The organism is Thalassotalea sp. PP2-459 (assembly GCF_001913705.1).
Classification (GTDB): Bacteria; Pseudomonadota; Gammaproteobacteria; order Enterobacterales; family Alteromonadaceae; genus Thalassotalea_C; species Thalassotalea_C hakodatensis.
The window spans coordinates 1-55036 of record NZ_MKQD01000050.1; the positions used below are offsets into that span (position 1 = coordinate 1).

48 protein-coding genes, 1 pseudogene and 1 riboswitch are annotated in these 55036 nt (G+C 37.9%); of the genes and pseudogenes, 28 read left to right on the forward strand and 21 right to left on the reverse strand.

Annotated elements, in window-relative coordinates; translation table 11 throughout:
• Window positions 1-61: 61 nt before the first annotated feature.
• Window positions 62-766, reverse strand: coding sequence for a hypothetical protein (locus BI291_RS12350; RefSeq protein ID WP_074499081.1), 705 nt, complete (start codon window positions 764-766; stop codon window positions 62-64).
• 101 nt (window positions 767-867) lie between these two features.
• Window positions 868-1563 carry a hypothetical protein gene (locus tag BI291_RS12355; RefSeq protein WP_074499082.1) on the reverse strand — a complete coding sequence of 232 codons (696 nt, stop codon included), beginning with the start codon at window positions 1561-1563 and terminating at the stop codon, window positions 868-870.
• A gap of 182 nt (window positions 1564-1745) precedes the next feature.
• Here BI291_RS12355 and BI291_RS12360 point away from each other — a divergent pair.
• Window positions 1746-2120 (forward strand): annotated as a pseudogene (locus tag BI291_RS12360) (transposase); the annotation flags it as partial.
• A 455-nt stretch (window positions 2121-2575) separates the two neighbouring features.
• Here the strand turns inward: BI291_RS12360 and BI291_RS12365 are convergent.
• Together BI291_RS12365 and BI291_RS12370 are read right to left on the reverse strand one after the other, a co-directional pair.
• The gene (locus BI291_RS12365) at window positions 2576-3118 is read right to left on the reverse strand and encodes a hypothetical protein (protein ID WP_074499083.1); all 543 of its coding nucleotides are present in this window, start codon (window positions 3116-3118) and stop codon (window positions 2576-2578) included.
• Between the two features lie 692 nt (window positions 3119-3810).
• Window positions 3811-4677 (reverse strand): hypothetical protein, encoded by an 867-nt coding sequence (locus BI291_RS12370; protein WP_074499084.1) that lies wholly within the window; start codon window positions 4675-4677, stop codon window positions 3811-3813.
• A 175-nt stretch (window positions 4678-4852) separates the two neighbouring features.
• On the opposite strand from BI291_RS12370, the gene BI291_RS12375 reads away from it, so the two are divergent.
• The 3 genes from BI291_RS12375 to BI291_RS12385 all read left to right on the forward strand — a co-directional run bounded on the left by BI291_RS12375 (window position 4853) and on the right by BI291_RS12385 (window position 7174).
• Entirely contained in the window at window positions 4853-5515 is a 663-nt protein-coding gene (locus BI291_RS12375; RefSeq protein ID WP_254849575.1) for a recombinase family protein, read from the forward strand.
• A gap of 65 nt (window positions 5516-5580) precedes the next feature.
• Window positions 5581-6594, forward strand: coding sequence for an HNH endonuclease domain-containing protein (locus BI291_RS12380; protein WP_074499085.1), 1014 nt, complete (start codon window positions 5581-5583; stop codon window positions 6592-6594).
• Between the two features lies 1 nt (window position 6595).
• Window positions 6596-7174, forward strand: coding sequence for a bifunctional 2-polyprenyl-6-hydroxyphenol methylase/3-demethylubiquinol 3-O-methyltransferase UbiG (locus tag BI291_RS12385; RefSeq protein WP_074499086.1), 579 nt, complete (start codon window positions 6596-6598; stop codon window positions 7172-7174).
• Between the two features lie 531 nt (window positions 7175-7705).
• On the opposite strand, the gene BI291_RS12390 is transcribed toward BI291_RS12385, so the two are convergent.
• Both BI291_RS12390 and BI291_RS12395 read right to left on the reverse strand, forming a co-directional pair.
• A complete protein-coding gene (locus BI291_RS12390) occupies window positions 7706-8407 on the reverse strand; it encodes a LytTR family DNA-binding domain-containing protein (RefSeq protein ID WP_074499087.1) in 702 nt (233 codons plus the stop codon).
• Window positions 8407-9333 carry a sensor histidine kinase gene (locus BI291_RS12395; protein ID WP_175573122.1) on the reverse strand — a complete coding sequence of 309 codons (927 nt, stop codon included), beginning with the start codon at window positions 9331-9333 and terminating at the stop codon, window positions 8407-8409. The genes BI291_RS12390 and BI291_RS12395 overlap by 1 nt, the downstream gene beginning before the upstream one ends.
• Before the next feature lie 534 nt (window positions 9334-9867).
• Here BI291_RS12395 and BI291_RS12400 point away from each other — a divergent pair.
• Together BI291_RS12400 and BI291_RS12405 are read left to right on the forward strand one after the other, a co-directional pair.
• The gene (locus BI291_RS12400; RefSeq protein ID WP_074499088.1) at window positions 9868-10752 is read left to right on the forward strand and encodes an ABC transporter ATP-binding protein; all 885 of its coding nucleotides are present in this window, start codon (window positions 9868-9870) and stop codon (window positions 10750-10752) included.
• A 12-nt stretch (window positions 10753-10764) separates the two neighbouring features.
• Window positions 10765-13977: a M1 family aminopeptidase gene (locus tag BI291_RS12405; protein ID WP_074499089.1), complete on the forward strand. Its 3213-nt coding sequence runs from the start codon at window positions 10765-10767 to the stop codon at window positions 13975-13977.
• 64 nt (window positions 13978-14041) lie between these two features.
• Here BI291_RS12405 and BI291_RS12410 read toward each other — a convergent pair whose 3' ends face one another.
• From BI291_RS12410 to BI291_RS12420, 3 genes are read right to left on the reverse strand one after another with little or no spacing between them, the layout of a single operon-like run.
• Window positions 14042-17110 (reverse strand): efflux RND transporter permease subunit, encoded by a 3069-nt coding sequence (locus BI291_RS12410; protein WP_074499090.1) that lies wholly within the window; start codon window positions 17108-17110, stop codon window positions 14042-14044.
• Complete coding sequence (locus tag BI291_RS12415; protein WP_074499091.1) at window positions 17097-20357, reverse strand: efflux RND transporter permease subunit; 3261 nt, start codon at window positions 20355-20357, stop codon at window positions 17097-17099. The genes BI291_RS12410 and BI291_RS12415 overlap by 14 nt, the downstream gene beginning before the upstream one ends.
• Before the next feature lie 24 nt (window positions 20358-20381).
• Entirely contained in the window at window positions 20382-21500 is a 1119-nt protein-coding gene (locus tag BI291_RS12420; protein ID WP_074499092.1) for an efflux RND transporter periplasmic adaptor subunit, read from the reverse strand.
• A 264-nt stretch (window positions 21501-21764) separates the two neighbouring features.
• Here BI291_RS12420 and BI291_RS12425 point away from each other — a divergent pair, with 264 nt between their 5' ends.
• Entirely contained in the window at window positions 21765-22523 is a 759-nt protein-coding gene (locus tag BI291_RS12425; protein WP_074499093.1) for an ABC transporter substrate-binding protein, read from the forward strand.
• Between the two features lie 8 nt (window positions 22524-22531).
• Here the strand turns inward: BI291_RS12425 and BI291_RS12430 are convergent, their stop codons facing one another.
• The 4 genes from BI291_RS12430 to BI291_RS12445 all read right to left on the reverse strand — a co-directional run bounded on the left by BI291_RS12430 (window position 22532) and on the right by BI291_RS12445 (window position 25174).
• A complete protein-coding gene (locus BI291_RS12430) occupies window positions 22532-22957 on the reverse strand; it encodes a DUF3010 family protein (RefSeq protein WP_074499094.1) in 426 nt (141 codons plus the stop codon).
• A 160-nt stretch (window positions 22958-23117) separates the two neighbouring features.
• Complete coding sequence (locus tag BI291_RS12435) at window positions 23118-24215, reverse strand: OmpA family protein (RefSeq protein WP_074499095.1); 1098 nt, start codon at window positions 24213-24215, stop codon at window positions 23118-23120.
• A 94-nt stretch (window positions 24216-24309) separates the two neighbouring features.
• Window positions 24310-24552, reverse strand: coding sequence for a hypothetical protein (locus BI291_RS12440; protein WP_074499096.1), 243 nt, complete (start codon window positions 24550-24552; stop codon window positions 24310-24312).
• A 142-nt stretch (window positions 24553-24694) separates the two neighbouring features.
• Window positions 24695-25174: a GNAT family N-acetyltransferase gene (locus BI291_RS12445; protein WP_074499097.1), complete on the reverse strand. Its 480-nt coding sequence runs from the start codon at window positions 25172-25174 to the stop codon at window positions 24695-24697.
• Between the two features lie 270 nt (window positions 25175-25444).
• Here BI291_RS12445 and BI291_RS12450 point away from each other — a divergent pair, with 270 nt between their 5' ends.
• A complete protein-coding gene (locus BI291_RS12450; protein ID WP_074499098.1) occupies window positions 25445-26965 on the forward strand; it encodes a dipeptidase in 1521 nt (506 codons plus the stop codon).
• A 31-nt stretch (window positions 26966-26996) separates the two neighbouring features.
• Here the strand turns inward: BI291_RS12450 and BI291_RS12455 are convergent, their stop codons facing one another.
• A complete protein-coding gene (locus tag BI291_RS12455) occupies window positions 26997-27290 on the reverse strand; it encodes a hypothetical protein (protein ID WP_074499099.1) in 294 nt (97 codons plus the stop codon).
• 191 nt (window positions 27291-27481) lie between these two features.
• Here BI291_RS12455 and BI291_RS12460 point away from each other — a divergent pair, with 191 nt between their 5' ends.
• Genes BI291_RS12460 through BI291_RS12470 form a run of 3 tightly spaced genes read left to right on the forward strand, consistent with a single transcriptional unit; the run spans window position 27482 to window position 29561 of the window.
• Window positions 27482-28207 (forward strand): SDR family NAD(P)-dependent oxidoreductase, encoded by a 726-nt coding sequence (locus tag BI291_RS12460; protein WP_074499100.1) that lies wholly within the window; start codon window positions 27482-27484, stop codon window positions 28205-28207.
• Window positions 28185-29069 (forward strand): amidohydrolase, encoded by an 885-nt coding sequence (locus BI291_RS12465; protein WP_083602041.1) that lies wholly within the window; start codon window positions 28185-28187, stop codon window positions 29067-29069. The genes BI291_RS12460 and BI291_RS12465 overlap by 23 nt, the downstream gene beginning before the upstream one ends.
• Window positions 29070-29102: 33 nt before the next feature.
• Window positions 29103-29561 carry an Lrp/AsnC family transcriptional regulator gene (locus BI291_RS12470; protein ID WP_074499102.1) on the forward strand — a complete coding sequence of 153 codons (459 nt, stop codon included), beginning with the start codon at window positions 29103-29105 and terminating at the stop codon, window positions 29559-29561.
• 5 nt (window positions 29562-29566) lie between these two features.
• Here the strand turns inward: BI291_RS12470 and BI291_RS12475 are convergent, their stop codons facing one another.
• Together BI291_RS12475 and BI291_RS12480 are read right to left on the reverse strand one after the other, a co-directional pair.
• On the reverse strand, window positions 29567-30745 hold the full coding sequence (locus BI291_RS12475) for a sel1 repeat family protein (protein ID WP_074499103.1): 1179 nt from the start codon (window positions 30743-30745) through the stop codon (window positions 29567-29569).
• Window positions 30742-31263 carry an alpha/beta hydrolase gene (locus BI291_RS12480; protein WP_074499104.1) on the reverse strand — a complete coding sequence of 174 codons (522 nt, stop codon included), beginning with the start codon at window positions 31261-31263 and terminating at the stop codon, window positions 30742-30744. Before BI291_RS12480 ends, BI291_RS12475 begins: the two co-directional genes overlap by 4 nt.
• Window positions 31264-31698: 435 nt before the next feature.
• Here BI291_RS12480 and BI291_RS12485 point away from each other — a divergent pair, with 435 nt between their 5' ends.
• Window positions 31699-33882 (forward strand): OsmC domain/YcaO domain-containing protein, encoded by a 2184-nt coding sequence (locus BI291_RS12485; protein ID WP_074499105.1) that lies wholly within the window; start codon window positions 31699-31701, stop codon window positions 33880-33882.
• 32 nt (window positions 33883-33914) lie between these two features.
• Window positions 33915-35090, forward strand: a complete 1176-nt coding sequence (locus BI291_RS12490) for a phospholipase A (RefSeq protein WP_074499106.1) — start codon at window positions 33915-33917, stop codon at window positions 35088-35090.
• Between the two features lie 71 nt (window positions 35091-35161).
• Here BI291_RS12490 and BI291_RS12495 read toward each other — a convergent pair whose 3' ends face one another.
• The 3 genes from BI291_RS12495 to cobA all read right to left on the reverse strand — a co-directional run bounded on the left by BI291_RS12495 (window position 35162) and on the right by cobA (window position 37686).
• A complete protein-coding gene (locus tag BI291_RS12495; protein WP_074499107.1) occupies window positions 35162-36265 on the reverse strand; it encodes a permease in 1104 nt (367 codons plus the stop codon).
• Complete coding sequence (locus BI291_RS12500) at window positions 36258-36680, reverse strand: MerR family DNA-binding protein (protein ID WP_074499108.1); 423 nt, start codon at window positions 36678-36680, stop codon at window positions 36258-36260. The genes BI291_RS12495 and BI291_RS12500 overlap by 8 nt, the downstream gene beginning before the upstream one ends.
• A 157-nt stretch (window positions 36681-36837) precedes the next feature.
• Window positions 36838-37686 carry a uroporphyrinogen-III C-methyltransferase gene (gene cobA / locus BI291_RS12505; protein ID WP_254849576.1) on the reverse strand — a complete coding sequence of 283 codons (849 nt, stop codon included), beginning with the start codon at window positions 37684-37686 and terminating at the stop codon, window positions 36838-36840.
• Window positions 37687-37856: 170 nt separating this feature from the next.
• On the opposite strand from cobA, the gene BI291_RS12510 reads away from it, so the two are divergent.
• Entirely contained in the window at window positions 37857-40100 is a 2244-nt protein-coding gene (locus BI291_RS12510) for a GGDEF domain-containing phosphodiesterase (protein ID WP_074499109.1), read from the forward strand.
• Window positions 40101-40202: 102 nt separating this feature from the next.
• On the opposite strand, the gene suhB is transcribed toward BI291_RS12510, so the two are convergent.
• Entirely contained in the window at window positions 40203-41006 is an 804-nt protein-coding gene (gene suhB / locus BI291_RS12515) for an inositol-1-monophosphatase (protein WP_074499110.1), read from the reverse strand.
• A 342-nt stretch (window positions 41007-41348) separates the two neighbouring features.
• On the opposite strand from suhB, the gene trmJ reads away from it, so the two are divergent.
• The 14 genes from trmJ (at window position 41349) to cobD (ending at window position 53707) form a co-directional block, all read left to right on the forward strand.
• Window positions 41349-42074 (forward strand): tRNA (cytosine(32)/uridine(32)-2'-O)-methyltransferase TrmJ, encoded by a 726-nt coding sequence (gene trmJ, locus BI291_RS12520; protein WP_074499111.1) that lies wholly within the window; start codon window positions 41349-41351, stop codon window positions 42072-42074.
• Between the two features lie 31 nt (window positions 42075-42105).
• Window positions 42106-42912, forward strand: coding sequence for a serine O-acetyltransferase (gene cysE / locus BI291_RS12525; RefSeq protein ID WP_074499112.1), 807 nt, complete (start codon window positions 42106-42108; stop codon window positions 42910-42912).
• A 201-nt stretch (window positions 42913-43113) separates the two neighbouring features.
• Window positions 43114-43614 carry a Fe-S cluster assembly transcriptional regulator IscR gene (iscR, locus tag BI291_RS12530; protein WP_074499113.1) on the forward strand — a complete coding sequence of 167 codons (501 nt, stop codon included), beginning with the start codon at window positions 43114-43116 and terminating at the stop codon, window positions 43612-43614.
• Window positions 43615-43651: 37 nt separating this feature from the next.
• The gene (locus BI291_RS12535) at window positions 43652-44866 is read left to right on the forward strand and encodes an IscS subfamily cysteine desulfurase (protein ID WP_074499114.1); all 1215 of its coding nucleotides are present in this window, start codon (window positions 43652-43654) and stop codon (window positions 44864-44866) included.
• 28 nt (window positions 44867-44894) lie between these two features.
• Window positions 44895-45278, forward strand: a complete 384-nt coding sequence (gene iscU / locus BI291_RS12540; RefSeq protein ID WP_074499115.1) for a Fe-S cluster assembly scaffold IscU — start codon at window positions 44895-44897, stop codon at window positions 45276-45278.
• An 11-nt stretch (window positions 45279-45289) separates the two neighbouring features.
• On the forward strand, window positions 45290-45613 hold the full coding sequence (gene iscA / locus BI291_RS12545) for an iron-sulfur cluster assembly protein IscA (RefSeq protein WP_074499116.1): 324 nt from the start codon (window positions 45290-45292) through the stop codon (window positions 45611-45613).
• A gap of 63 nt (window positions 45614-45676) precedes the next feature.
• On the forward strand, window positions 45677-46204 hold the full coding sequence (gene hscB, locus BI291_RS12550; RefSeq protein ID WP_074499117.1) for a Fe-S protein assembly co-chaperone HscB: 528 nt from the start codon (window positions 45677-45679) through the stop codon (window positions 46202-46204).
• A 38-nt stretch (window positions 46205-46242) separates the two neighbouring features.
• Entirely contained in the window at window positions 46243-48105 is a 1863-nt protein-coding gene (gene hscA, locus BI291_RS12555; RefSeq protein WP_074499118.1) for a Fe-S protein assembly chaperone HscA, read from the forward strand.
• 17 nt (window positions 48106-48122) lie between these two features.
• Window positions 48123-48461 carry an ISC system 2Fe-2S type ferredoxin gene (gene fdx / locus BI291_RS12560; protein WP_074499119.1) on the forward strand — a complete coding sequence of 113 codons (339 nt, stop codon included), beginning with the start codon at window positions 48123-48125 and terminating at the stop codon, window positions 48459-48461.
• Between the two features lie 129 nt (window positions 48462-48590).
• A riboswitch (cobalamin riboswitch) is annotated at window positions 48591-48830 on the forward strand.
• A 176-nt stretch (window positions 48831-49006) separates the two neighbouring features.
• The gene (locus tag BI291_RS12565) at window positions 49007-49612 is read left to right on the forward strand and encodes a hypothetical protein (protein WP_074499120.1); all 606 of its coding nucleotides are present in this window, start codon (window positions 49007-49009) and stop codon (window positions 49610-49612) included.
• A gap of 5 nt (window positions 49613-49617) precedes the next feature.
• On the forward strand, window positions 49618-51045 hold the full coding sequence (locus BI291_RS12570) for a cobyrinate a,c-diamide synthase (RefSeq protein WP_083602043.1): 1428 nt from the start codon (window positions 49618-49620) through the stop codon (window positions 51043-51045).
• Window positions 51046-51059: 14 nt separating this feature from the next.
• The gene (locus tag BI291_RS12575; protein WP_074499121.1) at window positions 51060-51647 is read left to right on the forward strand and encodes a histidine phosphatase family protein; all 588 of its coding nucleotides are present in this window, start codon (window positions 51060-51062) and stop codon (window positions 51645-51647) included.
• Window positions 51647-52651, forward strand: coding sequence for a CobD/CbiB family cobalamin biosynthesis protein (locus BI291_RS12580; RefSeq protein ID WP_254849577.1), 1005 nt, complete (start codon window positions 51647-51649; stop codon window positions 52649-52651). Before BI291_RS12575 ends, BI291_RS12580 begins: the two co-directional genes overlap by 1 nt.
• A 24-nt stretch (window positions 52652-52675) precedes the next feature.
• Complete coding sequence (gene cobD, locus BI291_RS12585) at window positions 52676-53707, forward strand: threonine-phosphate decarboxylase CobD (RefSeq protein WP_074499122.1); 1032 nt, start codon at window positions 52676-52678, stop codon at window positions 53705-53707.
• Between the two features lie 34 nt (window positions 53708-53741).
• Here the strand turns inward: cobD and bla are convergent, their stop codons facing one another.
• Entirely contained in the window at window positions 53742-54638 is an 897-nt protein-coding gene (gene bla, locus BI291_RS12590) for a class A beta-lactamase (RefSeq protein WP_083602044.1), read from the reverse strand.
• Window positions 54639-55036 lie beyond the last annotated feature (398 nt).

Genomic DNA, 55036 nt, shown 5'->3' on the forward strand with positions numbered 1-55036 from the left:
TTCTGTATAGCGTGATTTTTTCATAGTCGTCTCCTGCATTAATCATTACAGAAAACTCTAATTATGTCTGTCTCAGTTTAAGGGAAGTGGACAGTCCCTCAAACGCTTTACCTCTGTGTCTACCTTGCTTTATTGGTAGAGCATTTGCTAATTTACCAATTTCATCCCATTGGTCATCAGTAATATTAAGTTCTCGAAGGGCATTCTTTTTTGAGGTAAATCGAGTTACTAAAGCGTCTCTAATTTCGTATAGATGCACAAATTCATTATCAGGGTCTTTAACCGACATTTGATAACTAGAAATTAGTTGTTGTAACGTAGTATCAGTTTTCCTGTGTTTTTCCATAGTCTCAGCATACCATTGCTGTTTATCAATCCTCTCTCTTTTAGTATCCGATTTTACATTTCCATGTTTATCTTTTACCACAAAATCCATTGTCCCCACCGAGATCTTACATGTTAAAGACTCTAACTGTAGGTAGTGATGTTTTTTACCGTCTTGTCTTAAATCAGTACGTGAAGGTTTACTTAACTCATAATTCTTATGATTAAATATTTGTACCGCATGAAACCTACTTTCAACTATATCTTGCAATTTTTTTTGAATGGATGGAGATTGCTCAAACGTTTCAGGTGTGATCTTAGCAGTAACTTTTCCATCTTTAATTTCTATACTGATTCCGTCGTATTCTAATTGAATAGTCTCTTCTAGGTAATTTAACGGAGAATAATTCCACTCCAACTCTATACTTTCAACAGGGCTCATGTTTAATACCACTAACGCTTCGCTAAGCGGCTAAAAATTGTTGGCTAAAATAAGCGAGGTACTAGCAAAAGCCAACTGTTTCTTGTCCGTTTAAATAACTTTTATCGATATGATAAATGCTGCTCCGCAAAGCTCTGTACAAATAAAAGCATCATTTGAACTTGAGATTTATCATACTCACTATACTCGCCATGAGCAGCTTTATTTCGAATATGCGCCCAACTTGTTACTTGCTTTTGAGTTAATTTGGAATATATGGCTTGTTTAGCTAGTTCGGTATTTAAAGGTTCAATAGTTAACGGTGAACCATTAGGCTTTATTGTAGCTATTCCATTTTTGTCGCATAATTTTCTTAATCCATCTTCTAATACTGCTCCAATTGTAACCGCAGCAGCATCTTTATAACCTTCTGATAATAAGTGTTCTCCAATTTCAAGGAAATCAGAAAATATGTCTGCTTGTAGTAAACCTTTTATATTTCCCAGCAAATCATTTTCAACATCATGTTTAACAGTCAAAGTAAGACCGTGAATCTGCGAAATATGACCGTACCAATTGCTGTTAATTGTATAAAAATCATCTATAGATATTGCTCTATTATAATTATCAAAATGCTGACTCTTGTCACCATATAGTTTTCTGACCAATTGCCCTATACGAGTTACCCAAGATGATACACTTGCTAAATCACTCCCACTCAATGAACTGCTAGCTCTAGATGCTAACTGTAGAATTTTCTCTCCTAAAGTTACAAGAGAGTTTATTTCATTTTTAATCGTAGTATCTAATTGCGTCATTATACTTCCATTTATTGAGTTAAGTGCTGAACCTTAAAGCGATATCAGTCGCATTTACTGCTGGTTTGGAGCGCAGCGGAAAAACAGTCCGACAACATGCGCTTGATACTTATTGAGCCTTCTCCCCGAAGTCTAGCCATTGGCTAAACTTCAAGGCGACCAAACCAAAAGGAGAAAGCTCAATGAAATTCTATACCAAATTACACGATTTTTATTGTGGGATCGACCTACATGCTCGAATTCTTTATGTCTGCATATTAAATGACAAGAGCGAAAAGGTACTTCACCAAAAGATAAAGGCCGATAAACAGGCGTTATTATCACTTCTTCAGCCCTATATTGGGCAAGTAGTAATTGGTGTCGAGTGTATGCATTGCTGGTATTGGGTCAGTGATTTATGTGATGAGCATAATATTGATTTTGTACTCGGCAATGCTTTGTACATGAAAGCCATTCATGGTGGTAAAGCCAAAAACGATAAAATTGATTCATATAAAATTGCCTGCCTTTTAAGAGGCGGCAATTTTCCCTTAGCCTATAACTATCCGTGTGAAATGGGGTGAGCTGAACGCCTAACTAGATAAGCAAGAACTGTCTTGTGTTATTTGTGATGGATTTGGTTTAACCAACCTAAACGCAGGTAAATACAGTCGCGGTATAAGCTACTTGCGCTTGATTAGACACCCCATTGGTGCGCATTAACAATGAGCAAAATTGTTTACACCTTAGTTGAGCCTGAAACTAACTGGACTTATGAGCCAACTAACTTGAATAGCGCCTTCGTAAGGTTAACCGATAAATGTCTAGTACCCCTAACCAACAAAAGGAATGACTGAGTTAGGCAGTGATGAGACCACAATAAGAGAGCCTCTATATGTGTTTGCCGTAAACAATTTTAACGGCCACAGTGACAGAACGAAGTAGATTATTTTGCTGATTGATTCACAATTAGCTGCCTAGCGGCAGCTAAAAAAACACTATTGCCTATTTGACGGAAGAAGGTTCATATGTGTTATAGGTCTTGACTTCGTACCCTGATGTTTGAAAATGCTTGCATAAACAATTCTTGTAATTCTGGCGGCGTAATAATCATCCATGTACAAGCAATAGTTGTAAATGCTTCAATTTTTTCTACGGGGCAATTAAATTGGGCTGTAGGCCTTATTAAACCGACGATATCATTGATAGCACCTAGCTCATGCATTTCAACTCTTGCATCAAGGTTGTGTCCAAAGTGATTACGAATAGTATTTAATTTTTTAATTCCAGGCTTAACAAAAGCAACCGCATTAGCAGCTGTAGGTAATAGTTTTGTTTTTTGCGCAAAGGACAATCTAACGTCATCAAAATCATCTATCCCATAATGGCTTGTTAAAAACCTATCCATGTATGATTCAATGATAAGATGACTTTTTAGGATTCTTCCTAAATCATCATGTTCAGTACGCAGAATAGCTTTGAAATTTTCGTTTTCAATTTCAAAGTTTTGATCAAACTCTTCCATGTGTGGTCGCAATATTTCTGCGGCTTCTTCAATCCCCTCGATTTCTCTCATACTTCCTTGACCTATAACGTTTATTATGTAGACGTCTCAGTAACACCTGTCCACGAACTAAAACTTAAACTACCAGAAAAATCCAATTTGTTACAGAAGCAATATTTAGTTTACTTAACTATCAAGAAGGGTATTACTGACACTTATTAAATAATACCTCTTTGGTTTAATAAGATATTGTTTAATGTATTCAAAGACTTAGGGGCAGGTAAGAGAGGATTACCTGAGAATTCTCAGTATTAGCTTTTTGAAACTTCATTAAAAATAAAGGTGTTTGTACCTCTGCTTTTCGCTATTAACCCTTCTTTAAATAAGTTTATTGATGTAACCGTGGCGCTATTTAATTAAATATTACTATTTATAAATGCTTAATATAAGGAAATTTTAAATATGAGCCACTTTTTTAATCACCATACCGTACTAGATTAGTTATAAAATCTAGGACATTACACTTTCTTAGAAACCGTTATTAAATCATGTGATAAGTATAAGAATTAAATAGACAGCGTTTGCACCGGGTGTTCTTTACATGTTTTTTACACAGTAGTTACCCAAATTATTGGTTGTTATTGTTATAAGTCTTTATACTTCAAATGTTTAATGCTTTTTTGGGTTGAGTTTTTTTGTGATTGAAATTTTTGTTTTTTTTACTAAAAATTAATCAAGTATAAGAGCTGTTTTACAGGTATTCTTCAATGTCGAAATCCTTTACAAATTTTGTTAGCTTCTATTATAGGTTCTGCTATTGCATTAAGTTTTCTCCTTAATGTGTTTGAAATATAAAAATTACTTATAGAATTTTTGAAAATTATGGAGTTTAACTGTTTGCATAAGTAATCAGGTAGACCGACATCAATACTATTTACTCTTCTTACGAATGAAATGCCTAAGTGCCTTTCTCTTGGGTTAGATTTTCTCCACGTAGTAAGTTCCGGATAATCTGCAATCTCCATTTCAAGTAACTCTTTTTTATGTTTATCAATATGTTGTTTATATATTTTTATTTCATATCCTAAATCTATAAAAACAGAATGAGCTTCAAGTTTACCATTTGGTTCAAGTTGTATTTCATTTGAATTGCTAAGTAACTGTTTAATATATGGGATGTCACTTTGATTAACGGATGTGACAATATGAGCATGTAGTCTACCTGAACGTGATTTTTCAATGACTAGAAAGAAGTCATCAATTCCAATTTGAGAGAAATACTGCTTGTATCTTTGACCACAGTAACTTACTGGGTTTTTCATACTATATAATGATTTACTGAATTTCTGACTAAAGTTGACGGTACAATGCACGGGGATTTGATGTTTTATTTCTTTTAAAGCTAATACTGAAGCTCTGAGCGCATAGTTTAGATTAATACTCTTACTTTTATTTATTATTATAGTTTTATAAAGATTTCTTTTAGAAGTCAGTAGGGGGATATTATATGTGGAATAACTACTATTATAGTATGATAAATGAGGTACTACAGCTCTATCATCAAACACTCTAAGGTTCTTTGCTAACGCTCTTGCTATTACTGCTGTTCCGTGGAATTCACTATTAGTCAAAATACGTGCCTCTAGTTGAAATTGTGTAACCTGTGGAAAACTTTACCTTAGGTTTCAATTTTTATTCAAGAGTGGATTATTATAATTTTTTAACCTTTACATTAGAGTGAGATTATCCTAATTTAAAAGGCACAACGACCGTTGTTATTTTTTAAATTTAAGTGAGGGTATCACATTGACTATTAAATACGTCACTTACCGTAGAGTAAGTACTAAGGAACAAGGACGATCTGGGCATGGTTTAGACGGTCAACAAAGAGACATAGATCTTTACCTTCAAAATTACAGTGAAGCACCTTACGTTGTTAATGGTGAGTTTGTAGAAGTAGATTCAGGGACAAACAATAATCGAGTTGAGTTCAATAAAGCTATTGCCTTATCGAAAAAAGAAAATGCAATATTACTTGTCACAAAACTTGATCGACTCAGCCGAAAGGTGTCTTTTATTGCTTCGCTTATGGATGATAAGAATTTACAAATCAAAGTTTGTTCTATGCCACATGCTGATAACTTCCAATTACACATATACGCGGCTCTAGCTGAACAGGAGCGCGAATTTATTAGTATGCGGACTAAAGCAGGCCTCGCAGCAGCAAAATCCAAAGGAATAAAGTTAGGGGGGCTTCGTGATAAAACTAATGCTAGAAACAAAGCAAAGAAGCGAGAAGCTGATGTTTTTGCAAAGAAAGTTTGGGTTGTTGTAGGGCCTATGTTTGAGAATGGCCTCAATTACACTCAGATTTCAAAAAGGCTTTCGAGTATAGGTATGAAAACATTTACAGGCAAAGAATTTTCTGTGCAAGCAGTTAAGAATATTATAGGTAGAATGAACACGTAAATTACTTGCCACCGAAAGATTCTAATCGTAAGGTTTATCCCTTAACCTTTCAAAATACTAAAGACATGGAATTTTACAAAGTCGAACCCACACTTGATAATTACTGGCGAGCAATTGTCTTGTTTGGTCGTAATGTCGCCTCATATAAGTTTGCACTAGCTAAGTCACTTTATGAACTTAATACTGTTTCAAATGATTTAGTTAAAATGGAACAACTAGCAGTACCTTTTAGTTACCACCTCTGTGAGCACTTAAAGCTTGAACCTAAGCAAATAACTTCAAAATCAAGTAGATTTCTGACCGCCTGTAAGGACTTTAATGCTAATGAATTAAGCCATGACGAGCTTATTAAGCAAACAGTAAAGCTAGGCTTTGCTAATGTTATAGACGCATTTCATGTTGTAAATAACGCAGAGATTAAAGAGCGTTTCTTTATTGATGAACGCAAATTAAATGGCGGCATAAGAATAACTGATAATTTTTTCAAGCTTGCAGAGCATGAACAATTCATTAATTTTGAACAGGAAACTGAAGCTCGTTGGAAGCTAGTAGAGCATGGTTGGAAAATGGGCGTTGCCCGAAATTTAATTACTGTTGAGTATGATCAAGAGTTAAAGACTTTATTTTCTGGTAGTAGAGAGCGAAGAGTTGATATAACTAGCTGTAGAGATAGCTTAAACGGTTATCAAAAAGGACGTTGTTTCTATTGTTATTCACCGATAAATATCAGTAGTGATACTGATAACCTAGCTGATGTTGATCACTTTCTACCATGGACGTTAAATGAGAAAATGGCTAATGTAAATGGTGTTTGGAATCTTGTTTTATCTTGTAAAGACTGTAACCGCGGTGTGAATGGAAAATTTGCTAGAGTACCAACGATAGAACTACTTAGCCGATTACATAAACGAAATGAGTACTTTATCAATAGTTACTTGCCTTTGCGTGAAACGTTAATACAGCAAACAGGCAACAATGAACTAAAACGAAAGCAATTTTTACAGCAAAACTATAGTATTGCTAAATCCACGCTAATACATGAATGGCAACCAGAAATAAAAGGCATAATAACGTTTTAAAATGACTATCCAATTTTACCAAGACAATGCGGATGAATTCTTTCTAGGTACAGTAAATGTAGATATGAGTAATATCTATAAGCACTTTACTCAAGACTTAAATAAAGGTGATTTAATACTTGATGCAGGTTGTGGTTCTGGTCGAGATACTAAAGCTTTTTTAGATATGGGGTATACCGTAGAAGCGTTTGACGCTAGTTCTGAGCTGGCTTCTCGCGCTAGTGCATATACTGGAATTGAAGTTAAACAAGGGTTATTTAATGATGTTGATAATATTGAAAAATATGATGCTATTTGGTGTTGTGCATCATTGTTGCATGTTCCTGAGATTGAACTACTAACAACATTAAAAAAACTGTCCAATGCTCTAAAACCAAGTGGTATTTGGTACGTTTCATTTAAGTATGGAGATAGCCAACGAGAAAAAGATGGTCGATCTTTTACCGATATGAACGAGCAGCGGATTAGTAAACTTATATCAAGCTTAAGTAATATCAGTATTAGTTCTACTTGGATAACAGAAGATAACCGCTCTGATAGAAACGAAAAATGGCTTAATACTACTTTAGTTAAGGAGTGATAATGAAATTATCTCAACATTTCAATTTTTCTGAATGGCCCTTTTGAGATATCCAACTTGTTTATGGAAACGAAATTATAGTCGATAAAAAGTTATAGTTAGTGGTACAAAGAGGTAGTACAAAGTGTAGAATTTGGTTGTCTTGTTAATGATACTTTCCTTGTTATACTAGGGTATAAAGCAACTACATAATTAGGGGTGATACTCCCCCCCGCTCCACCACCTTCAAAAATTAAAGCCACTCTTTAGTGGCTTTTTTTTCGCCATTAAAACAAGACTGGATCTTATACCAATTAAATTAAACATTTGGTCATTTAGCGAAAGATAAAGGTAGAGGCAAGGCATTGATGGAAAGCATGAATGGTCGCTCAGGAGAACGTGCTCCTGTGTTCTCTAATAAGCTACGTCCGTGTAATGTTCTTGTTCAAATCAATAACAAAGCCTATAAGCTTTTTAAACTAACTCATTAGTACTTTGTTCCCTAAATAATCAAACCATAGAATGACAATGCTTAAATTATTGGGTAGTGACTTATTTTGTCCATTCATTAAGTGTTTTTTTATATGTTTGCCCAATAGGCAGTGAAGCGCTTCCTATCTGTATTTTATTACTCTGTATTGATTTGACTTTATTTTTTGCAACAATAAACGATTTATGGATGCGGATAAATTGCTCACTAGGTAACTGTTTTTCAAACTTCACCATTGTTTGTTGAATAATGATTCTATGGCCCGTTAAATAGAGAATACTGTAATTACCATACGCTTTGATGTATTCAATATCAGCGAGTTGTACTTGATAGTGCTGTTTATCACCTTTGACAAAAATTGTTTGGGTTGTTTGAGTTGTGTGAGTTGTTGAACCGGTGTTTGTTATACTTTCTTGTTCAGAAACTTTATTAATCGCTTGAATGAACCGAGCTAAACTAAAGGGTTTTAGCAGGTAGTCGACTACATTAAGATCGTATCCTTCAAGCGCATATTCTTGGTAAGCAGAAGTCACAATAACTTGTGGTGGGTGTTTTAAAGTGCGCAGAAAGTCAAAACCTTTTAGTTTGGGCATATTGATATCAAGAAATATTAATTCAACATCGTGATTTTTGAGGTACTCTAATGCTTGCAACGCGTTATAGCTATTGTTGGTTAACGAAAAATGGGGCATATCGGTACAATAGTCTTGGATAATGCGGTGAGCAATTGGTTCATCGTCGATGATCATATAGCGAATAGTCATCAGGTTAATGCTCCTGAAATATTTGACTCAGATAAAGTCAGTACCAGTATTACATGGTAGCGATTTTGTGAATCGGTAATTGTTAATTGATGTTTATCGGGATACAACAACATGAGTCGCTTACGTAAATTACTTAAGCCAATACCTATAATGTCGTTTTGCTCCGTGGGATCATAATTATTGGCGATTTCAAAGGTAAGTTGTTGCCCTTTAACAGTAAGGTTTATCAATACATAAGCATTGTCGGTTAGTTTCTCTACACCGTGTTTATACGCATTTTCAATTAAATTGATAAAAAGCAATGGCGGCACTTTAATATCTTGTTCAATGGCAGTATTAAAACTGACAGATACTCGCTTTTGAAAACGAACGTGCTGTAATTCAATAAAATTATTCAGATAATCTATTTCGTCTTGAAGACTTACCCAGTCATGTTGGCCTTGATAGATGATATAACGCATCATACCCGATAGGCGTAAGATTAATTCAGGCGTTTGGTCTGATTTTTCAAGTGCTAAACCATACAAATTGTTGAGCGTGTTAAAGAAAAAATGAGGATTAATTTGGCTTTTTAATAACGAGAGCTCAGCGTACGTACGTTCGTTTCGTAATTGTTGATTTAACTTCCATAAATTGACAACCCAACTCACAACCATATGCAAAAACAGTAGCCAAAAGACTATGCGTAATTGGAAGTGAGGCCCGTATGGATCACTTTGATCCATGGTGGGGCTGATCAGAAATATAACCAACAAAAAAATCGCGTAAACCAAATAAAATCGCCATTGCTTGTGACTCATCACTTCGCTGACTTGTGGCATTCTTTGTTGTACGTAGCTCACGATGTAAAACAATAAGAGTGCGTAGGCTAATATAGCGCCGCTATTGTAGAGCAAACGATGCTGTGAAATCTGCTCTAATGTCATCAATAAACAACTCATCATAATGAATGTTAATGCAGTCTTAACGAATGGAATCCTGTGGAGAAATTTTGGGCTGCGTTGTTGTCGAACCTTGATAAACACCAAAAATAAAAACAGTAGGTAAGATAATACGATATAGGCGCTAGAGACTAAAAAAAGGTCTTGCTGGGTGCTATTGAAAAAAGTGATTAACGTACTACAAATAGCTACCGTTGCAATAAGTACCATCATAGCGGTTTGATGACGGCGAATAGTAAACCAGTTGAGCACCCAGAAATACTCCGGTAATTAGATAAAAGTATTGATTGACACTACACGCTTTAGGGGGAATTTTCCATTTTCGTTGGTTTTTATTGATGAACGCTTATTTTTAGCTGAGCAACTCATAAAAATGCAGGGTATAACACAATAACGTGCATTATTATTTGTTTATCCTAACAAATGACAACTTGGTCATATTTTTTAGCTAAAGATAGCCTTTATTTATTCCTCAACACACAATCGAAACCATCTTTTTTCAATTGTAGTTAACATAAAATGGCCCAAGAAAACTCTCTCAGTATTCAGCAAGTGGATAAATCTTACGCTGGCAAAGGTAAGGCGTTAAATAAAATTACCATGGAAATAACTAACGGTATGTTTGGTTTATTAGGACCAAATGGCGCTGGAAAGTCTACTTTGATGCGCAGCATTGCCACCTTACAGCCAATTGATAGCGGAAAGATACTGTTTAATGGTTACGATATAAGTCATGAGCCTAATCGAATTCGCAAGGTGTTAGGTTATCTACCACAAGAGTTTGGTGTTTATCCAAAGGTATCAGCAGAAGTACTGTTGCACTACCTAGGTCAGCTCAAAGGCATAACGAATAAGAAAGAACGACAAAAGCAAATTGATTACCTATTAGAACGAACCAACTTAAGCCATCATCGTAAACAAGCAGTCGAAGAATATTCCGGTGGTATGCGTCAGCGCTTTGGTATCGCGCAAGCTTTATTAGCTAATCCTAAAATTCTCATCGTTGATGAACCCACAGCAGGGTTAGATCCGCAAGAATGTCATAGTCTCCATAACCTATTGTGTGAGCTGTCTGATGCGATGATTGTCATTTTTTCAACTCATATTGTTGAAGATATTCAAAACCTTTGTCGTGACATGGCGGTGCTAGATAATGGCCAGCTACGCTTTATTGGTTCGCCGCAAGCGCTGATTAACCCGTTATCCAATCGCTTGTGGCAAGCCGAAATGAGCAGTGAAAATGCTGCACAATTTAGTGACGACTTTCACGTTTTATCAACTCGTTTTATCGGTGGACGTTGCCAGGTTCGACTGTTGGCTCAAGAAAGCCCAGCAGGCAACTTTTCTAAAGCAACGCCTGATTTGCAGGATGGTTATTTCCACCTGTTAAAACAAGCAATTTAAGGAACTTGATTGATGAAACAATTATTAATTTTTGAAAGCTATATAGCATTTAAGCAAAGATCTGTCTTGGTGCTTGCTGTGTTGGTATTTGTTTATGGTATTTTGATTAATACTCAGCAAATAGGTGAGGGCATGAACTTAATAGCCCTGAATTCACCTTACCGTATTAGTTACTTTTTAACATTAACTTCAATTTGTTTACCTTTTATTGCAGCGTTATTTAGCATTAATATTTTGCTCAAAGACAGTGAGTATAAATTTGATGGTATTACAGGCACATTACCGAGCAAAAAAATACTACTCAGTCGCTGGTTGGTGATTCTCAGTTTCATGTTAATGTTAAGTTTATTGTTGATGGTTGGGATGGCTTTTAGCTTAATGATCAGCTCAGGTGACCCATCATCGCAACTACCTTTAAATGTGTTTGATTTTCTATGGCCTTGGCTGTTGGTTGTAGTTCCGAATACGTTACTGGTTACTAGTATATTGATCGCCGTTACTACTTTTTGGAAGAGCGCAAAGGTCAGTTATGCGTTAAGTGTCGTATTAGTGATGTTTGCTTGGCTTGCGTTGATTATTATTAATGCGCCTATTACTGGTGAATCTGCTTTATCAATAAGTGGTTGGACGAAGGTATTAGCGATATTAGACCCATTCGCTAGTAGTAGCTTTTTTGAACAGACACAGTTTTGGACACCAGCTGAAAAGAATCAACTAACGATTCAGCTCGATGGTTATATGTTAATAAACCGTTTATGGGTTATAGCATTGGCAATAAGTATTTTTGGTTGGTTATGGCATAGCGTAACCACTACACCAAACTATTTATCACTAATATTGCCAGTTAAACCTGTTGTTAAGGACGATAAGCAAATAGTCGTTAAAACATCAAAAGTTATCTGCGAGCCAAGCTTTCAACACTTTTGGATTAACTCATTTACCCAACAAGTCAGATTTTATTGCGAACAATTACTTGCGAATTGGCCAGTACGTATTTTGTTAATAATATGGTGGTGTATGAGCATTATTGGCATTTTGATGGTGGCAGGCGTGTTTAATAGCGGAGAGTTTTCGGGTAAATACACGACTAGCGCAGAGTTAATTGGTCAAGCAGGTGAAGCATTTAATATTTTTTCTTTAGTAATCTTGGTGTTTGTCATTGCCGAAGTCTTATGGATAGAGCGCGATCATAAAGTGAGTGGACTGTTAATGACAACGCCATTGTCAAGTACTGCTAGCTACGTTGCCAAGCTTACCAGCGTGTTGTTGCTCCCCATTATCATGCTGGTTTTAATGCTTTGCTCTTGCTTGGTGTATCAACAGTTTTTTACCGACTCTAACATTGAGCTTTCATTGTATGCTTTAACAAGCTATTACTCTCTAACACCTATCATTTACCAAACTATATTGTTATTTTTGGTGCAGAGCTTTGTGGCGAATGCTAGTTCAGCTAATAAATATCTGGCTATGCTAGTCAGTGCGTTAATATTAGTTTTTATCAGCCAGTTTTTGGCGTCAATGGGAGTACATTCTCCATTGGCACAACTAAATCAATTTCCGAATCTCACGCGTGGTTACTCAGCAATAGCTGGCTTTGCTGGCAAAGAAATGCTATTTAATTATTTGGCACTTTATTGGGGGATGTTTGCCATTTTTGCTGCGCTACTAAGCCAGCGATGGTGGTTAACGCGTGATCGATTATCTTCCGTTTCAATTATCACTTTTAAAGGGGGGATAGCCTCATTTAGCGTGTTTATCTTGATAGGGGTATGGCTTGCTCTACAAATGCCTATTTACGCGCATCAAAATAGTGAGACAAGCGTATTGGCGGCTAAAGCTGATTATGAGAACAACTATCAGGCTTTTGCTGACATGCCGCACCCTGAATTTAGCCAAACAGAAATGACAGTGGATATTTTTCCTAAAAAACGGCGTATTCAAATTGCTTCAGTGAACCAAATCACTAATCATTTTAATCGTTCAATTGAGCAGGTGCTTATTTCTAGCAAGCAACCCCTTAATAAAATTACCATCGAAGGGGCTGTCTTACAAAAGCAACAGACAAGTATACTTGGAGAAGTTTATTTATTTGAGCTCACTCAACCTATGCAACCAAACGAGCATCGCGAATTAAGCTATACCTTAACAATGCAATCACAACCTTTCGCAATTAATCCTGGTATTGTAGACAATGGTGTTTATTTGCATCAGGGAAATTTTGAACCGTTATTAGGTTATGCTCCTATGCTAGAAATTAGCGATAATTTTACTCGCGAGCAATATAATCTCCAACCGAAAGCTGAAAAGCATCAACATGATCTGCGTTTGATGACAAAAAAACGCAAGCTTAGCGCGACACTTTCGACTGTTCATACACAAACGGCGTTTACTTCAGGTAAATTACTTAAACAGTGGCGTCAAGGCAAACGTACTTACTTTCAATATCAAATAGATAAACCGATTTATCCAATAGTAGGATATTTTTCTGCTGAGTATCAAGCGCATCATTTTGATGCTAGCGGTACTCCAGTTACGCTGTATTTTCATCCTCAGCATCAACGTAATATTGAGGAAATCGCTCATGCAACACAATTTACCTTAGCGTACATGCGGCAACATTTCGGCGATTACCGTTACTCTTCACTGAGACTAATCGAAGTGCCTAAATATCACCCCTTTGGCGGTAAGGCATCAGCAGGTGTTGTTGCGTTAAATGAACGGCTTTTTTTGCAGGATTATAAAGATAACGCGGCGATAAATAATGTTGCTAGAAATACGATACATGAAGTCGCTCATCAGTGGTTTGGTGAAAAACTCGTGCCTAAAATTACCAACGGTGAAAAAGTGCTTACCGAATCAATAACCAAATCAATTGAGGCTGATGTATTAGGCTTGATGTATGGCGAAAAAATGAAACAAAGCTTGATGGCCTTCAATTTACGTCGCTATCAAAGTGGTCGTGCGTTTGCTGGTGATCCCGAACCATCGTTGTTAGAGGCAGAAGGGCAAGCATATATTACATATGGTAAAGGGCCAGTAGTCTTTCAGCAACTTAAACAGCATCTTGGTGAAGAGCAATATCATCAAGTGTTAAAAGCGTTCATTATTGAACATCAGCATGGTATGCAGGCCACGTTGACTGAGCTAGTAAAACGCTTTGCAGAAAAAAGCGCATCGCCAGCGTATGTGGAAGCGCTATTTTCAACGCCGGGTATAAATGACTGAGCATTTACACCCAGGCACGATAGATCAGTGCTAAGTGTTGTTCGGTGTTACTGATTTATTACACTTAATTTAGCTTAGCCAGTTTTTGATTGGCGTATGCTCTCGCTCTGGCTACTTTATTACTTGCTCCGTGGCCAAGACGATAAAGGATGTAATAGCAATAGGGAACAAATGCTAAGCTGGTGATTGTTGAAAAAATTAAGCCGCCAATAATAGCGATCGCCATAGGCTTATAATCTAATACACCTGAATCTGCCGAGTTACTATCAAAAAGTACAGGCAGCATACCAATAACCGTTGTAGCAACTGTCATCAAAATCGGTCTTAAACGGGTTGAGCAGGCGTCAATAATCGCTTGTTGCAAGTGCTCAGCAGTGCCTTTGTAGCGGTTAATCTGGTCAATAAGTACAATACCGTTGTTGACCACTATACCCATAAGCACTAGCATGCCGAGTAAGCCTGTTTCACCAAGGCCTATACCTAATATAGCAAAGGTCCAATATACGCCAACAAAACCTAAGCCGATAGAACTTAAAATGGCGATTGGTAATAGCAGTGATTCGAATAAAGCAGCCATGATCATGAAAATCAAACAGAGTGCAATGATCATATTAAAGGCCATATCTTTCACTGACTCATCTTGTTCGGCAAACTTTGGCCCAAGCCCCCAAGAATAGCCTTTAGGTAGAGTAATAGCGCTCATCATTTCAGTTAATGATTCTGCGGCTTCTTTGTGGCTAACGTCTTCAATATTCATTTCTATTGATAGTTGAGTTTGACGATCCATGCGAGAAATAGTGCGTGGCGCAGGACGCGTTTCAATATCCACTAATTGTTGCAACGTTAATACGGCTCCGTTTGATTCCATTACTGGTAAGCGTTTAAAATCTTCCATTGGAATAGCATCTTTTTCAAAGTAACCCGCAACAATTTGTACTTCCCCTTTGTCTATAGTGCGCATGGTTTTAAGATTGATGCCTCGAACTGCATTACCAATATTAAACGCAACGTCTTGTGTTGAAACCCCCAATTGCATTGCACGTTGACGATTAACGATAAGTTGCATTTCGTATACTTGACCCTCAGCACTATCTTTTACGTCTGAAAAGTGTGGATGAGCCTCGATAACGGGGATCAATTGTGTTGCTATGTCATTTAGTTTTGCGGTTGAACGTCCATGTAAATAAACACTTACCGCGGTGCGAGAGCCTTCAGCTCTTTGCAATGAGGCTTTTGCATAAGCCGACAACGGAAAGTTATTTTTAATATCATTTTTTATGTCATTAATAGGGCGAGGTAAGTTTTCTACAAACCTGATATGTGACCAAGCACCACGACTAAAAACACCTGAATAAAGCTTGTGTATGCCGAGTGATTGTTTATGCGTTAATAAGTAAGATTCAACTTGTTTAAGGTAATCAAGTTTTTTTTCTAAATCCGGCTCGCCCGTAAATTCATAAAATATTCGCAGTCTTTTTTCTGACTGTGCGTCACTAGAACTTTTATCAACAATACTCTTAGCTGCCATAACACTAAGGAACATGATTAAGAAAAATGCACCTACACGTTTAGGGTGTGTTAATCCCCAACGTAAAAACGCACGGTATTTTTGTTGTGCTGTGTCTGAGCCAGATTCGTTGTCGCTAGCATTGTTGGGTAGCACGCGATACATACAAAGGGGAATTAATGTTTTGGCGACTATTAATGACACTAATAAAGGAACACAAATCGATACTGCTATTTGTTGGAGCATTATCGTTAAAAAGTTGCTATCGCCCATTTGCAAGGGTAAAAAAATAACCACGGTAGTTAACGTGGCGCTTAAAATAGCGGTACTGACTTTATCAACACCTTCTATCACCGCTGATGCGCCTTGGTCACCCTGTGCGCGTTGTTGTAAAATACTTTCACAAACCACTACTGAGTTATCTATCAGTAGACCTATGGCTATAATAAGGCCTATTAGGGTTAACATATTTAAGCTAAAGCCCATAAAATAAATAACCGCCAGTGAAATACTGAGCGATACAGGCACGGCTAAAACAACAACACTGGTGAGTTTTAAATTACGTAAAAAGAACCATAACACCAAAAATGACAAGATAGCGCCTATTGCGCCTGCTTTTAATAAAGAAGCAATAGATACTTCAACGCTGTTGCCGTCATCGCGATCATAGTTAAGGGTAATATGTTGTAATCGCGGGTTTTGCATTGCATCATCAAGCACCGCTTTAATTTTATTTGATATTTCTACCACATTAGCATCAGATTCTCGGAAGATATCTAATCCAACAGCAGGTACACCATTTACACGGCGCTGCCACTCGCGCTCGGTTAGCGCGTATTCAACACTCGCAATATCTGATAATCGAATACGCTCGTTTATTCGTTGTGCACGAATATCTTCAATATTGCGGTATTGGCCTTGTGGAGTAACAGTATAACGATAATCGCTGGTGTGAACTTCACCGACAGACTTTAAAAAGTTTGCATCACGCAATACCTGTGTCACGGCTTGAATATCGACACGGTTCATCGCTAGCTTATCAGGATCAAGTTGGATCCAAATGCGTGGTTGTTGTAAGTATAATTCCACACGGCCAACACCTGAAATGCGCTCTAACGGTGTTTTGAGTTGATTTTCTAATAACTCGTAATCATGCGTGAGTGATTTCTCACTCAGCAAGGTGAGTTCTACCACTGGCATATCTTGCGTTGAAAACTTTCTTACGTTAATACGCTCTAGGTCTTCAGGTAATAAGTGCCTTACCATATCGACCTTTTCTCTCGCTTCTAATATTGCGCTGTTTAGATCAGTAGTAAATTTCATTTGAAGTGACAAATTTGCCCAACTAGCGGTGGTGCGAGAACGAATGGTATTTACGCCGTTCATCGTTGACATCGCTTCTTCTAAAGGCTTGGTAATTAAACGTTCAATTTCTTCTGGCGTAGAGCCAGGATAAGATATTTGTACGTTAACTTGTGGTGCATTAACGGCGGGCCAGCTATCAAGCGGAATAAGTTTGCTGCTAATAAGGCCAGCAACAAACATAGAAACCATTAGCATAAAGCAGGTCACTGGCCGCTTTAGCGCCAGAGCGGTTAAATTTTTTTTAAGTTTACCTTGCTTCATGTTCAGCCTTGTTAACGCTAACGATGTTAGCCATTTTTTCTTGATTAAACAGGCTATACAACACAGGGATCAACACCAGTGTTAAAAACGTGGCTATCAACAAGCCGCTCATAACAGTAATTGCGAGTGGGGCTCGTAATTCTGCACCTTCACCTGTTGCCATTGCCATGGGTAATAAACCTAAAACAGTCGTCATGGTTGTCATTATTATCGGTCGTAATCGCGAAGTTGCAGCGGCAAATATTGCGTCGAACATTGCCATTTCTTTTGAACGTAGTTGATTAATACGGTCAATTAACACGATGGCATTATTAACGACAATGCCACTAAGCATGATCAGACCAATGAAGGTAATAACACTTAAGTTTGTGCCGGTAATAAATAATCCGAATATCGCACCTAGCACAGCTAGTGGTACACTGATTAAGATAATGAATGGATTTAACAATGATTCAAATTGAGACGCCATTACCAAATACACTAAGAATACAGCAAGTAGTAATGCCATTATCAACGAAGAATAAGCTTCTTCCATTTGTTGATTTTGGCCAATTACTTGGCTGTAAATATGCTCAGGTAAACCTAAAGCAGCGACTTCGCTACGCACAACTTGTGCTGCTGTAGATAAATCGCCATGGTTTACAGAGGCTGTAATAATAGCCACTCGCGCTTGGTCAAGGCGGTTTATTTCATTTGGTCCAATTGACTCGGTTACTCTTGCTACCGAAGATAAGGGGACACTTTGGCCATCTTGACCATGAACGATCATATCTCGTATTGCATTGACAGAATTACGTGCATTGCGTTCAACTTGCACCATGATATCTACTTGACGATCATCTAGGTTATATTTGCTTGCAACATCACCACCAATTTTGGTTGCTAATATATCTGTAATACCAGCTGCTGTTAATCCTAGGCGGCTGAGTCTTTGATGATCAAACTCAATTTTTAATTCAGGCTGTCCTTCACGTAGCGTTGTAGTGACGTCGGCAAAGCGATTTTGTTGCTGCAACGTCGCTAGTAATTTATCTGAGAAATATTTAAGTTCATTTAATTGATAGCCACTTAGTACGACAACCAGTGGGCGCTCTTGCTCAAACATTTTACTTTGGGTAAATTCTGCGTTGGTGTTTGCCATTGCAGCTAGTTGGGTTCTTAATTGTTCTTGAACTACGGTCAATTGTTCAGGCGTTCGTGTTTTAACAACGAGTTGTCCCCAATGTGAACCACCGCGTGTAGCGCTACTCATCATTAAGCTGCCCGTGCCTGACATGCTATAAGTGTGAATGACACCTGTCATATCTACCACAGAACGCGCTAATAGGTTTAACTGCTGATCAGTTTTTTCAATGGGCGTACCTTGACGAAGGGTTAACTCTAAGGTGAGTTCGGTTTGCGCCACCTCAGGCATTAATTCCATGCCAACCTTCGGCAGTAAACTTGTCATAGCGATGGCAAAAATTAAACAAACAACGACAACAACCATACGCTGCTGCATAGCGGACTTCAGAATCTTTTCATAACTTTTAGCAAACAAGGTATAAACGCTATTAAAGGCGAGATAGGCAGGGCGCATAACCTTATTTGCACACCAGCTGAGTATTTTCGCTATCATCATAGCGATTCTGAGTAACCAACGGCCAATAAAGCAGGGGATTTTCACTAATACGAAGGTGAATGGCAATAAGAAATAGCCAAGCCATTTTTTACCGCCAGTTTTAACTTTGTCGTGGCTGCTTTCAGTATTTGCAATATGTCTTTCTTCTGGAATAGAAAACTGACGTGAAGCTAAGGTTGGTATAAAACTTAACGCGACTAATAACGATGCAAGTAAAGCAAATGTGACAGTCAGAGCTTGGTCACTAAATATTTCACCTGCAAACCCGGTAACAAAAGCTAATGGAGCAAAAACGGCGAGTGTTGTTAATGTAGATGCGGTCACTGCGCCCGACACTTCGTTTGTACCTTCAATGGCCGCTTGCTCTGTATTTTGGCCTTGCTCTTTTTTACGGTAGATATTTTCTAATACCACAATGGCGTTATCTACGAGTAAACCAATGGCTAAGGCAATACCACCTAACGACATAATATTGAGGCTAATATCGTTGGCAAACATTAAATTAAATGTGGCAACAATTGAGATTGGAATAGCCAGCGCGATAATAAGGGTAGGGGTAAATTTACCTAAGAAAAGGTAGAGAACTAGGATAGCCAAAAGACCACCGATAATGGCTGTTTGCTTTACCTCGTCAATGGCTTTTTCAATAAATTCAGCTTGGTTTGATAAGAGTTTTAACTCTGTATTTTCAGGTAAGTTTTCTCGCAACTGTTGTATTTTGGCTTGTACCTTTTTGGCTACTGCCACAGTGTTGGCGTCACCTTCTTTATACAATGCCATTTCAATTGCTTCATTGCCATTAACACGAGTAATATCTTGACGGTCTTTTACACCATCTATTACCTTTGCAATATCTTTAAGATAGACTGTTTGTCCTTCTTCTTGTTTGATGATGACGTCGCCAATTTCTTCGATATTTGTGAATTGGTTTAGTGTGCGCGCTAGAAACTCTTGTTGACCGTCAAATACTCGGCCTGCTGATACATTAATGTTTTCACTTTTAATACGATTGCTAATTGTCTCTGCTGTTATGCCGCGCATCATTGCTTGTTGTTGGTCAAGCAGCACTTGCACTTCTTGTTCAAGACCACCACTTAATTGCACGGCAGCTACACCATCAATGGGTTCTAAGGCTCGTTTTAGTTCTTGTTCGGCATACGTTCTTAGTGAACGTAATTGCGCATGTGTATCGGCATTACCAGAAATGCTTAGGCGTATAATAGGATCTAGTGAGGGGTTAAACCGTAAAATGACCGGCTTTCTCAATTCTACCGGTAACACCACCATATCGAGCTTTTCACGGAGTTCCATAATGGCGAGATCCATATTGGTTCCCCATTGGAATTCAATGATTAAATCAGATTGTCCCGGCTTTGAAATAGAGTGTAATTTGCGAATGCCGTTAACGACCCCAACTGATTCTTCAATAGGTTTTGATATCAGCTGTTCAATCTCAGCAGGAGCAGCCCCAGCATTTTCTGTTCTTACTGTCAGGGTGGGGTAACTTAGATCAGGTAACAGCGACACAACTAAGCGTGAAAACCCTACCATGCCAAACAGCATTACAGCCAACACTAGCATAGTAATAGTGACTGGGCGCTTTACAGCAAGCCTAGCAATATTCATAAATAGTCCTTACTTAAGTGTTGCTTAAAGCTGCTGTGAGTTGTCGTTAGAATGTGCTAGCGCAGCACTTTTATCTTGATTCAATACATTTATAAGCGCATTGTCTTTTAAGCCGTGCTGACCAACCGTGATCACACCGTCATCACTTGCTAATGGCGTGATAACTTCAATCCAGCCATCTTGTGAATAGCCTAACTTAACGTTGAGCTTTTTAGCGCGGTTATCGTTTGCGGTAAACACTGTAGCGTTACCATCTTTTTTGATCACGGCACTTTCAGGGATCATGGTGACTGCTTGTTTACTATCAAGGAGTATAGCCACACGAGCAAACATACCGGGTTTTAAAACCCCGCCTTGATTGTCGATGGTTAAGGTAACTTTAAATGTCCCTAGATTACTATCAACCAAAGGCGCGATACGCAGTACTTTTGCTTCTAACGATAATGAAGGCTCAGCCGGAAAACTTAACTTAGCCACTTGACCAACTTTAACTTGGTTTAGCTCAGATTCGGGTAAATAAACAATGCCTATTAGCGAGTTTAATGAAACAATGTGAAACATATCGTTACCCACATTACTTAACATGTTATGCGCTTTTACAGAACGCTTAGCAACAACGCCGTCGATAGGGGAGACCACTTTAGTATCACGTAGTTTAATTTGAGCTAATGCTAGTTGGTTTTCTGTGGTTTGAACCCTAAACTTGAGCTTATCAAGATCTTTCGCTGAAATTAATTGTTCACCATCTATCGGTTGACTTCGTTTATATTCAGAATTAGCTGACATATAGTCAATTTTTGCACGCTCATAATCAAGTTTGTAACTTTGTGGGTCTATTTGAGCGAGTAAATCCCCGGCTTTTACTTTTTGACCTTCCTGTGCATGTATAGACTCAAGCATTCCTGTTACTTCATTAACAACTTTACTTTCTTGTTCTGCTTCTAAAATAGCCGTGGTTTGATAATACTTTGCGACATCTCCCACTTTGGAAAATGTGACTTCAACTGGTATTGCAAACTCTTGTTTTTCTTTATTATCTTTTTGTTCAGCTTGACTTAACTGACCTTCTTCGCCTGAACAGGCGGTTAGTGCTAATAAACTAAGTGTAAGAAGTATTTTATTATATGATTTTGGCAACGACATTGTATCTACTTTTAACGTTATTATAGTTTTCTGCGTATATGATATGTGATTATCAAGTTAAAACAAATTTATTCATTAAGTTATTTTTATTTATCTACTGACATTTTTGTCACTAATTTCTTTTTCTTTTAACTTTATGTAATTAACAAAATACCGTGCTTTAGCGTATTTAAAAGGAATTTTCTAGCGTTTTTTCTTGAACTTTTTTAAGTTTGGTGACATAAAGTCTTAATGATAAAAAGTTTTTGAGTGATAGGGGGAAGTATGCAAGCAACTGTAAAATGTTGGACTTTTTTATTTTGCTTATCTATCAGTCTTTTTGCTCAAGCAACTCATATTATTGCTGTAACTGAGCATTTACCGCCTTATCAGCAGTTAAAAAGTAACCATGATGTTTCAGGATTTTCAGTTGAGATTGTTAAAGCACTCGGGAAAAAAGTAGGAGATAACATAACGTTTGAAGTACTTCCTTGGAACCGTGCTTACCGCAAGGCACAAGAGCAAGAGAATGTATTAATTTTTTCGATGTATCGAATTCCCGTGAGAGATAAGTTGTTTAAATGGGTTGGGAAAATAGACGAAAACGTGCATTACTTTTATGCGTTAAGAGATCTAAAGAAAAATCATGTAACTGATATTGCAGATGCAAGAAAGAAAGTTATTGCAGTGACTGATAATGCCTTTGAAGATAAACAATTAACTAAAAAAGGCTTTAAAAAGTTAGCGAGAGTTTCTAGCCCTGATAAAATGGTTAACTTATTGTTTAACAATCGAGTTGAATTACTTTTTGGTAGTGAAATAGCGATTACTAATTTAGCCTCACAAGCGGGGCGTTCACCGGGTGAACTTATACGGTTAATTACCATTGAAAACTGGGGGGATGGTTTATGGCTGGCCTTTAGTAATCAAACGCCCGATTCTACCGTATTAAAATATCAACAAGCATTTGAGCAGTTACAAAAAAGTGGTCAGATTGAAGCAATCAAAGCTAACCACTTTCATTTTGACTTTATTAAGCCTTGAATATGAACTTAGTTGCTTTCTAAATAAGCAAAAACGGTTTGAAAGGCTGTTTCTTGAAACTTCTTCAAACCAGTATCTCTAAAGTCGATTGGCACTGGTGATTTAGCAATGGTAGATTTGATCATCGTGGCGGATAAAATTTCTGCGTCAATGCCTTCAATTAATTGAATAGCAGCCTCTAATTTAAAACCAATAGCACCACCGGCAAATTTACCTTTAAGCGCACGGCCTTTAATAACAACTTTATCAATTTGGTAATCTTCCAGAAATTTTGCAAAAGTGAATTGAAATTTCTGTAAATCTTCAGTATTACCTGCATTATCGATGGTAATTCTTGGTACACGAACCTGAGGAATATCATACAAGCCCATTGATTTTGACATGACACAAATAACGGCATCATTGCCTTTAAGTTCTACACCACAAGCTTTCATTGAATGACCTATTGACTAAAATTTTTCACATTATAAAGGAATGAATGCTTAGTCAGTAGTAGTTTTTAGACTAAATTGAGTGATTGTTGAAGAGCAGGTATAAAAAAGGCTGGAAGTTATCCAGCCTGTATAATATTTATAAGATGCTTTAAGCTAACGGTTAGCGTTGAACGGGTACACGTTTGGTGCCTACAATTCGTGCTTCAATTCGTCTGTTTTTCGCATGAGCTGCAGCTGTGTTAGCAGTATCGAGTAATTCACTTTCACCATGGCCTTCGGCAGTTAAGCGTGAACGATCAATGTTAAACTGTTCTGTTAGAATGTTTATGATTGCTTGAGCACGTTTTTGTGAAAGTTCCAGATTATATTTTTCATCACCAACAGCAGAAGTATGACCATTTATTGTGATGGATTCTTGTGGGTATTGTTTAAGAAACTTAGCTGCACGTTCTATTTCTGGGTAAGCTGCTGGTTTTACTTCATATTTATCGTGAGCAAAATGAACCGATAAATCCATCACTTTTTCGCGATCCATGAATATCGTACAACCAACAGAATTCACTTTATTGTTCAAAGGTGTATTCATGCATTTATCAACAGCATCAGGAACACCGTCTTTATCAGAGTCAGCAGGCAATGTTTCTTGTTGGGCTTTTGCTGGTTTTATCGGTTTAGCTGCTGGAGCTGCCGCAGGTGAGTCAATATCACCAAAATAATAAATAAAACCAATTTTACTGACAAAATCGAGATGATTGTCATCAATTTGGTACATGCCTTGGCCTTCTAAGTAGAAAGCTGCATTGTTGCTGATGTAGTGGCGATAACCTGCACCTACACCTGGAGAAAGGTTTGAGTGATCAACATCTAGAAAGTTAGCACCTGCCACCATATAGAAGCTTTTTTGATAAGGAAAATAAAGTAAATCTAACGCTGTGTTTGTACCTGATGCAACATCAAATCTATCGTCTTCTGCGTCTAAATTTATGTAAGAGTATGATAGTCTAGCTTCAAAATCTTTGGTAATACGGTAACCTAATTCAAGGCCAGCACCTGCGCCATTGTCAAGAGATGTAGTTCCAAAACTAGGATTTGTGATTAGGCGATCATCATCTGTATTAATGAGAAGGCCGTGTGCACCTAAATAATTTTTACCTACAAGTTCTTCTGCGTTTGGTTGTTCAGTAGCGAGTGCATAAGAAGTGGTAAGAGAAGTTAAGGCTATAGTCACGCCTAAAGTTGCGAGCGATAAAGTGCGCATGTAGTCATCCTTAATTAATTGTATGAATATTTAACGTTTTATACGTTAATGCGCGGTAATTTTAACGCATCTACACTAAGTTTCCACCACCGTATTAAATATTTTCTCGTTTTAACTTAATGATTAAATCAATATGGGGAATTAATTCCTCAATTTCAGCAATGTGATCTCGTAATGACTCCCATTGATATAACTCTAGTTTTCCTGAGTCTAGAATTGCTTGTTTAAGTTCGCTAACAAGTGAGTTTTCATCTTGTTGTTCAATGAATTCATTAATCCTAAGTAAATTATCAAGATCTTGTTGGCTGATAATTTCAAGTTCATTTTCCTTTGCCATAACTCGTACCTATAATTATGAGACTATGTTAAGTATAGGAGCTGATGAGCTTTTTGATGTATTCATTGAAAATTTTGATTAAATAACCCGAGCTAAGGTTAAATAAACAGTTGAACTAGGCCAACTGTTTATAGGGAGGTTATTACGATTGGGCAAAGTTAGAGAGAGTTTCACCTGCCATACGGTATCCAACCCACTCAGGTTGCGGTTCTGCACCTAATGACTCATAAAATTCACGAGAGGGAGTATTCCAATCTAAACAACTCCATTCGAATCGGCCGCATTTGTTGTTCATTGCTGTTTTTGCGAGATGTTTCAGTAAAGCAATGCCTGCACCTTTTCCTCTATACTGAGGGGAAACATATAAATCCTCCAAATAAAGCCCTGGTTTTGCTAGCCACGTTGAATAATTATAAAAATATACTGCAAAGCCAATGGCATCACCATTTAATTCGCAAATTAATCCGTGTACCCCAGAATTTTCACTAAACATGCTTGACTCAATCGTTGCTACCGTTGCAAGAACTTCACTTTCAGCTTTTTCATAAATAGCAAGTTCGCGAATAAAGTGTAATAGGGTTGCTGCATCTTCAATAACGGCTGGCCTTATTGCTAATGACATATGTACTCCTAAGGGTATAAATTTTTGATGATATTAAAACATGATAAATGTCAGTTATATATAATACAGTGTATTTGTAGCGACAGAAAACTGTATGGGTGTTTTTTCTTTATTGTAGTTGTTTTAAAGCTGAACAATTACGTAAAATAGTTGTCTATTTTTTTTGTTATAACAACTTGATTAACTTTTAGTTTGTTTAAACTCTTTTTTAATTCTCGTTGAGTGCCCCAGTTTTTAATAAAAGTAACTTTATACTTTTTGGAGAATATTTTGAATCTTACGAAATTTAATCAATTCGTTAAGGTAGGAATCATTTGCAGCCTACCTTTGTTTTCACTACCTAGCCAAGCACTTAAAGTGAGTAATATTGCTCAGCAAACTGCTGAGTATGCCGTAAATACTTATTCACAAGCTATGGTAGATAGCTTAGCAAAATTAGTACAACATAATACTGTTGCGGCAAAAGGCATTCCTTCTGATAAAAACCCAACGCATATTGCGTTTAAAAAAGAGCTTCAACAGCAAGCTCTTGCGCTTGGTTTAGATTATCAAGATGATGGTTATATTGTCATCATAGGTTTAGGTAACAGCAAAGAGAGAGTGGGCATTATTACCCATGGTGATATTCAACCAGCAAACCCTGATAAGTGGGCAAAGTCTCCTTTTGAATTAGACACAACGAGTGAACCAGGAAAGTTAATTGGGCGAGGAACTGAAGATGATAAAGGGCCTATCGCAACAGCGCTGTATGCGATGAAAGCTATTAAGGATAAAGGGATCCCTTTAAATAAACGCCTTGAGCTTTATGTTTATATGGCTGAAGAGTCTGATTGGCAACCGTTAATAGACTATGTCAAAACTCATGAGTTGCCGCAGACTAATATTACTATTGATGCCGAATACCCAGTAGTGACTGCCGAAAAAGGTTACGGCACATTAAAAATAGCTTTTAAAAAGCTGAATAAACAAACATTTGATACGTATATCAAGCACTTTGAGGGCGGATATTTTGGCTCTCAAATACCGGAAGATGCCAAAGCTGTGATTGACAATGCTGATATTAATCTTTTAGAAAAATTAATGAAGAAAGCCCAATCGTATCAGGGCGTTAATTTTGACTTTACCTTAAAAGATAACCAATTAACTATTACTGCTCTAGGAAAGTCAGCGCACTCTTCTAAGCCACAAGAGGGAGTCAATGCTATTCCTTATTTAGCGGATTTACTAGCTGATCATCGCTGGCCAAATAATGGGCCAGGTACTTTAGTAAACTTCATTAATGATAATGTCGGCTTAGGATTAGAAGGTAAAAAGTTTGGCAACATTGCTTATCATGATGACTTTATGGGGCCGATGACAGTTTCACCAACAGTCATAAAACAGCATAATGATAGTCTTGAACTAAACATTAATATACGTCGACCTAAAGGTAAGACAGCTACACAACTCCGGGCTGAAATTACCCAAGCTATTGCCAGTTGGAAGTTACAGTACCTTGCTGAACTTACTGAGTTAGACCATCAAATTGGTGATCCGTTTGTACAATCAGACGCACTTCACATTGATACGTTATTATCTGTATTTAGTCATTTTACCGGGATCAATAATGCACAGCCGATATCTATAGGTGGTGGCACTAATTCTCGTTTATTTCCTGGCGCAGTAGCATTTGGACCATCTATGCCGGGTGAAAAATATACCGGTCACTCTGAGCATGAGTTTATCACGAAAAAACAGTTTGATTTGAATTTGAAAATGTATACTGCGGCGATGGTTGAATTAGCAAAGTAATACGCACTAGGTTCTGTTAACGCTAGTAATTTTACCTTTCATCTTCTAGGCACTTGGCGATAAAGGGAACTTCACTTTTCGCCATAAATGCTTCTAGTACCGCAATGTTTAACCAAAACATGGCGAATGCAAAGAGAAAGCTAAAATTAATGAAGATAATCACCGCGGGAAGTATTGCAAGGATTAGAATAACAGCATACCTACCATAAAAATCAGTGCTTTTTTCTTCATTGAATAAAACGATTGCATGATGAATACGCCGAAATCTTTCAGAAGCGCTTAATTGGCGCAATAACGGATGGTTCCACAAAAAAATATAGTGCATGTATTTATTCCTTTAAAAACGACACATCCTAAGATCCTCAATATCTTTAACACTAGCAACTTTATTTTAACTTATCAATACACTTGATTAATTAGAAAAAAGCATCAATCGTTTATGTTTATAGAGTTTCGTAAGCTGGTACTACATACTGGTTATGCGTATTATGTGGTAAAAATTAACGGCAAGTACTAATAATGAAAACATGTATTGTAACTGGCGGAAGTTCAGGTATCGGGCTGAGTATTGCCCAGTCTTTTATGGCAAAAGGTTATCGAGTGTGTAACTTAGATATTAACGACGGTGGAGTAGGAGAGTTTTTTTATTGTGATGTTACTGATCATCAATCTGTACATCAGACAATCGAATTGATTGCAGAGTCATCAAGCATTGATGTGTTGGTGTCTAATGCTGGAGTTCATTTTTCAGCGACTATCGAAGATACTTCGCCGTATGAGTTACAACGTATATTCGATATCAATGTAAAAGGCGCCTACTCAGCGATACAAGCAGTATTGCCTGTAATGAAAGCGCAAAAACAAGGTGCTATTATTTTAATCTCTTCTGATCAAGCTATTATCGCAAAGCGAAATTCTTTTGCCTATAACTTGAGCAAATCTGCACTTGCATCTATGGCAAAAACAACTGCTTTAGATTACGCGCAGTATAATATAAGAGCTAATGCCGTATGCCCAGGGACTATCGAAACATCTTTATATCATAATGCTATTAACGCTTATTGTGAACGTTCAGGGGCAGATAAGTCGGAATTGCATCAAGAGGAGGCAAGCTTACAACCGTTAAATCGCTTAGGGCAGCCTGAGGAAGTTGCGGCCTTAGTAACATTTTTAGCGTCGGATGAAGCTAGCTTTATCACGGGGAGTTTGCAAGTGATCGATGGCGGTTACACCGCACAATAATATGATACAAATTATTGATCCACATTTACACTTGTTTGATATAACGCAGGGTGACTATTATTGGTTAAAGCCTGAAAACCCACCGTTTTGGGCTGATAAATCTATCATTCATCGAACGTTTACCTGTGAAAATATCGAATTACAGCCACCATTATCTCTTTGTGGTTTTGTACACATTGAAGCTGGATTTGATAATAAGCAACCGGTTAAAGAAGTCGAATACCTAGAGCAAGCGGTAAGTATGCCTTTTGCTGCAATAGCATATGCAAACATTACCGATGAGCCTGCCGTTTTCAAGGCAGCGATAACCGCATTAATGCAGTATCAGCATGTTGTGGGTATTCGGTATATTCTCGATAATAACGCACTTGATATTCTATCAAATGCTAATGTCAGTCAGAATTTTTCATTACTTGCTGAAAAGTCACTGATTTTTGATTGCCAAATGCCATTAGCAAATAAAAAAGCCGTATCGTTGTTGTGTACGTTATTATCGCAAACGCCAGCGTTAAAGGTGGTGATTAATCATCTAGGTTCACCGACTAAAGCCGACCAAAACAAGATTAGCAATAAATGGTATCAAGGGCTTTTAGCATTATCGGCTTTTCCTACGGTAGCAATAAAGTGCTCTGGCTGGGAAATGGTATCCAGAAACTATGCTCTTCAATGGCTAAGCGCCATGGTTTTAACCTGTGTTGAAGTGTTTGGTGAGCATCGCGTTATGCTGGCGAGTAATTTTCCGTTATGCTTATTTTCAATGAATTACCAAGACTATTGGCAACAGGTTATTGATGTAATTCCAAACTCACTACAGCAAAGTTTGTGCTATAAAAATGCAAAAACATGGTATAACGTAGAATAAAATTCCTGTGTTGCGTTTATACGCGTTATATTTATGGATAAATTTGATAAAAAAATTCTAGAAATTCTTCAACAAGACTGCACATTATCGGTCAGTGATGTGGCAGCAAGAGTTGGCTTGTCTACAACCCCTTGCTGGCGACGTATTCAAACGTTGGAAAAAAAAGGCATAATAAAAGGGCGAGTTGCCTTGGCGGAACCTGAGAAACTCAATGTAGGTTTAACGGTTTTCGTGATGATAAAAACAAACCAACACAACCCACAGTGGTTAGCTGCCTTTGGTAAAATAGCTAAAGAGTTTCCAGAAATCATTGAGTTCTATCGAATGAGTGGTGAAGTAGACTATTTGTTAAGAGTTGTTGTTTCCGATATGAAAGCATATGACAGCTTCTATAAAAAACTCATTGATAGAGCAAGCTTTGCAGATATTAGCTCAAGTTTTGCGATGGAAGAAATTAAGTATACTACAGCATTACCTGTTGATTATGTTTAGCGAAGTTAATCGTTAAAGGTAATACTGTAATGGCATTTGTCTGCTTCATACCTTAAATGATGCGTCTGTTCTAAATAATGAAAGGTGTAGTTTTTTTGGCTGGTGATTGCTTGTTTAAGTGTTAATGTGTTGATATTAAGATCAGAAAACATGTCAATGTAAATCAATCGATGTAACATGTTTATTGCGCGTTCTGCTTGCGCTTTTTTAAAACTTACTGAAACACTTATCACTTGCTCTGTTTTAGATTTGTGCACACTAAATATTAAATTGTGTTTTGTCGCAACATCGAAGTAAATACTGTCATCAAAAGCGTGTTTTAATCGTTCACTGAGTAAATGTTCCCGCTCAAATTGTGCTTGTAAGGTTAAAATATCTTGCAGGTAGGGATTGTTTGCATATTTTCCGATAAGTGCTTTGTGTGATAATGCGGCCACACACTGTAAATCTTTATAAGCACAATAGGCAAAATGGTATCGTGCTTGAGCATAATTTTCCGTTTGATTTACATGATAAACACCTAGGTTGTAGTTAATATCGGCATCAAAGGGAAATAGCTCGTACGACTTTTGCCAATACATTGCACCTATCTTTTTATTCGAAGCCACTTGCCCTGAGCCATTATAATAAATAGTGCCAAGGTTTAAATAAAGTAACGCTGTGGCGAACTCTTTTGAACGAGATAAACAATGTAGATAAGTTTTTTCTGCTTTTTTAAAGTCAGCTTGTTGCTCCCACATAACGCCTAAATTATTACATGCATCTGGATATTCAACGTCAATGCCTTTATTAAAGTAATAGGTAGCTTTAGAGGTAATACGTTGAACTTGATAAGTTTGTGCAAGCAAATTGAATAAATAACCTTGATCAAAGTTATTTAAGGTATCAGGTTGATTTGCGGCATAGAGTAATAATTGCTGCGCAAGCTTCTGGTTTGATTCTTTTGCATTGTTATTTGCTCCCTTTTGTTCTTCGAACCATAAATAGCTTCCAAGAGTCAGTGCTTGTTTAGCTATTGAATAATCATCAAATAATTGGTTTTCTAATGCTGTCCCTACCAGGTTAAAGTGTTCCAGAGCTTGATGCCATTGCGCTTTATCAAAGTGATTTTCATGTTCAGCAAAAGCGACTGATGTACTCAGTAATAAGCTAAGCAATGAGGCGATAAGTGTTGAACGAATCATGTATTTACCTTGTATTCAAATCGAGTTTTTGTGTTCAATATAAAAGATTCAAATAGCATAATAACCTGTTCCATAGAAGAAGTTAGGCGATGATCGCCCTCAATTAGGTGCAAAGCACATTGGGTCTGTTGACCATATTTAATGGAATGTTCAACAGGTATAACATCGTCAGACCAACCATGAATAATTTCAATATTGCTGACAAGAGGAGCATATGTTTGATGTTGGTAATTAGGCATAAATAGCGCTGGCGCTAATAAAAATAGCCCTAGCGGTTTGTTGGTTTGCGCGGCTACGAGTGAAACATAGCCGCCCATGCTTGAACCAACCAACACATAAGGTTGTGTTTCTTTTGCTAAGTAATCATTGAGCTTTTTTACCCGTTCATCGGGATTCACAATGTTACGGTAATCTACGCTATCAACTTGAAAACCTGAGGCTATGCCTGTATCAGCAAGTGTGGTAATTTTACTGCCCCATGGCCCGCTTTCTTTACCGTGTGAGAATATAATTTTCATGGTGACCTCAGAGTTAAACTCCTAGCTGAATTTGTCTGGTTTAATAATATTGCGGGTAACGGTTATTTTGATCCCGTTGATTTAAATATAACCAGTAAACTTGGTTGTATGACTCAGGCGGTTTGCTATTGATAAATAAATTTGGGTTCATATTGGTAATACTACGAGAAATGATTTCCCATATTGTCTGCTAAATAGGTGGCTCACATTAAACGCTAGGTTTATGTTTTAGCAAGTATTATTTCTTTTTATCTCTACAAAATTAGACAATATTGATGTGTAAATGAATGAAAAGCGTGATGATACAAGGCTGTTTTATCATGGAAGATACCTTTATGGCTTCGTCATGAAAATCTTTCGAAAAAGTCCAAGACTATTGGCTTTAAAACAACGATAATATTGGCATATACATTTGTTGCCGGTTTTGGATTTTTCATGGAAATTAACGTTAACTTTTTGGATAACTTGCGTGTTGAAGCGAAGTTTGATGATTTTTCAGTAATTGCTGATCAACCTATTCGCTATAAAGGAGATGGCTCAGCGCCTAGTCCGTTTGATTACTTTTTAGCATCTTCAGCATTATGTGCAGCTTATTTTATTAAGGTTTATTGTAAGTCTCGTGATATTTCTACTGATGGTATTCGGTTATCTCAAAATAATATCGTTGATCCAGAAGATCGCTATAACCAGACGTTTCAAATTCAAGTAGAAATACCAGAAGCTATTTCTGAAAAAGATCGCAAAGGCATATTGCGTTCAGTTGAGCGCTGTACCGTAAAAAAAGTCATACAAACCGGGCCAACCTTTGATGTTAAAGCGGTCGATAATTTAGCGCAAGACGCGCAAGCGATGTTGACTGATTTCTCAAATAAAGGAGAAACAACCTTTATCGAAGGCAAAGATCTTCCGTTAGAAAAAACCATTGAGAACATGACACAAAAGCTTGCTAGTTTAGGCATGAAAATTGAAGTGGCATCATGGCGAAATATTGTGCCACATGTGTGGTCTTTGCATATTCGTGATGCGGCGTCACCAATGTGTTTTACCAATGGTAAAGGCGCGACTAAAGAAAGTGCATTATGCTCAGCACTAGGAGAATTTATTGAGCGTTTAAGTTGTAACTTTTTCTATAACGATCAATTTTTGGGTGAAGACATTGCCAATAGTGATTTTGTTCACTATCCATGCGAGCAGTGGTTTCAACCGGGCGAAAATGATGAACTGCCAAATGACATTTTAGATGAATATTGCCTAGACATTTATAACCCTGACGGTGAATTACGTGGCTCTCACTTAATTGATACTAATTCAGGTAATGTAGCGCGAGGGATTTGTTCAATTCCCTATGTACGCCAATCAGATGGTGAAACTGTGTATTTTCCCTCTAACTTGATTGAGAACTTATTCTTAAGTAATGGTATGAGCGCAGGAAATAATCTGCAAGAGGCGAAAGTGCAGTGTTTATCGGAAATATTTGAACGGGCGGTTAAACGTCAGATCATTGAACAAGAAATTGTGTTACCTGATGTTCCACAAGCGGTTATCGAAAAATATCCTAGTATACATGAAGGTATTCAAGCATTAGAAGCCCAAGGCTTTCCTATTGTGGTTAAAGATGCCTCGCTTGGTGGGCAATTTCCAGTGATGTGCGTTACCTTGATGAACCCTAAAACGGGTGGCGTATTTGCTTCTTTTGGTGCTCACCCAAGTTTTGAAGTTGCCCTTGAACGTAGTTTAACTGAATTGTTGCAAGGTCGAAGCTTTGAAGGCTTAAATGACGTACAACGACCAACATTTAATAGTATGGCAGTTGCCGAACCTGAAAATTTTGTGGAACATTTTATTGATTCATCTGGGGTTATTTCTTGGCGCTTTTTTAGTGAAAAGCATGACTATGAGTTTGTTGAATGGGACTTTTCAGGAACCAATGACGAAGAGTGTAATACGCTTTTCGGCATATTAGCAACAATGGGCAAAGAAGTTTACGTTGCTGAGTTTACTGAAATAGGTGAGGCTTGCCGTATTTTAGTACCTGATTATTCTGAAGTGTATCCAGTTGAAGATTTGATTTGGGACAACACCAATAAAGCGTTGCAATATCGTGAAGATATTTTAAATATTCATCGTTTATCTGATGATGAACTTGCCGCTTTAGTCACACGGTTAGAAGACAGCCAGCTTGATAATTATATCGATATAATCACGTTAATAGGTATTGAATTTGATGAAAATACCGTCTGGGGACAGTTAACCATTCTTGAACTTAAGATACTTATTTACCTTGCGTTAGGCGCGTTAGAAGAAGCACAAGAGTTAGTTGGTGAGTTCCTCCAGTTTAATGATAATACGGTAGAACGTGGTTTATTTTATCAAGCAATGGCAGCAACGCTTGAAGTGGCAATCAATGAAGATCTTGACATAGATGATTACTTAACAAGCTTTACCCGTATGTTCAGCCAAGAGGTGATGGACAATGTCATTGGTTCTATTAATGGCGACGTAACCTTTTATGGCTTAACGCCTACTAATATGCAACTTGAGGGTTTAGATAAACATTTACGACTAATTGACAGTTATAAAAAACTCCATCAAGCAAGAGCTAATAGCGTGATTGGTTAGCGTTTTATAGCTTAACGAAAAGGATTGTTTTAGTGCGTTATAATTTTATCATATTTTCTTTAGTATTATTGCTCAATTCAGCAATGTCGTTGGCATCTTCACAGCAAGAGTTGTTACCTTTAGAAGCTTCACCAGAAGAAGATTTTTGGGCGGAATTCTTAGAAAGTGGTCAGGCGTTTAAAGAAAAGAAATGCCAACAGAAGGGCATGTATTTTAGGTGTATTTCAGGATATGAACCCTCTTATTTTGGCTATGTTGGTCGAGACAAAAAGCATTTAGACGGTTCACACCTAGAATTTAAAGTCTCGCTAAAATACCCTCTCTGGGGAAGTTTAGTTGATTTAGGTGATGAAAATACCATTGATGAGCGTTCTCAAGCGGTCTACTTTGCTTATACAGGGCAATATGATTTTTACTTTGGTTCTCGTTATTCTGCTCCTGTCATTTCAAGGCAGCAAAATCCAGGTATCTTTTATAAGTACGAATATGAAACGCGGCAGAGTGGTTACAAAAGCTTTTCAGTGGGCTATTTTCATGAATCTAATGGCCAAGAAATAGATGATGAACGCGTATTTGATAACAAAGTCGCAGATATTTTGGACAGTATTTGCCGCGAAGAAAGTCACGAAAGCTGCTTCTCTGATGGATTTAACCAGCAGCGTGCAAATGCTATGGCAACAGATTATTTAAGCAGAGGGTGGGATTATTTAGCCGCCTCTACTAAATATACTTTAATGCATCGCCGAGACTTATTTGGCAGACGGATTGCTGTACAAACTGACTTTTATTTCACGGCAAAAGCCTATTTTAACTGGCAAGGGTTAGGAGCAGTAAAAGGGCGTGAAGAAAATATTGCCTGGCTAAAAGGTATTGATCACCCAGGTGACAATGTATATGACTATCGAACATTCCAGTTAACGGTGAACAGAAAACTTGATTATCAAGGTTGTGCCGATATTGCGAATAACGATTGTCATGGCGGAAATGGTGATAAAAATTGGTTAGATTATCTCGCAGATAACACGGAATGGAGTTTGACACTCTCGTCTGGGAATAAACTGAATAATATCTCATATCGTCTTGAATTCGTGCATCATTTTGCAGGGCTTTTCCCCTTAAAATTAACGTATTTCAATGGTTACGGCGAAAATATCTCAACGTATCAATCCAAGAGCCATTATTGGATGATCGGTATTGATTTATGGTAGTTAGAATACGAGGAAGATAACAAAGCCCTAATGCATATAACATAGGGCTTTTTTTGAAGTCATTTGATTGGTTATAAACTTGCGTTGATTAGCCAGCCAATAAATAGCACTTGTGGTACCGTTATCAGTGGTAAGTACAAAGCAATTTTCCAACTTTTCATGGTGTCTTTTATCACCATAACTTCAGTATAGTCAGTTGCAGCACCAGCCATTAAAAAAGTAAACGCATTACCAGGTGCATTCGCTCGTGTGACTAAATCTGCCGCAAGTGGCGTTGAACCTTCAGAGCAAACTTCAAGAATGGTCGCAGCAAGCAGGGTTAATAAAAGGCCTCCTGTTGTTGCACCAAACCACATGTTAAAGCTTTCTGGTGGTACAAATGCACGAACAACGGCAACAATAAGAATACCTACCATTACCCAACGAAACACCATGCGAGAACCTTTAATTCCATCAACTAACATAGACACGCTGGCTTTCGGTGAATAATCGGCATCACGAGCTAATGCTTTAAGCGCAGCTTTGATATTAAAATTTTCAGGTATAGTGTGACTATTAGGGTTGGCAGGTAACGTACCGTTTTGTTCTAAACGGTCAAAAATATAGCCGCTAATCCAAGCAATGACTAACGATAATGCAATAAAAGCAAGTGTCCATGGTAAACCAATTAAACCAATTAAAATTAATGTTAAGGTAAAGGAATTCCATGGGCTAGCAATAATAAAAGCCATTACTTGGCCTAAACTTGCACCGCGTTCATAGAGTTTCATACCCACCATTAAAATACCGTGATTACATAGATCTAAAAATAAGCCTGCAAAGGTTGCTCTAAATAAACCTTTAGCGGTGTGTCCTTGTCCTAACGTTGCGATGACGATATCGCGTGGCACACGATTTAACCAACCAACAGCAATAACCCCTAATGCCATACCTATCCACATTGCATTCATCATTTCAACAGAGGTTTTACTAATAATGTAATACCAGTTATCAGATGGACTCTGGAACCAATAAGCAATAAAGGTTAGGGCAACAATACTGCTAGAAACCCACAGAAGCCAATCAACGCGATTTTTTTCAGTATCACAGCATGAAGAGCTTTGATTGTTGTTAACTTGCTGAACCGTTGTTGAATTCATACTCTTTTTTTCTGTTTCGTTGCAACAATTAGTCATGGTGTGCATTCTCCTTATCAAAACTTTCAATCAAATGACATACGTGATTACCTGTTGGTACGCAATCAGGTAGGTGTTGCCAGTGTTTTGTTGCCTCTTTCATGGTGAAATAGGTTTGTTGCATGGCATCGATTTTATGCTTTATTTCTGTCAGCCGTTGTTGCATGATTTCTCGCACCTTTTGACAGGGAGATTGCCCTTGCGTTGATTGTTCAATAATGAGCTTTATGTCATGTAATGAAAACCCTAACGATTTTGCTTGTACAATGAATTGTAATCGTTGTTCATCTGCAGAATTGTAATCTTTATAGTTATTTACGGGGTTTGTTGTTGGCGTTAATAAGCCAATTCTCGTGTAATACTTTACGGTATCAATATTGATATTGTTGCGAGTAGCAAGCTGCTTAACGCGCATGTGTGATCCTCAGAATGATAAAACGTGAGATAACTATAAAGCGATGAGTAACTCATTGGTCAAGCGTTACTTTACGTTGTTATACACATTAATAAAAGCGTCGTTTTATGTTAAACGTCTTTTCAATCACACTGCTGAGAATCTCTTTCTCAGTCAATCAGTTTTTCTGAGGAGTTAAATAACCAATATTACTCAATTCTACTTGATCGAAAATACCGACAACGTCACCAATAACGATTAACGTAGGTGGCTTTATAGCTTCTTTAATGACGGTTTCATGTAACGACTCAAGTGTACTTCGGTAAACATGCTGTTCAGGAGTTGTGCCTTTATAAATGAGCGCAGCCGGAGTCGCTTTATCCCTACCTGCGGCGATAAGTTGTTGCGAAATGATAGGAATACTTTTTACACCCATATAAAACACAATGGTTTGCTTGCTGTTTTGTAACGTAGACCAAGGTAAATCTAATTGCCCGCAGTCTTTAACATGACCAGTAATCAATGTGCAGCTTTGTGCGGTTTGTCGGTGCGTTAACGGAATACCTACATAGCTTGTACACGCTGAGGCTGCGGTTATTCCAGGGACAATATGGCATGCAATATCATGCTTTAAAACAAAGAGTGCTTCTTCTCCACCACGACCAAAAACAAAAGGGTCGCCACCTTTTAAACGTAGTACTTTTTTACCTGCTAATGCATGATCAACCAGTAGTTGATTTATGCCATCTTGTGGAACTCGATGTTCAGCTTGCTTTTTTCCAACATAAACTCGCTGACAATCATCAGGCAATAAAGCCATAATTTCTTGGCTAACTAATCGATCATAAACAACCACTTCTGCTTGCTGGATAAAACGGTAAGCTTGAAGTGTTAATAGATCAGGATCGCCAGGACCAGCCCCCACTAATGCGACTTCACCAGCCTGAAAGGGTTGTTTATTTTGAGGAAAATCTACTGACATGCGTAACATACAAACTAAAAAGAAGTGATTGTAGCTTTTTATCATTTAATACGCCACGCAGCGTCAAAATATTTTGTTCAATATTGCGATTAATTGCGCTAATGAACGGTCATTAAAAGAGTTTTCTATTGCAAAAGTATAGTAATGATTTAATGTTTAGTTCAAGCTCCTGCCAATGATGGGCTTTAATAATTTTTATAGATGTGGATGTAAATATGCAATTTTTGGTACGAAAATACCTACTAAAAGCTTCGCTGCTAGCAGGATTAAGTTTGTTGCTTGGATTGATGCTATCGTTATTGGTTTTTCAAGCCAATGAAAAAGTTAAAATACAAACGGTCGATGTTGTGGAACATCGATTGCCTATCTTATCTGCCATCAATGAATTAATCGCTGATTTAACAGAACAAGAGCGAATAGTTTATGAGTATTATCGCTCTAAAGAACAAGCAATATTTTTATCTTCATCACGTAATATACAGCGTACCTTCGCTATGCATTTAAGTGCATTAGAGGGACAACAAGGTATCGCACAAGAAACAAAAAATATTCAATTGCAACAGCAAGAGATCATTCAATTGTTTAATCGTTTTGATCAATTAATGGATGTTTATGAACCAGATTGGGACGCCCTAAGAGCGGTGTTAACGGCGATCTCAAACCAACGTCTGCAAATGCTTCCTACACTTAAATACATTGAAAACATTACTAAAAAACAAGTTGATGAAGGACATGTTGAAACTATTCAGCAAATTGATAAAACGGCGATGCTTGTCACTTTTTATAGTGTTTTTATTGTTGTTATAGCAGTGATTGTTGCATGGTATATCAGACAGTATATTTTGGCACAAACGAAAAGCACTAGGCTTGCACACTTTGCTCAGCGAAACCCTAACCCTATTATAAGTGTTAACAGTGAAGGTGAAGTGCTTTTTTCGAACCCAGCTTGTGAACGTTTATTAAAGCAAGAAGGTTTCGATAATAATGAGGTGACTAAACTCATTCCAAGTAATTTTTTAGCGTTAAAAGAGGTAATTGCTCGATCGAATAATCATTATATTATTATTGAGCAAACATTGAAAAATAAAATACTGCAAGTGAGTGTTAATTGGTTAGAAGATTTCGATGTTTATGATATTCACATTAAAGATGTGACCGAACAGGTTGTTGCTCAACAAGAAGTTAAGCATTTAGCTTTTACCTCACAAGAAACAGGCTTACCAAATCAATATAAATTAAAAGAAAAACTATCAGCACTTATTGAAAGTGATGCTACTTTCTCTTTAGGGGTTTTTGCGATCAGGCATTATAACGATAAAGTCGCAACTCTAGGGGGAGAAGTCACTACATCATTAATTAAATGCATTGCCAAAGTGCTGAGTAATACTAGCACTCAGCAAGTGGAGTTTTATCATCTTGGTGAAGGAGAATTTGCTGCGTTAGCACTTGATGATGAAAGTAATGCCACCTTAGTTACATTGGCAAGTGAGTTAAGTAAACAAACCGAAAATGCTTTAGTAACCCGTTATGGTGAATTTTTTATAGAATTTGACTTTGGTTTTGCATCTTTTCCTGAGCATGCAACTAATAGCAATAGTCTTTTAAAGAATGTTCATATTGCGCTTGGGGTTGCTTGTCAAAGCCCTCATGAAAATTATGCTTTTTTTACCTCTGAGTTTGCCGATCGCGCAGAAAAGAGGGCTGCCATGTTAGACAACTTAAGGAATGCTGTTTTTCTTGAGGAGCTATTTCTTGTGTATCAACCGCAACTTTGCGTTAAGCAAAAAAAGATCACAGGTATAGAAACATTAGTGCGTTGGCGTCAAAACGGTAAAATTGTATCGCCGATAGATTTCATTCCGCTTGCAGAACAGTCTGGTTTGATAGTGACAATTGGGCAGTGGATTTTGCAGCAAGCCTGTTTATTCGGGCAAAGAATAATAAAACAACATAATGATGAATTGGTAGTAGCTGTGAATATTTCTCCAAGGCAGTTTTCACATCCGTTATTTATTGAAACCGTGGAGCAGGCGCTAGAAGAAAGTGGTCTTAATCCTGCGAATTTAGAGCTTGAGATCACAGAAGGCGTATTTATGCATCATGAAGAAAATACACTCAATATGATGCATAAACTTAAAAGGTTGGGGGTGCAGTTATCAATAGATGACTTTGGTACTGGTTATTCGTCGCTGAGCTATTTAAAACAGTTTCCTATTGATAAGTTAAAAATTGATCAATCATTTGTGCGAGATTGCGATAAAAACGATGAAGATAAAGCTATAATAAACACGATCATCGGGCTAGGTAAAAGTTTAGACTTAACGCTTATTGCAGAAGGAGTGGAAGAATTGGTTCATCTTGAGATTTTAACTGCAATGGAATGCGATGAAATACAAGGCTATTGGCTCAGTAAACCGTTAGAAGATGATGCCTTGATTGAATTTATTAGTAACTATTGATAAATTCAATCAGCATCAGTAATTGAATGTTCTATACGTGTTGGACAAGTGAGTTGTTGCGTGTTGAAAACAACAACTCTTATTCTGTGTAAATGCGAGCAATTATTTACTTAACGCATCACCTAAATGTGGGCGAATATCTTTTAATATTTCTTTTAATAAGCGTGGGCTACCAGCAACAATATTCCCCGAATTAGTATGATTATGGTTACCAACAAAATCAGTAATCAAACCACCAGCTTCAATCACCAATAATTCCCCCGCTGCGGTATCCCAAGGCTTTAAACCTAACTCAAAAAATCCATCAACACGACCAGCAGCAACATAAGCTAAATCTAAGGCAGCAGATCCAGCACGGCGCATATCTGCAGTTTTTACAAACAAAGCTTGAAACATATTCATGTATGCAGGCATATGTTGTTTTTGTTTGAAAGGGAAACCTGTCGCTAAAATAGCGCCAGAAAGTTCTTTGTTTTGTTTAACACGAATACGAAAGCCATTTAGTTGAGCACCTTTACCGCGACTTGCTGTAAAAAGTTCGCCACGAATTGGGTCAAATATCACCGCTTGGTCAAGTTTACCTTTTACTTTTAATGCTATAGAAACGGCAAAGTGAGGGATGCCTTTGACAAAATTTGTTGTACCATCAAGAGGATCGATAATCCATTGGTAATCGCTGTCACTGCCGTCAGTTGCGCCAGATTCTTCGCCGATAATAGTGTGATTTGGATAAGATTTTTGTATTGTATCAATGATGGCTTGCTCTGCCATTTTGTCTATATTGGTGACAAAATCATTCGTACCTTTTAATTCAATCTCAATTTTATCTACTTGCTCAAAAGAACGAGAAATAATATTTCCAGCACTACGCGCAGCGCGCACAGCAATATTTAGCATCGGGTGCATAACAATACCTTAATAGTTTAAACAGCTTTGTAAAAGAACGAGTACAAAATCAACACTCTGATTTCGGCGGCGAATAATAGCAAATAAAATTAAGAAATGCGAGTGATTGTGAATAATGGAGAGGTTGTTTTTTGTACGGTAATCTCATGAACAAAACTTTAATAGATAATATCATCATAATTCAGAAAGATAAGCTCTATTAAATTTAGCGTATTTACGTGCTTTTTTTACCATACAGGGGTATTGTTTTTATGCTAACATTATCGACAATTTTAGCCATCTAGATAGTTAATTTGAGCAAATTAATCGCTCGGTTTGATTAAGCAAAGAGATTTTAAGGTAATGTTAGATTCTGTACGTATTGTGTTAGTAAACACTTCTGATTGTCGAAATATCGGTTCTGCAGCGCGAGCTATGAAGACCATGGGGTTAACTGAACTATATTTGGTTGATCCTATTGAGATGCCAAATGGACAAGCGCAAGCCTTGGCAGCAGGAGCTACGGACGTATTAGCAAATGCAAAAGTAGTTAAGACATTGGAAGAAGCCGTTGAAGATTGTGGTTTAGTGGTCGGTACTAGTGCTCGTTCTCGCACGTTACCTTGGCCAATGTTAGAGCCTAGAACGTGTGGCGAAAAAATGGTGGCTGAAGGGCAAAAATATCCGGTTGCATTAGTGTTTGGTCGTGAAAGTAGCGGCTTGACTAACGAAGAGTTACAGTTGTGTCATTTTCATGTGCAAATTCCAGCTAACCCTGAATATAGCTCACTAAACTTAGCGATGGCTGTACAAACGTTAAGTTATGAAGTGCGTATGGCTTTTCTTGCGAGCGAAAATAAGCAATACGAAAATAATGATATTGAAGACTACCCGGTTGTAGAAGAAACAGAAAGAATGTTTGAACACTTTGAACAAGCATTAAAAGCAACAGGTTTTATCGTACCTAGTCATCCTGGATTGGTGATGACTAAATTACGTCGATTTATTAATCGCGCACGACCTGATAGTAAAGAAGTTAAAATGTGGCGTGGAATTTTATCTTCGGTTGAAAAGTCAGCCAAGAAATAATGCGTTACAGCAGTAAAAGGAAATAAAAATTATGTTTAGTCGTATCAAAGAAGATATCCAAAGTGTCTTTGATCGAGATCCTGCCGCAAGAACCACATTTGAAGTGCTTACCAATTATCCGGGCATGCATGCAATTTGGATCCATAGGCTAAGCAATAAACTTTGGCGAAATAACTGGAAGTTAATCGCGCGGATGCTTTCAACATTTTCCCGTTGGTTGACCGGTGTGGAAATTCATCCAGGGGCTAAACTTGGTCGACGTTTTTTTATTGATCATGGCATGGGTGTTGTGATTGGCGAAACCGCTGAAATTGGTGACGATGTTACCCTTTATCATGGCGTTACGTTAGGTGGAACCAGTTGGAAAGCCGGTAAACGACATCCTACGCTAGGCAATAATGTTGTTATTGGCGCAGGTGCGCAAGTGCTTGGACCTATCCGTATAGGTGAAAATGGTAAAGTAGGTTCTAACTCTGTAGTGGTAAAAGATTTACCTGATAATGCTACTGCGGTTGGCATTCCGGGGAAAATTGTTAATCCAAATAAAAATGGTACTGATGAATTACGTGAAAAAACCGCGGAAAAATTTGGTTTCGATGCCTATGCCGTCTCTGAAGATAGCCCTGATCCTGTTGCAAAAGCGATAGGTCGCTTATTAGATCATGTTCACTTAATGGACAATAAAGTCGCTGATTTATGCAAAGAAATTAATCGGATGGGTGGGGAGGTTTGTCAAGATGCTTTACCCGAATTAAGGGTAGGTGAATTCATTGAAGACGAAGCTGCCGCTGCAGCACGACGTAGAAAAAAAATAGATTCTTTCGACCCTGAAATATAATCATTAAAGCATTAGATCAATTACTTGTTTCTTAAAAAAAGTAGAGTTCATTTCGTTGTTAAAAATACCTGAGTAAATTACTCAGGTATTCATTGCAAAATCTATAAAGGTGTGTAGAATACTTGAGTATATTGCTCAGGTATTTATTTGACTATTTTATAGGGTTATGTAGAATTGCGCGCAATTTTATTGAGGTAAAGAATGAAACTCACATCTAAAGGGCGTTATGCCGTTACAGCTATGCTTGATGTTGCTATTCATGCAGCAGACGGGCCTGTCTCTTTAGCTGACATTTCAGAACGTCAGGGGATTTCTTTATCTTACTTAGAGCAATTATTTTCTCGTTTACGCAAGCACGGACTTGTTAATAGTATTCGAGGTCCGGGTGGAGGGTATCGCCTTGGGAAATGCTCTGCTCAAATATATGTTGCTGATGTTATTTCAGCAGTTGATGAGAGTATAAATGCCACACGATGTGGCGGCAAGGGAGATTGTCAGTCAGGTGATCAATGCTTAACGCATTCATTATGGACTGACTTAAGCAATCGTATTGAAGAATTTTTACAAGGTATTTCTTTGTCTGAATTAGTAGAACAAAGAAATGTTAAACAGGTATCAAAGCGGCAAGATAACTTGCAAAAGCGTGAAGAAAAGCACGCACTTGAGACCTTGATCGCAACGAATTTAATACAAAACTGTTAGCGCAGTAATGTCGATTAAAATTGGAGACAGTTAGTCAATGAAGCTTCCTATTTATTTTGATTATTCAGCAACAACACCAGCAGATAAGCGTGTTGCTGAAAAAATGATGCAATACCTAACTACAGATGGTTGTTATGGTAATCCAGCATCACGTTCACACAAATTTGGCTGGCAAGCTGAAGAAGCGGTTGATATTGCTAGAAACCAAATTGCAGATTTATTAAATGCTGACCCACGTGAAATTGTTATAACGTCAGGCGCTACTGAGTCAAATAACCTTGCTATTAAAGGTGTTGCTAATTTCTATAGCAAAAAGGGCAAGCACATTATTACCTGTAAAACGGAACATAAAGCTGTGCTTGATACGTGTCGTGAATTAGAACGTCAAGGGTTTGAAGTAACCTATTTAGATCCTGAAGCAAACGGTTTAATTGATTTAAACAAGCTTGCTTCAGCCTTACGTGATGACACCGTATTAGTAAGTATCATGCACGTAAATAATGAAATTGGCGTAATACAAGATATTGCTGAGATTGGTGAGATGTGTCGTGCTCGTAAGATCGCGTTTCATGTGGATGCGGCACAAAGTGCCGGAAAAATCCCTTTAGACATTCAACAGTTAAAAGTTGATTTGTTGTCAATTTCTGCACACAAAATGTACGGTCCAAAAGGGATTGGCGCATTATATGTTCGTCGTAAACCTCGTATGCGCTTAGAAGCTCAAATGCATGGTGGTGGGCATGAACGCGGTATGCGTAGTGGTACTTTGCCAACACATCAAATTGTTGGTTTTGGTGAAGCGTGTCGAATCGCTAAAGAAGAAATGTCACAAGACTTAGCACACGTTACTGCTATGCGAGATCGCTTATGGGCAGGCATTGATAACTTAGAACAAGTATTTATTAATGGCGACGTTGATAAGCGTTATCCAGGCAATTTAAATGTCAGCTTCAACTTTGTTGAAGGTGAATCGCTCATCATGGCATTAAAAGATTTAGCGGTATCAAGTGGCTCTGCTTGTACATCAGCAAGTTTAGAACCATCTTACGTGTTACGCGCGTTAGGATTAAATGACGAAATGGCACATAGCTCAATTCGCTTTAGCTTTGGCCGTTTTACTACCGAAGAAGAAGTCGATCATGCTATCAGTATTATTTCAAAAGCGATTGAGCATTTACGTGAAATGTCACCGCTTTGGGAAATGTATAAAGATGGTGTTGATTTAGATTCAGTTGAATGGGTAGCGCACTAATTCGCTAGCGTTATCAGGAGAGAATATTATGGCTTACAGTGAAAAAGTAATTGATCATTATGAAAACCCTCGTAATGTGGGTTCATTTAGCAAAGAAGATCCACAAATAGCAACCGGTATGGTTGGTGCTCCGGCGTGTGGTGATGTAATGAAACTTCAATTAAAAATTACCGAAGAAGGTATCATTGAAGATGCTAAATTTAAAACTTATGGTTGTGGTTCAGCAATCGCTTCAAGTTCACTTGTGACTGAGTGGGTTAAAGGTAAGAGTATTGATGAAGCATCGGGCATTAAAAACACTGACATCGCTGAAGAGTTAGCGTTACCGCCAGTGAAAATTCATTGCTCAATTCTAGCGGAAGATGCTATCAAAGCAGCGATTGAAGATTACCGTACTAAGCACGGTGAATAGGTAGGCATTGAATGACTATTTCAATGACTCCAGCCGCTGCAGAACGTGTCAGGTCTTTTGTTACAAATCGTGGTAAAGGGCTTGGCTTACGTTTAGGCGTAAAAACAACGGGTTGCTCAGGCTTAGCTTATGTACTTGAATTTGTAGATGAGCTTAACGATGACGATCAAATGTTTGAGGTTGATGACGTCAATATCATCATTGACGGTAAGAGCCTTGTTTACCTTGATGGCATTGAATTAGACTTTGTCAAAGAAGGGTTAAATGAAGGTTTTAAATTCACAAACCCTAATGCCAAAGGTGAATGTGGTTGTGGCGAAAGCTTTAATGTGTAACGTTTAAGCTTTCTGCTACCGATCAAATATCCTCTGATAATCAACCTAAATTAAGTGGTAAATGTGAACTATTTTGAAATATTCGGGCTTGAAGAAAAATTTTCGCTTGAACTGAATACCTTAACAGAACGTTATCAAACCATTCAAAAAAGTGTGCACCCTGATCGCTTTGCTCATGCAAGCAATCAAGAGAAATTACTTGCTGCAAAAAAATCTACATTGATAAATGATGCTTATCAAACGTTAAAAAATCCATTAAGTCGCGCTGAATATATGCTTGAATTACGAGATGTCTCGTTACCTAACGAGCAGGCGTCATTTAGTGATAATGCCTTTTTGATGAGACAAATGGAACTACGCGAAATGCTTGCAGAAGTAAAATTTGCTGATAATGTTGAAAGTGCTGTTTTTGAAGCGTCACAAGTATTAGAAGTTGAATTTGAGCAGCACTTCAAAGCAATGCAAGTTGCCCTAATTGATAATACAGAAGCATCAAACAAGCAAGCAAGTGAATTGCTTCGTAAGCTTAAATTTTACCAAAAATTACATGTAGAGTTAGATCGTTTAGAAGACTTATTGTTTGACGATTAACTGACTCACGTAAACCGACAAAATTAAAGAGCTCAAACATGGCGTTATTACAGATTGCAGAACCAGGCCAAAGTACTGTACCTCATGAACATAAATTGGCAATAGGTATTGATTTAGGTACAACCAATTCATTGGTCGCCACGGTTAAAAGTGGTTTAGCAGAAACAATTTCTGATGATAAACAACGTGATATTTTACCTTCCGTTGTCAGCTACCAAGAAACAGAAACCCTTGTTGGTGATGAAGCAAAGGCATTTTCTATTTCTGATCCTGAAAACACCATTGTTTCAGCAAAGCGCTTAATTGGCCGCTCATTAGCAGATATTCATACCAAATATCCTTCACTTCCTTATCAGTTTTGTGGTGATGACTCTCATCCAAGCATTCAAACGCGAAGTGGTACGATAAACCCTGTACAAGTGTCTGCACAATTATTACAACACTTAGGCCAGCGAGCAGAACAAGCCCTTGGTGGCGAGTTAACAGGCGCTGTTATCACAGTGCCTGCATACTTCGATGATGCTCAACGCCAAAGTACTAAAGATGCAGCAAAGCTTGCAGGTTTAAATGTACTTAGGTTATTAAACGAACCGACAGCTGCTGCGGTAGCCTACGGGTTAGATAGTAAACAAGAAGGGGTTATTGCCGTTTATGATTTAGGCGGTGGTACCTTTGACATCTCCATTTTACGTCTTAATAAAGGTGTGTTTGAAGTACTCGCAACCGGTGGTGATTCTGCCCTTGGTGGTGATGACTTTGATCAGGTCTTAGTTGATTTTATTATTGAACGTGCAGGGCTGTCACGCCCACTTTCTACTTCTGTCGAGCGCCAATTATTAGAACAAGCAACGCAAACCAAAGAAGCGCTTTCATCAAGTGAAACACATAAAATATCAGTACCTCTTACCAATGGCGATGATTGGCAAGGTGAGATTCACAAAGCAGAATTTGAACAGCTGATACAGCCTTTGGTGAGTAAAACCATGAGAGCCTGTCGTAGAGCATTAAAAGATGCAGATGTTAGTGCTGCTGAAGTGAAAGAAGTGGTGATGGTGGGCGGTTCTACTCGTGTACCATTGGTAAGAACTGATGCAGAGAGCTTTTTCAAGCGAACACCACTCACCTCAATTGATCCTGATAAAGTTGTGGCAATAGGTGCTGCCATTCAAGCAGATATTCTTGCCGGTAACAAACCCGATAGTGATGTACTGTTACTTGACGTGATCCCATTATCGCTCGGTTTAGAAACCATGGGCGGTCTGGTTGAAAAAGTGATTGCTCGTAATACCACCATTCCTGTCGCTAAAGCGCAAGAGTTTACCACTTTCAAAGATGGCCAAACGGCAATGGCGATACATGTGTTACAAGGTGAACGTGAACTTGTTGATGACTGCCGCTCACTAGCACGATTTGAGCTTCATGACATTCCACCTATGGCAGCAGGTGCTGCACATATTCGTGTAACCTTTAAGGTAGATGCCGACGGTTTACTTGCTGTGACAGCAATGGAAAAATCAACGGGTGTTGAAGCAAGTATTGAAGTTAAACCTTCTTTTGGATTAGCAGATAACGAAATCACAGAGATGCTACATGCATCTGTTGCTAATGCCCAAGAAGATATGCAAGCGCGTATGTTAAAAGAGCAACAAGTTGAAGCTGCTCGAGTGATTGAATCTGTTAACGCAGCGCTCGCTGCTGACAGCCACTTATTGTCAGCCGATGAAGTAGCTGCTATCGAGAAAGTACTGGCTGAATTAGCGAAAGTTAGTCAAGATCAAAGTGCTGATGCGATTGAAGCGGTGATAGAAAAAGTAAATGTGAAAACAGCGGCCTTCGCAGAACGCAGAATGGACGCTTCGATTAATAAAGCCTTGTCAGGCCACACGGTTGACGACTTATAGAAGAGTAAAGAGACATCATGCCAAAAATTATCGTATTACCTAATGAAGATTTATGCCCTGATGGTGCAGTATTAGAAGCAGAAGCAGGTGAAAGTGTGTTAAATGTCGCGTTAAAGAATGACATTGATATTGAACATGCTTGTGAGAAAGTATGTGCATGTACCACTTGCCATGTGATTATTCGTGAGGGCTTTGACTCTTTAGACGAGAGTGACGAACTTGAAGACGACATGCTAGACAAAGCTTGGGGCTTAGAACCTGAGTCACGTTTAGGTTGCCAAGCCATTGTAGCCGATGAAGATTTAGTGGTTGAAATTCCGAAATACACTGTAAATATGGTGTCTGAAAATCACTAATATCACATCTAACTAAGTGCTGAAAAGCAATAACACTTTTAATGTTATTGCTTTTTTTATATGAGAATTATTTAAATATCACATTGTGTTTTAATTCTTTAACTATTGAACAAAGCCTTGCTATCACGTAGTATTTGCGCTGATTTAGGTGTCTTCAATGTATATATCATACCGAATGAATATTACCCATTGAAGGTGAAACGTGAAACTGGTGAGAACCCAGTACTGCCCCCGCAACGGTAACTGTGAGCAGCAACAAAAACCACTGTATTTAGCAACGATTCATTACGTAAGATTCGTGAATATGGGAAGGTGTTGCAAACGCGATGAACAGGAGTCCGGAGACCGGCCTAAATGATACTCGACAACTGCGGTGGGCGGTATTCAGGGCTGTAAATGGTGTTGATAATACGTAAATAAATATGCATCTTACGTAACACTGTATTTAACGTAGATGTTAATCACCCTCAACGTTAAATTGCTTCAACCATTCTCAACTTTGATTTCAAACACCGTGAAAATTAATTTTCAATAACGGGAATGTTATGAAATCAGTCAATACTACTTATTCGAAGAGTTTATTCATTGGGATATTTATTACCCTAATTTTACTTATGCTTGCTACCCGCACGCATCATTTTTCTAGTTTAAATCACCTGCCAAGTGCTTCAATTGCAATTTTTTTCTTAGCGGGTATGTATCTACGAAACATTAGTGTTTTTTGGTTCTTTTATCTTTTAACCGTAGGCATCGATCTTGGTTCATCTTATTTCCGAGGACAATTTGGTGACTGCATCACCACTTCTTACCCTGCATTGGTGCTAAGTTATGGTGTCATGTTTATGGTTGGCTACTATACAAAGCCAAAATGGCAAGAAGGCTCTTTATTCAATAACGTACTTAAGGTTGCGTTGGGGTTATTCATCGCAAGCACAATTGCATTTTTTATCTCCAATGGTAGTTATTATACATTATCCGGTAAATTTACTGATTTATCGTGGGCGGAATACGCAACCCGTGTTGATAAGTATTACTTACGCTATCTTTCTAACCCTATGGTTTACGTGATATGCGCACTTATCATAGATGTTATTATTCGTCATTTCTTTACTGAAAAGTCTATAGCAGTAATAGACAATAAAAGGGCATAGCTATAATGACGAAAAAAGTAAAGCTCGATAAACAAACACCGCTCTTTCAAGCAAATTCTAGTGATAATAAGGGTGCTAAGGTCAGTTGCTCAGCATTAGTTATTGCTGCTCCTCACTCTGGTAGTGGTAAAACAACCGTTACTGCGGCATTAGCACGTTATCATCGTAATCAAGGACGCAAAGTAACAGTGTTCAAAGTTGGGCCAGACTTTATAGACCCGATGATTTTACGACAGGCCAGCGGTGAACTTGTTTATCAATTAGACTTATGGCTCGTTGGTGAACAGGGCTGCCAAGAATTACTTTATCGAGCGGCTTTACAGTCAGATCTAATTTTAATTGAAGGCGTTATGGGGTTATTTGACGGCACACCAAGCAGTGCTGATTTAGCAACCTATTTTAATATCCCTGTACTTGGTGTGATTGATGCAAAAGCAATGGCACAAACCTTTGCGGCGGTCACTCATGGTTTAGCAAATTACCGGCCTGAATTGCCCTTTGCTGGAGTCATCGCAAATCGCGTAAATAGCGATAGACACGCTGAATTGTTAGCAGAAAACCTGTCTGGGGAATATCGCTTTTATGGGCGGTTACCCACTGATAAGTTGGTTACGCTTCCCGAACGTCATTTAGGGTTAGTACAAGCAAAAGAACTTAGTGGTATTGATCAACAATTAGATAAAGCGGCTGACCATATAGCGGATACAAAGTTAACAGATTTACCTGCGAAAGTTGATTTTTATAACATAGAAAATAATAGTCAATATGATCTTATTAAAGGTGCTTTGGTTGGAACAACTGTTGTTATAATCAAAGACCATGCCTTTAGTTTTATTTATGCTGCCAATATAGCTTTTTTACAGCAAGCGGGTGCCGAAATTGTTTTTTGTTCAGCACTTGAAGATAAGCGATTGCCAAGTGGAGATATTTTGTATGTTCCAGGGGGCTACCCTGAACTATATGCTGAGCAATTGATGAACAATACATTATTCATTCATGATGTGAAATGCTTTGCAACAAGTGGCAAGCCTATTCTCGCTGAATGTGGCGGGATGCTGTATCTTTTAGAACAACTGACAGATCTCAAAGGTCAAACTTACACAATGGCAGGTGTAATGCCGGGTAAAGCGAAAATGCAAGATAAGCTCGCAGCAATTGGTTCGCAATGGGTTGAGTTACCTTTGCAGCCTGGTGGCACATTACAAAATAATGTTATGCGTGGTCATAGTTTTCATTATTCTTGTGCAGAGGTAAGTCTTGAACCTTGGTGTCAAACTATTCATCACCCCAGTGAGCGAGCAGGGGAGTTTGTATATCGGAGCAACAATATTCTTGCGTCTTACATGCACTGGTATTTTCCTAGTAACCCGCAACTAGCATTACAATTTTTTAGTAAGACGAGTGATATTGATGGTAATGTTAAAGATGTATAGAAAATAGTTTTATAATGATAAAAACGGTATTTTTTTTAGCACGACATGGTGAAACGTATTGGAATAAAGCAATGCGTTTTCAAGGGCATTTAGATAGTGCTTTAACTGAGTTAGGTCAGTGGCAATCACAGCAACTAGCTCAGCGAGTAAAGATGAATAATATTGATATAATTTATTCGTCGCCGCTCGGGCGAGCACAAGCTACAGCAAAAATTTGTCAAAAGATACTGAACAGACCTTATCAAGTCGAATCTGAGTTAATTGAACGAAACTTAGGTTTATGGCAAGGGCAACGTGTTGAAGAAGTGGCTTTACATCCTGATTATGATGAAATATTGCAACAATTCAGTAAGCTTTCTTCTCACGGTGGAGAAAGCGCTATTGCATGTAGTGAGAGGATTCAACGGAAACTTCATCAGGTAGCTAAACACTATAGTGGCGCTAAAATATTGGTCATTTTTCATGGGGAAGCACTCAGGTGCTTTTTAGCTGGATTAGGTAAAGTGTCAAAGGCCAATGCTTATGAGCAATTTCAAAATGGTTGTATGCTCAAGCTTGCTTATCACACCGAGCCACCATATTTTCACATAGGAAGTGAATAATGATGGCTGAATGGTTAACGACTGTTGACACACTATTTCATCCGTTTAGTGTCTCACTAACGTTGTTATTAGCATTACTGTTAGATGCTTTATTTGGTGAAGCTAAACGCTTTCATTATTTAGTTGGTTTTGGGTATTTAAGCGACGTAGTAGAGTTAACATTAAACCCAAATAAAGCGGCATTAAATCACGTTGAACATCCTTTGATACGCAGTGGTTATGCGGTTTTCCTTGGCCTTGTTGCTTGGCTTTTTTTAGTACTTCCTTTATCTGTTATTTGTTATTTTTGGCTTAATGACTTTGATTGGTATGGTCAAATTGTTGTTGATGCTTTTATCCTTTATCTCGCGTTAGGCGGTCGAAGCTTGAAAGAGCATGCTATGCAAGTGTATAGACCATTAATCAAAGGAGATATGAAAAGTGCTCGTCAATTCACTGGCTACTTGGTCAGCAGAGAAACCGAAACACTTTCAGACAATGAAATGTCGAGAGCGACTGTTGAGTCTGTGTTAGAAAATGGGCACGACAGTGTAATAGCGTCATTAACTTATTATGTTATTGGTGGCATTCCACTAGTGATAATTCATCGTTTAGCTAATACGCTAGACGCCATGTGGGGTTATAAAACAGCTAGGTATTTATCTTTTGGTTTCGCTAGCGCACGTTTGGATGACCTATTAGGGTTTATATCGGGTAAAATATGTACTGTGTTATATGCAATGCAAGGTTCGTTTATTTTGGCGCTTAAAAACGCTTATCAACAAGGTAATCAATATAAAAGTCATAATGGCGGCTGGGTTATGTCAGCGGGTGCTACAGTGCTTTGTCGTGTGATTGGAGGGAAGGCAAGCTATCATGGTGATAGTTTATGTTCTCCAATCATGGGGATAGGTAAACCTGTTAATATTGATGATATTCCTCGTAGTACTGATCTAGTTAAACGAGCCAGCATTGGCTTTGTTTTAATAGTGTTTGGTTATCAGCTAGTCACATATTTTTATTAAACCATTACTTACAAGGTTACATTCATGGCTTTAATTCATGGTGGACAACTTAGACAGGTCGCGAATGATTACAACATTCCAATACATGATTGGTTAGATTTATCTACAGGTATTGCCCCCTTTAGTTATCCAATTCCAAACATACCCGGTATTGCGTGGCAACAGTTACCTCAATTCTCGCCTGCTTTACACGACGCAGCACTGCAATATTATCAATGTGCCAATATACTCGTGAGTAGCGGAAGTCAGTCACTTATTAGTGTATTACCCACATTGTGGATGAAAAAGAACCCTCTTTCAACGAGTGTTTTTTTACCCATTAAGGGCTACAAAGAGCATGCCCAAGCATGGAAAAATATGGGGTTTGAGCTTCAATGGTATGACGATGAATTACCCGCATTAGCACAATTACCGCAGCATTGTGTATTAGTGGTGATCAACCCTAATAACCCAACAGGTAAATTATTTAGCCGAGAAACGTTAAAGCAATATCAACAATCCATTAGCAATCGTCAAGGACTGTTTGTTATTGATGAAGCGTTTATGGATGTGGTCACGCCAAGTCAGTCAATGTCTAAACACATTAATGATAGTAATACAGTCGTACTTAAGTCATTTGGAAAATTTTTTGGTTTAGCGGGGATCCGGATCGGCTTTATCATTGCCAATCCATTGTGGCTAACTTCTTTTGCAGAACATTTAGGACCTTGGCAGGCAAACGGGCCTGCTCAGCGTATTGCTGAACATGCTTTGCAAGATTTTGTCTGGCAAAAACATCAAAAGGAGATGCTTTCGCAACAACGCCAAGCATTAACAAAGCTATTATTCAGCCATTTTGGTGATGTGATTAATGGCACTGATTTATTTCTAACGGTGAGTTTAGAAAAACAAAATCAGGCGGTGAACATTTATGAGGGCTTATGTAAACAAGGGGTTTATGTGCGATTGACCGATGAGCAGCAATCACTACGTTTTGGTATACCTAAGCCAGAAGATATGGAACGATTGTCGCAGTCACTTAGCAACGTAATGTTATCTATTTCAGAATTATGCTGAGTTTATTGCCGCGAGAAGGTGCAAGGAATACTTGTTAGTTATTGTTTTTCTGATAAAAGGTAAAAATACTCTCGCCAATAGCTGCAATGGCTTTATTTCGCTCTTTCATCGTCGCTTCGGTTTGCGTTAAATAAATTGAAATAATAAGTGGCGTTTGATCTTTTGACCAAACAACTGCGGCTATAGCTCGAGAGCCATAGCCTCCGGCGCCCGAACGATCTGCAATTGACCAATGCTCAGGAAGTACTGAACGTAATAGGCTTGCTGTGACTTTGTTATCAATCATCCACTGCGTTAACTGTGCTTTTGACGGATCTTTTAATATATTGCCAAATAATAATGTGTGTAAAGATTTAACCATGGCAATAGGAGACGTAGTATCTCTTTTATCATTTTTGAGGGCTTGGTTTAACTCGGGTTCTATACGATCTAACCTCGTAACATTATCGCCAATATCACGCATAAATTTTGTTAATGCTGTAGGTCCTTTTATCCCTGTTAGTATAATGTTAGCTGCGGTATTATCACTCATCGTCATGGTAGCAGAACAAGCCTGTTTTAGTGACATTTTCTTACCAACCATGTGCTTTGTTACAGGGGACCAATATACTAAATCGCTTTTAGTGATTAACGTTGATGAATCAAAAGATTGCACGCCTTTTTCAACATCAGCGAGTAACTTTGCGCATGCGAGCACTTTAAATGTGCTCATTAAGGGGAAACGAGAATTGCCGTTATAATGCCATAAGCTTTGTTTTTCTACATCGAAAATAGCAACACCAAAATCTGCGTTAAGTAGGCGTTCTTGTTTTTTGATTTGATTTACTATGATGCTTTCCTGTGAAGAAAAAGCGATAGAAATATGGCTAAATAACGCAAGTAATATAGTAATACATGTGCGGTTATACGGTGTGGTAAAAAATTTCATCATGTTTCTCTTGTTATTGTTAGTATGGCGTGTTGATTTTCTAAGGCGGTTTCACTTATTTATGGGGGACAACCTCATTACATAAGTTCAGTCTCGTATAAACACCAAATATAACTTGCCCTAGATACCTTAGTTGGTTTTTATATGAAACACCTTAAAAAGTTCAGCACGCTCTAAATTGTATTACTATACAGGCATGTGATGGGAATATTATGTTCAACTAATGATCAATTATGACAAAATATGGCAAGTTATTTCTGAACATATTAATGTGTACTAGTTATCCCGAGCTCAGGTTGATTAGGCGTTTAATACCAATTCGCATAAATATTCGGTCATTCAGCGAGAATTAAACGCTTTAGAGGCACGGCGTTGATTGCAGAGAATGGTTATTCAGGAGA

Bases quoted from the DNA above. Each gene is read 5' to 3' on its own strand.
- BI291_RS12350 (WP_074499081.1), bottom strand. From the start codon at position 766: ATGAGCCCTGTTGAAAGTATAGAGTTGGAGTGGAATTATTCTCCGTTA.
- BI291_RS12355 (WP_074499082.1), bottom strand. From the start codon at position 1,563: ATGACGCAATTAGATACTACGATTAAAAATGAAATAAACTCTCTTGTA.
- BI291_RS12365 (WP_074499083.1), bottom strand. From the start codon at position 3,118: ATGAGAGAAATCGAGGGGATTGAAGAAGCCGCAGAAATATTGCGACCA.
- BI291_RS12380 (WP_074499085.1), top strand. From the start codon at position 5,581: ATGGAATTTTACAAAGTCGAACCCACACTTGATAATTACTGGCGAGCA.
- BI291_RS12385 (WP_074499086.1), top strand. From the start codon at position 6,596: ATGACTATCCAATTTTACCAAGACAATGCGGATGAATTCTTTCTAGGT.
- BI291_RS12390 (WP_074499087.1), bottom strand. From the start codon at position 8,407: ATGACTATTCGCTATATGATCATCGACGATGAACCAATTGCTCACCGC.
- BI291_RS12395 (WP_175573122.1), bottom strand. From the start codon at position 9,333: ATGACATTAGAGCAGATTTCACAGCATCGTTTGCTCTACAATAGCGGC.
- BI291_RS12400 (WP_074499088.1), top strand. From the start codon at position 9,868: ATGGCCCAAGAAAACTCTCTCAGTATTCAGCAAGTGGATAAATCTTAC.
- BI291_RS12405 (WP_074499089.1), top strand. From the start codon at position 10,765: ATGAAACAATTATTAATTTTTGAAAGCTATATAGCATTTAAGCAAAGA.
- BI291_RS12410 (WP_074499090.1), bottom strand. From the start codon at position 17,110: ATGAAGCAAGGTAAACTTAAAAAAAATTTAACCGCTCTGGCGCTAAAG.
- BI291_RS12415 (WP_074499091.1), bottom strand. From the start codon at position 20,357: ATGAATATTGCTAGGCTTGCTGTAAAGCGCCCAGTCACTATTACTATG.
- BI291_RS12420 (WP_074499092.1), bottom strand. From the start codon at position 21,500: ATGTCGTTGCCAAAATCATATAATAAAATACTTCTTACACTTAGTTTA.
- BI291_RS12425 (WP_074499093.1), top strand. From the start codon at position 21,765: ATGCAAGCAACTGTAAAATGTTGGACTTTTTTATTTTGCTTATCTATC.
- BI291_RS12430 (WP_074499094.1), bottom strand. From the start codon at position 22,957: ATGAAAGCTTGTGGTGTAGAACTTAAAGGCAATGATGCCGTTATTTGT.
- BI291_RS12435 (WP_074499095.1), bottom strand. From the start codon at position 24,215: ATGCGCACTTTATCGCTCGCAACTTTAGGCGTGACTATAGCCTTAACT.
- BI291_RS12440 (WP_074499096.1), bottom strand. From the start codon at position 24,552: ATGGCAAAGGAAAATGAACTTGAAATTATCAGCCAACAAGATCTTGAT.
- BI291_RS12445 (WP_074499097.1), bottom strand. From the start codon at position 25,174: ATGTCATTAGCAATAAGGCCAGCCGTTATTGAAGATGCAGCAACCCTA.
- BI291_RS12455 (WP_074499099.1), bottom strand. From the start codon at position 27,290: ATGCACTATATTTTTTTGTGGAACCATCCGTTATTGCGCCAATTAAGC.
- BI291_RS12465 (WP_083602041.1), top strand. From the start codon at position 28,185: ATGGCGGTTACACCGCACAATAATATGATACAAATTATTGATCCACAT.
- BI291_RS12470 (WP_074499102.1), top strand. From the start codon at position 29,103: ATGGATAAATTTGATAAAAAAATTCTAGAAATTCTTCAACAAGACTGC.
- BI291_RS12475 (WP_074499103.1), bottom strand. From the start codon at position 30,745: ATGATTCGTTCAACACTTATCGCCTCATTGCTTAGCTTATTACTGAGT.
- BI291_RS12480 (WP_074499104.1), bottom strand. From the start codon at position 31,263: ATGAAAATTATATTCTCACACGGTAAAGAAAGCGGGCCATGGGGCAGT.
- BI291_RS12485 (WP_074499105.1), top strand. From the start codon at position 31,699: ATGGAAATTAACGTTAACTTTTTGGATAACTTGCGTGTTGAAGCGAAG.
- BI291_RS12495 (WP_074499107.1), bottom strand. From the start codon at position 36,265: ATGACTAATTGTTGCAACGAAACAGAAAAAAAGAGTATGAATTCAACA.
- BI291_RS12500 (WP_074499108.1), bottom strand. From the start codon at position 36,680: ATGCGCGTTAAGCAGCTTGCTACTCGCAACAATATCAATATTGATACC.
- cobA (WP_254849576.1), bottom strand. From the start codon at position 37,686: ATGATAAAAAGCTACAATCACTTCTTTTTAGTTTGTATGTTACGCATG.
- BI291_RS12510 (WP_074499109.1), top strand. From the start codon at position 37,857: ATGCAATTTTTGGTACGAAAATACCTACTAAAAGCTTCGCTGCTAGCA.
- suhB (WP_074499110.1), bottom strand. From the start codon at position 41,006: ATGCACCCGATGCTAAATATTGCTGTGCGCGCTGCGCGTAGTGCTGGA.
- trmJ (WP_074499111.1), top strand. From the start codon at position 41,349: ATGTTAGATTCTGTACGTATTGTGTTAGTAAACACTTCTGATTGTCGA.
- cysE (WP_074499112.1), top strand. From the start codon at position 42,106: ATGTTTAGTCGTATCAAAGAAGATATCCAAAGTGTCTTTGATCGAGAT.
- iscR (WP_074499113.1), top strand. From the start codon at position 43,114: ATGAAACTCACATCTAAAGGGCGTTATGCCGTTACAGCTATGCTTGAT.
- BI291_RS12535 (WP_074499114.1), top strand. From the start codon at position 43,652: ATGAAGCTTCCTATTTATTTTGATTATTCAGCAACAACACCAGCAGAT.
- iscU (WP_074499115.1), top strand. From the start codon at position 44,895: ATGGCTTACAGTGAAAAAGTAATTGATCATTATGAAAACCCTCGTAAT.
- iscA (WP_074499116.1), top strand. From the start codon at position 45,290: ATGACTATTTCAATGACTCCAGCCGCTGCAGAACGTGTCAGGTCTTTT.
- hscA (WP_074499118.1), top strand. From the start codon at position 46,243: ATGGCGTTATTACAGATTGCAGAACCAGGCCAAAGTACTGTACCTCAT.
- fdx (WP_074499119.1), top strand. From the start codon at position 48,123: ATGCCAAAAATTATCGTATTACCTAATGAAGATTTATGCCCTGATGGT.
- BI291_RS12565 (WP_074499120.1), top strand. From the start codon at position 49,007: ATGAAATCAGTCAATACTACTTATTCGAAGAGTTTATTCATTGGGATA.
- BI291_RS12570 (WP_083602043.1), top strand. From the start codon at position 49,618: ATGACGAAAAAAGTAAAGCTCGATAAACAAACACCGCTCTTTCAAGCA.
- BI291_RS12575 (WP_074499121.1), top strand. From the start codon at position 51,060: ATGATAAAAACGGTATTTTTTTTAGCACGACATGGTGAAACGTATTGG.
- BI291_RS12580 (WP_254849577.1), top strand. From the start codon at position 51,647: ATGATGGCTGAATGGTTAACGACTGTTGACACACTATTTCATCCGTTT.
- cobD (WP_074499122.1), top strand. From the start codon at position 52,676: ATGGCTTTAATTCATGGTGGACAACTTAGACAGGTCGCGAATGATTAC.
- bla (WP_083602044.1), bottom strand. From the start codon at position 54,638: ATGATGAAATTTTTTACCACACCGTATAACCGCACATGTATTACTATA.